The following is a 55902-nucleotide window of genomic DNA, read 5'->3' as shown; positions in this document are numbered from 1 at the left end:
ACCTTGTCCCGCCTGGATCAAGGAATGATCTTTTCCCGGCGCGTTACCACGAGCACGATCACCAGGAAGCCGAATATCGCGAAATCCCGCCAGAGGATCGGACCATAGGCGCTCCACAGCGTCTCGATGAGGCCGATGCCGGCTGCACCCAGTGCAGCGAACAACGGCGCAGTCTGCCCGCCGATGGCCGCGATGAACAGGACCTTTACGCCGAAGGTCAGGCCGGTGCCGAAATCCATATTGCCGTAATAGGAAGCCGCGAGAATCCCGCAGAAGGCGGCGATCAGCGACGCCACGCCATAGGCGGCGATATAGACCAGTCCCGGATCGACACCGCAAAGTGCGGCGGCCTCGCGATCCTCGGACACGGCGCGCCAATAACGGCCGGCGTGGGAACGGCTCAACAGCCAATGGCCGCCGGCGACAAGGGCCACCATGAAAGCGGTGTTGATGAGCTGGACCATGGTCAGCGCGACCGGAAAGGCGGGATTCGGCCAGAACACGACCACCTCGTTCAGGAAGGGCGGCAGCCAGAGACTTCTTGTCTCGGAGGCAAGCCGGGCGGTTTCCATCAACACCAACAGGGTTCCGAGCGAAGCGACGACCACGGCGTTCGCCGAGGAAAAGGCCAGGGGCCGCATGACGTAGCGCCCGGCAACGAGACCGGCGCCGAGGCCGAATGTCACGGCCGCCGCAGCCCCTAGCCCAAGCGCCGCGGGCAACACAAGCCACAGCCGATTCCAGCCGACGTCCGAGAAGAGTACGAAGATTTGTCCGGCAAAGGCGAATAGCGCGCCATAGGTCAGGTCCGCCCGCCGCGTGACCGCAAAGGCGATCGCGTATCCGAAGGCGAGCGCCGCATAAAGTGCGGCCACGGGCACGGCGTTGGCAATCTGCTGCAGAAAGTAGGCCATGGCACATCCGGGTGGTGACAAGCATACTATAACTGGTAAAATCCATTTTGCCAGTTAGGATTGTCGCATGAGTTTCACCTGGACCGCACATCGTTTCTCGGGCGGCGCGCTCGCGCTGGACGTCGCCAATTCCGTTGTCCTGCGCTTCGATCCCCAGCGTCGGATCGATCGCTTCGAAGACCCGGAGGCAATTGATGGCTTCGCCGCGGCGGCCAATCTTTACGGTGCCGAACGGGACCGTTTCGGAACGCTGATTGCGACGCGGCCGGAACGCCGGGACGCATTCATCGGTTTGCGGGAGGCCACGGATCGCCATTTTCGCGCCCTGGTGCAGACGGAAGACCGGCCCGATCTCCTGGCGGACCTCCTGGATGCGATCGCCACCATCCTGCGTCAAACCGCGAACGATGGCAAAGGCACGCCTCTCGATGTCGCCACGGCTCGTTCGGCGCTTGGTCTCGTTGCCGGCCCGGAATCGGGACGGCTGAAAATATGCCCCAATTGCGCATGGCTCTTTCTCGACCGCAGCCGCAACCGGAGCAGAACATGGTGCGACATGGCCGTTTGCGGCAACCGTACGAAGGCCAGGCGCCATTATCGCCGCAGCAGAGAGGAACCGAAGCCATGAGGAAAGCCCTGATGATATCCGCTCTGCTCGCCGCGGTCGTTGCCGGCTGTCAGCGCGACAGCGGCCGGGACCCGCTGGAACTGACCGGCAAGATGTTCGTGTTCAACTATCGGCTGGCCTATGCGACCTATATGGTCACGCTCAACAAGACGCAGCCGGTTCCGGACGGCAGCACCGTCGTGGCAACCTTCGAAAATCCTGCCGGCGGCAATCCGCTGACGCTTGAACGGAAGCTTTTCCCGAAGCTGAACAAGGTGGTCCTCGAAAGCCCGGACATTACCTGCGTAAAGAAGCAGAAACCCTATGCCGTGACCATCGAAGTCAAGGGGCCGGACGGGACCTCGCTACAGAGGCTGGAGACGACCGTCATCTCGGACATCGACCAGGACGTGATGCCGGCGAAGGCCCTTGTCGAGGGGCCGGCCTACGACAAGAATCCCGAGGTCTTCAAGAACGGCAAGGCGCCGGAGCGTTTCGAGACCGCAAGCTGTCCGACATAAAAAGCCGGGGCGTTGCCGCCCCGGCTTGAAGATTACTTCCTTGGTCTACGGATCAGCCGACGATCTCGGTGCCGGAGAACCAATAGGCGATTTCCTCCGCAGCCGTTTCCGGGGCATCGGAACCGTGAACCGAGTTTTCGCCGATCGAAAGAGCGTGGACCTTGCGGATCGTGCCCTCGGCGGCGTTGGCCGGGTTGGTGGCACCCATGACTTCACGGTTCTTGGCAATGGCGTTCTCGCCTTCGAGAACCTGTACCACGGTGGGGCCGGAGGACATGAACTCGACGAGTTCGCCGAAGAACGGGCGGTCCTTGTGGACGGCATAGAAGCCTTCGGCTTCGCGGCGGCTCATCCAGACGCGCTTCGAGGCGACGACGCGCAGGCCGGCATCTTCCAGCATCTTGGTGATGGCGCCGGTCAGGTTGCGCTTCGTCGCATCCGGCTTGATCATCGAAAAGGTACGTTCAATCGCCATTGGCTCAATTTCCCTTGCTCTTGAGAAGTGGCGGTTCATTAGCCGCCAATTCCTCGCAAAACAAGGGGGCGCGGCGATGATTCGCCGCCTGGCGCTCCAGTTTCACGCCGCTGTCACGCTGCGGCCGAGGCCGTGGTGAAGGTCAAGGCAGCGCTCGAACCAATCGGTGACGACGTCACCTGGGGCAAGCAGGCGGTGTGGAGAAACGATGCGCGCCCATTGCAACGCGCCGAAGACGATATAGTCGGCAAACAGCGGTCCGCCGCCGCCGAGGAAGGGCTGAAACTTCAGCATGTGGCGAAGCGGCTCGAGCTTCGTCGAGAAGGTTTCGAGGTCTCCTCGCCCGGCCTCGGCAACCGCCTCCAGCGACCGGCCGAAGCGTTCCTCGCGGCTTGCCCGGAAATAGGCCTGATCGACGGGATCGAGGCTGTCATGGATGTCCATGATTGCGATGCGCACGATCGCCGGATGCAGGGCTGTCTGCGACCAGCCCTCGACGAACCGAGCCATCGCCTTGCCGCCTTCCCCGGCAAAAAGGGAGGGACGATCAGGATAGGTCTCTTCAAGATAGAGCGCGATATCGAAGCTGTCGCTGACGAGTTTTTCTCCATCGCGCAGCAGGGGAACGATCTTTGTCGCCCCCTCCTCCAGTCTCGGTATTTCGGTGAAGCCGACCGCGGCAATGTCGGCGGCAAGCCCCTTATGCGCGAGCGATAGCTTCGTCTTCCACACATGGGGCGAAAACGGACGGCTCTTGTCGGCTCCAGAGAGTGCATAGAGTTTGCGGGTCATTCAGGTTCCTCTATTTTCGCTCCCGAGCGACATTGAGGGAAACGCCGCCGGCGGATCAAATCATTAAATTTCATGAGTAGCATTCGACACCGGAATACCAATTCACGATAGTGTGGCCGATCACAAGAGAGCGGGCTCGGGAAACGTGTGTGCGGCTTTCCTCATCCCGCTCTCGAATCACCATGATCCAGGAGATTGCCGATGCACGACCATTACCGAATGTTCGCCGACTATAATCGCTGGGCCAACAGGCGGCTCTATGCTGCCGCCTCGGAATTGTCGGACTCGGAATACCGGGAGAACAAGGGAGCGTTTTTCGGCTCGCTGCACGGGACGCTGAACCATATCCTCGCGGCAGACCGTATCTGGATGAAGCGATTTACGAAAGACGGCGAAGCGCCCTCTCGGCTCGACGCCATCCTGCACGACGATTTGATCGGACTGACGGCGGCGAGGGTAGCCGAGGACGAGCGGATCATTGCGTGGATCGACAGCCTCGACGAGAAGCGTCTTGCAGGGCGCATCACCTATTCTCCGCTGACCAATCCCGTCGAGATCACGGAAAGACTCGGACGGACGCTTGCGCATTTCTTCAACCACCAGACCCATCACCGCGGCCAGGCGCATGCGACCCTGACCGCGCTTAAGCACCCCTCACTGACGCTGGACCTGGTTTTCTTCCTGCGGACCGAGGGCGAGAAGTGGGCCGACTGAGGCGAACCCCGGCCCAAGCCCGCCCGCCGGGGCAAGCGAGATGCGCCCGCCTCGGGCGCAGGCAAGCCATGCGATGAGCCGACGCTGCCCCAGCCAGGCGGAAATCCCAAGCGCGATGCCGCCGACGATGGAGCAGAGGGCAAAGGCGGATGGCGCGAGGAACGGCTGGATCTGCAGCAGCAGCAATTCAGGCACGAAACGGTGCAGGATATAGATATGGAAGCCCGCTGCAGACAGCGGCAGGATCAGCCGCGAACCCCATTGCGGCATGCGAATGCGCGGCAGGAAAAGCAGCGCGGCCAATACGGCGATCTGCAGCAGATATTTGACTTTCGTACCGATCCAGACGCCCTCATAAAGCCCGAGGAACAGGAATACGCCTGTTCCTGCCAGCATCACCATCGAGCGCTCTTTCCACGTTGCGGCCATTGCCGCACACCAGCCCAGCACAGCCATGTAGAATATCCATGGAAGGGTGAATATCTGGCGGTTGCCGATATCGACGAGAAGCGGAAAAGCCATGCGGGCGGCAAAGGCCGCGGTGAACAGCACCATGCCGGCGGCAAAGGGCCTCTTCGCCGCCGCGCGCCGGACGAACGGAACAGCAAAAAGAGCGCCAAACAAAAGCAGCATTTGGCAGTAGGCTTCGATGAACCAGTAGAGATAGGGCACCATGCTGTGGCGTCCCGGATCGGCAAAGCCGAAATTGCCGACCAGAAAGACCGAAGCCCAGGGCACGTCGCCCCAGGCGAGCGCGTAGCCGGCCACGATCAGATAATAGGGAACGAGGATCTGCGTAAGCGGCCGCAGCAGCCTTCCTATCGCGCCCGAGAACAACGCCCCGCTCTGGAATCGTGCAAGACCGAAGCCGGCGAGAATGACCATCGCAGCGGATCCGCCCGGAATGGGCCAAAGTGTCTCGTGGTGAACCACGACCAGCAGGATCGCCAGCGCCCGGATCAGCAGATCCGTGCCGATCTGGCGGTACTTGCGCTCGCGGCCGCTCAGGGCAGCGAGTTCGCCGATCGACAGCTTTTCCCAGGCCTCCGGCAGTTCTCCGAGGGTTCTCTCGAGCCCGATCGAAAGCTGAACAAACCGGAGCGAATCGCCACCAAGCGACAGAAAGCTGTCCTCCGATCGAACCCTCCTCGGATAGAAGAGCTGGGTAAAAAGTGCCTCCACGCTCCCCTCTTCCGAACTGGCGCACGCCCCCGCAGCCGACTGGACGGCAAGGGCCGGGTAGTCGATCTTGCCGGAAGCCGTTCTCGGAAGGTTGTCCAGGCGCGAAGCACGGACATGCAGCAATGTCAGGCCGCTCGCTTCGACGAGCAGGCGGCGGACTTCATCCGGATCGCGGCTTCCTGCATAATAGGCATGGACTTCGGTGTCGTTGCCGACGACCGCGGCAGCGACGCCTTGCCGCTCAAGAGCCGCTTCCAGACTGTCGTGGCTGATCCGGAGGCCGGCAATCTTCGATATCCGCTTCGTTCGTCCCACGATCCGAAAAAAGCCATCCACGTCTCTTGCCGCCAGATCGCCGGTCCGCAATTCCGACAGTTCGGCCCCCCGCGCGAGATCGGCGCGTGACGACGCGTAGCCCATCATCACATTCGGGCCGCGATAAACAAGCTCGCCGGCCTGATCGGCGCTGGAGATTATCCTTCCATTTTCATCCTCGATCGTCAGGCTACCGCCCGGAATCGCGATGCCGATCCGGTCTTCCCTGCCCCGGAGACGTTCCGGCGGCATATAGGCCATCCGAGCCGTCGCCTCTGTCTGGCCGTACATCACGAAAAGACACGCGTCGCGCGCCGAAAGATGCTCATTGTAGCGGCGAACGAGTTCCGGCGACATGCGTCCGCCGGCCACCGTCATGAAACGCAGCTTCGGAAAATCCCGGTCGCGGAATCCCACTTTTTCCAGGAGGTCATAGGAATAGGGAACACCGGAGAGATTGGAGCTGCCGCTCTGCGCAAGTTCATCGAGGAAGCCATCTTCGAGAATCGATCGGCCCGGCATGTAGACGCTCGCGCCCACGGCGAGGTGGGCGCTCAGAACGGAAAGCCCGTAGGAATAATGGAGCGGCAGGATGAGGCAGGCTCGGTCCGCTGCGGTCAGGCCGAGATATTCGCCAATCGACCGCGCGTTGGATTGGATGTTCATGTGCGACAGGCGCACCCATTTTCCGTATCCCGTACTGCCGGACGTCGAGAGCAGGACGGCAAGTTCGGGATGCGGCGCGATCGCGTCTCCCTTCAGCCGCTCCATGCGCCAGCGGCCATCGAAACGGCGGTAGCAATAGTCCGGTTTGAGGACGTCGCGATCCTTGACCATCGAAGCGGGGCCGCAGAGGGCGACCGCGTGACCGGCCTCTAGGGCCGCCAGATAAGCGACGACGGCGTGCTCGGAAAGGTCGGCTTCGATCATCACCAGGCCGCGATCGCCGCGCCATTGGTGCGCCAGACGCGCAACGCGCTCGGCAAGTTCGTGATAGCTGACGATCCGCCCGCCGCGCAACAGCAGCGCCGGCCGATGCCCCCGCGCGGCCAGACTTGCAACACAAAACGGAGCTACCGAAAATTCGCTTGAGCCGCCCATTGCCACCTTCCATTTTAGCAAGGCGGCATATTATTGCTGACTCTGATCGTCAAGTATAAAGGCGAAGCCTATACGGGGACTTTGTGCGAAACGACTTTCCGCACGGAAGTACGTCGCTTTCAAAGGTCAGTCCGAACACGAAAGGCCCGGTTCAAGCGGAACCGGGCCTTTCGTTCGTGGCGGAGCAAGAGATGCGTGGGAGGCCGCGCCCTGCTCCGTGACTCATCGACCGCAAGCCTTAACGGCTGAGGCCCTGGTAATATTCGCCTTCACCGCCGGAGACGACTTTCGGCTGCGATGCATAGCCGACCGAGCCGGTGGATGTGCGATCGATCGAACCGTCTGCGCGGCGGATGACCGCGGCGCCGCGTGCCTGCGGAGCGCGCTCGGTGTAGAGCGGCTTGTCGCTGACACCCTGATAATAGCTGCCGCCGGCAAAGGCTGCGGATGCACCGCCGAGAACGGCTGTGGCCACGAGCGTAGCGGCGAGAGCAGTATGGATTGCGTTCCTCATGATCATCACTCCTGATCGGTCGTTCGCTTGAACGAGGGTTTCGTCGCGACCGCCATGATCGGCACTATTCCGGACGCGGTGGCCTCGCCGATGGCGCCCGGTCCGATCAAAGGGTCAGAAGAGCATTCTCGTGCTCTCCATGGGAAGATGTGGGGCCTCATGATGAGGATGGGAAGCATTGATTATCGGAACACGTTGTCCATGAATCCATAACAATCCTCCCTTGAAAATGGCCCCGGAGTTCTTATTCGCACGAAGGCGAAAGCCGTGACGCGAGCCTCTTGCCTTCCCAAAAAAGTCCGGGCAAAAGGCCCGGATGATCCAGATATCCGGCCTCTCCGCCCGCATTGCGGGCCGTCTGCTCATCGATAACGCTTCCGTGACGCTTCCCGCGGGCACGAAGGCCGGTCTCGTCGGACGCAACGGCGCCGGCAAGTCGACGCTCTTCCGGGTCATCACCGGCGAGCTTGCGGCGGAAGCCGGCAGCGTTTCCTTGCCCAGGAACGCGCGGATCGGGCAGGTCGCGCAGGAAGCGCCGGGGACGGAAGAACCTCTGATCGAGATCGTGCTCAAGGCCGACAGGGAACGCACGGCGCTGGTCGCCGAAGCGGAGACGGCGACCGACCCGCACCGGATCGCCGAGATCCAGACGCGGCTCGCCGACATCGGCGCCCATTCGGCGGAAGCGCGCGCGGCAAGCATCCTCGCCGGGCTCGGCTTCGACCACCAGGCGCAGAAGCGTCCTGCCTCCTCCTTTTCCGGTGGCTGGCGCATGCGCGTCGCGCTTGCATCGGTCCTTTTTTCCGAGCCGGACCTCCTGCTCTTGGACGAGCCGACCAACTATCTCGACCTCGAAGGAACCCTGTGGCTCGAGGATTATATCCGCCGCTATCCGCACACCGTGATCATCATCAGCCACGATCGCGACCTCCTGAACACCGCGGTGAGCGCGATCGTTCACCTTGATCAGAAGAAACTCACCTTCTATCGCGGCTCCTACGATCAGTTCGAGCGGCAGAAGGCGGAGGCGGACGAACTCCAGATGAAGGCGAAGGCCAAGAACGAGGCTGCCCGCAAGCATCTGCAGAGTTTCATCGATCGCTTCAAGGCAAAAGCCTCCAAGGCCCGTCAGGCCCAGAGCCGCATCAAGGCGCTGGAGCGGATGGGCACCGTTGCAGCCGTGATCGAAGACCATGTCCAGGGCTTCGCCTTTCCCGATCCGGAGAAGCAGGTGGCCTCGCCGATCGTCGCCATCCAGGGCGGCGCAGTCGGCTACGAACCGGGCAAACCTGTCCTGAAGAGGCTCAATCTGCGCATCGACGCGGACGACCGGATCGCCCTGCTCGGCTCCAACGGCAACGGCAAATCGACCTTTGCGAAGTTCATCGCGGGACGCCTCGATGCGGAAGCGGGCGAGGTGCGGATCGCTCCGGGACTGAAGGTGGGTTTCTTCGCCCAGCACCAGCTCGACGATCTCGTGCCGACGCACAGCGCCGTGGAGCACGTGCGCCGCCGCATGCCGGAAGCACCGGAAGCGAAGGTGCGCTCCCGCGTGGCGCAGATGGGACTGGCGACCGAAAAGATGGACACCGCGGCCAAGGATCTCTCCGGTGGCGAGAAGGCGCGCCTTCTGATGGGCCTTGCCGCCTTCGAGGCGCCGAACCTCCTTATCCTCGACGAGCCCACCAACCATCTTGATATCGACAGCCGCAACGCACTCATCGCCGCCCTCAACGATTTCTCCGGCGCGGTCATTCTCATCTCCCACGACCGGCACCTGATCGAGGCGACGGCCGACCGGCTGTGGCTGGTGCGCGACGGGACCGTCGCCAGCTATGACGGCGATCTCGAGGATTATCGGGGACTGATCGTGGGAGGGCCGAAGCCCAGGGACGAAAAGCCCAGATCGAACGGCTCGGATGAGGCGCTCTCCAGGGCGGACCAGCGCAAGGCCAATGCCGACAAGCGTGCCTCATTGGCGCCTCTGAGGAAAAAGATCAATGAGATCGAGTCCTTGACGGGCAAACTGGAGAAATTGATTCAGGCCCTTGATGCGGAGCTTGCAGACCCCGCCCTCTACGAGAAGGCTCCGGCAAAAGCCGCGCAACGCGCCAAGGAACGCGCCGATGCGGCCGAAAAGCTTGCTGCCGCGGAAGAACAATGGCTGGAACTGTCGGCGGAATACGAGGAAGCGATGGCGGGCTAGAGCACTTCCTCATGGGAAAGCGTCTAGCGCCTTTCCGTGAGGAAGTGCGTAGTCTCAAGGCGTGGCGCCGAGCTCGCGAACGGGGGCGTACCTCTTTGCCTGCAGAAAACGCTTCGCCAATCAACCGAGCTCGAAGGTCGTAATCCCGTAAATCCGCGCAAGCGGCAGATCGGGCGCCGGTCCGCGATACATGCGGGCGGTCTCGAAAGCCGGCTTCATGTTGTAGCGCGTGCAAAGCGCCCTTGCCGACGCATTCGGTTCCGGGACGTCCAGATAGACCCGTTCTCCCCCTGTGCCGGTCACGAGCTTGCGAAACAGAAGATCCGCCCCGGTCTCGCTATCGGCGAGCAGCGGTCCGATCTTGTAGCCTTCGCGGCACTTTCGGATCGTTCCGTAACCGGCGATTGCCCCGTCACGCAGCAGGACCACGCTTCTGCGCGTCTGCAGCTGCTTGATCCATTCGCGCAGAAACGCCTCGCGCCGGATGGGATTGAACCTCATGTCATAATCGATCAGTGCCGCCGCATGCACGGGCGCCACATCGACAAGCTCCGTGCCGGGCGGCTCGATTACATTCGCCACACCGCCGTAGCGTATGTTCGCATGCGACCAGTTGAAACCCGACTTCCGATAGTTCTCCTGCTGGGCCACGACTCCGTCAAGGCCGACGGTCCGGCCTTCGGCCCGTGCAATTGCCCACTGCCAGAGTTCGCGGCCGATGCCCCTGCCCCGATACTCCTCATCCGCGATGTAAAGTCCGAGAAAGGCATAGCCGCTGCCATAGCGCACAAGCGAAATGGCAGCGGCAAGCCGCTCTTCCTCGACGGCGACCCAGTAACCTTCCGGATCGGCGGCCCAGAAGGCGTTGGCATCTTCGAGCCCGGGATTCCACCCCTCCTTGGCGGCCCAGTCGATGATCGTATCGAGCTCGACCCGTGTCGCAAGACGAATATGTGGCATCGCAGATCCTGACTTCGCTCCGAAAAATCCATCGAGAGGCAAGAAGACGGACAAGATAGATTTGCATCCCATCTTGTCCACCCAGGCGGCTAGGATAATTCTTGCAACGGGTCGCCGGCTTGTCCGTCGTTTCCAATCTGCTACAAGGGTCCCGGAATAATCATACTAATCAGGGCGAAACACCATGTCCCAAATCAACATTGCCATCGTCGGTGTCGGCAAAATCGTGCGTGACCAGCATTTGCCGGCGCTTGCGAAGGACGCGGACTACCGGCTGATCGCAGCAGCAAGCCGTCATGGAACCGTGGACGGCATCGACAATTTCAAGTCGATCGACGCCATGCTCGACGCCGTCCCGGCGATCGAGGCGGTTTCGCTCTGCATGCCGCCGCAGTACCGCTACGAGGCGGCACGGACGGCACTCTCCGCCGGCAAGCACGTCTTCCTCGAAAAGCCGCCGGGCGCCACTTTGAGCGAGGTCGCAGATCTGGAAGCGCTTGCGGACGACAAAGGCGTCTCGCTCTTTGCAAGCTGGCACTCGCGCTATGCCCCGGCAGTCGAAGCGGCAAAGGCGTTTCTGGCATCGACCGCCATTCGTGACGTCCGCATCATCTGGAAGGAAGATGTTCGCCACTGGCATCCGAACCAGGAGTGGATCTGGGCTGCAGGCGGGCTCGGCGTCTTCGACCCGGGCATCAACGCGCTCTCGATCATGACCCACATCCTGCCCCGTCCGGTCTTCATCACCTCCGCGACGCTCGAATTTCCCGAGAACCGGGACGCGCCGATCGCCGCCACGATCGCCTTCAGCGATGCGGAAAAGCTCCATGTCGCTGCCGAGTTCGATTGGCGCCAGACGGGCAAGCAGAGCTGGGACATCGTCGCCGCGACGGACGCGGGCGAAATGGTGCTCTCCGAGGGCGGCGCCAAACTCGCGCTCGACGGGAAGATTGTCCACGAGCAGCCCGAACAGGAATACCCCATGCTCTATCGGCGTTTCGCCGAGATCATCAAAGCCGGCAGATCGGATGTCGACCTGGCGCCGCTCCGGCATGTCGCCGACGCCTTCATGCTCGGCCGCCGCAAATTCGTCGAGGCATTCCACGACTGATGGAATGGGCTTTGACCCCTCCCCGCAAGGGGAGGGCCAGGCGCTTGCGACAATCTCGTGACTAAAGCAGCCCAGCTGGAATTCTCGGAGAACGACTGCGGAAAGAGGGCGCGGCATCCGAGCCCCTCCCCCTTAGTTGTGTATATGGCCCAGTGGTGAGGGGGTCCGTCAGAGACCATCGCTCACTCGAGCGATTACGCCTTCTTTTCCCACCTTCCGTCACGGTTCTGCTGCCAATAGGTGAGATTGTGCCCCTCGGCCTTGAGCCGCTTCCACTGATCTCGCGCCGCCTCAAGCTGCTTCTGGTCATAGCCGTCGAACATGAAAACAACCCGCTCATATTCGGAAACGAGCGGCGGTTCGGCGCCGTCGACGAGAAAGCGCACTGTCGCGGAATTCCGGTTGCCGTCATCGAAAACGATGAGAATCGGTTGTTCGGCCGCGAAATCGTCCGCATCCGTGCCGTGCGGCAGGAAGCTGTCGTCCCGATAGACCCAAAGATGCGTATCCAGTGCATCGCGCCTTTCGGCGTCGACCGTCTGCACGACCACCCGCCAGCCGCGCTCGATGCTCTTGTCGAGCAGCGGAGGCAGGGCGTCCTCGAGCTTCGATTCGGTCAGATGATAGAAAAGAATCTCGGTCATTCCGCCCTCTCCCGTACACCTGCCGCACGAACGGTCACGATTCGTAGTTCGCGCGCACCAGCTGGTCGAGGAGACGAACGCCGAAACCCGAGCCCCATGACTGATTGATCTCGTCCGCCGGCGAGCCCATGGCCGTGCCGGCGATGTCGAGATGCGCCCAGGGCGTGTCCTTGACGAAGCGCTTCAGAAACTGCGCCGCGGTTACCGAGCCGCCATGGCGGCCCCCGGTGTTCTTCATGTCGGCGAACTTGCTGTCGATCATCTTGTCATATTCCTTGCCCAGCGGCATCCGCCACAGCCGCTCCTGGGTGGCAAGGCCGGCTGCGAGCAGCTGCTCCGCCAGCCGGTCGTCGTTCGAGAACAGTCCGGCGTAGTGAGTGGCGAGTGCCACCATGATCGCGCCGGTCAGTGTCGCGAGATCGATCATCAGCTGCGGCTTGAAACGATCATTGCAGTACCAGAGAGCATCGCACAGCACGAGTCTGCCCTCGGCGTCGGTGTTGATCACCTCGATCGTCTGCCCGGACATGGACGTCACGATGTCACCCGGCCTCTGGGCACTTCCGTCCGGCATGTTCTCCACCAGTCCGATGATGCCGACGGCGTTGACCGCCGCCTTGCGCGCGGCAAGGACATGCATGAGGCCGGTCACGGTCGCCGCCCCGCCCATGTCGCCCTTCATATCCTCCATGCCGGAAGCGGGCTTGATCGAGATGCCGCCCGTGTCGAACACGACCCCCTTGCCGATGAAGGCGACCGGCCTGTCCTTGGTCTTCCCGCCTTTCCATTGCATGACGACCAGCCGCGGCGGACGGGAGGAACCTTGCGCTACGCCGAGAAGTGCGCCCATGCCGAGTTTCTTCATCTCTCGCTCGGTCAAGATCTCCACCTCGACGCCGAGCTTTTCCAGCTCCTTCGCGCGCGCGGCAAACTCCACGGGACCGAGCACGTTGGCGGGTTCATTGACGAGATCGCGTGCCAGAAATACGCCTTCGCCGACCGCCTGGGTAGTCGCGAAGGCCTTCTTGGCCGCGATCACCGTCCCCGTGACGATCGTGACTTTCACCGGTTTCTGCGCAGCCTTGGGCTCATCATCCGTTTTCCGGGTCTTGTAGCTCTCGAAGCTATAGGCATTCATCTCCATGCCAAGGGCGAAATCCGCGGCTGCCTTGCCGGTGACTTCGGCGCCGGGCGCGTCGAGAAAGACCGTGATCTTTTCGGCGGACCGCAATTTCGCGGCCGCGGCGCCACCGGCCTTCAGCCAGTCGTGATCGCCGATTCCGGCCGCGTCACCCAGGCCGAGAAGGACGATCCGATCGGCCGGCGAGCCATGCGGCGCAATGACGTCGAGGGTCGAGAGCGCCTTGCCCTTGAACTTGCCGACCTTCGCTGCCTTCCCAAGAACGCCCTCCGGGTCGGCAACGGCCGCACCGGCTGCTTCCTTGCCCCCTGCAACCTGCAGGAGGACCGCGACGCCGCCCGCCGGGCGGTAGGATTTGCTGAAGGAAAACTCGAACTTCATCGGCATGCAGGACTCCAGGCACTTTCTGACGGTGGCGTCCGGCCTGTTACCGGACGGCTACAGTGACCGACATTCGCGACGTCGGCGGTGATCGAAGCTGTGGGGCGCACCCTTCTCGCTTTTCAGGCGCTTGGCAAGATGCTCGCACATGTTTACATGCGGTTAACCGAAGTTCTTCGGCTTATATTTTCCCTGTTGCCGCAGATTCCGATTCGCGGCACGGGGACGAGGAAGGCCGGTTTGGCCGGCAGAGAGATCACGGACTCGTCCGCAACCGAACGGCACACGAACTTGGGCAGGACCTTGGACCGGATACGGCTATGAAGCTGATCGAACGCTACATATTCCGGCGCGCCACGATCATGTTCCTGGCGACGCTCCTGCCGTTGATGGGCATCGTGTGGACCACGCAGGCACTGACCAATGTCAACCTCGTCACCGACAGCGGTCAGTCGATCATCGCCTTTCTGAAGCTCGCGACTCTGATTCTGCCGTCGGTCGTGCCGATCATCCTGCCGTTCGCGCTGGTGATCGGGGTGACGCAGACGCTGAGCGCCATGAACACCGATTCGGAGCTTACGGTGCTCAGTGCCGCCGGCAGTACGCGCATGTCCATCATCCGGCCGGTGATGTTTCTCGCGGCCGGACTGAGCGTGCTCTCCTTCGCCATCGACAACTTCGTCGAGCCTTATTCGCGTGTTGCGGTACGCAAAATGATCGCGACCGCCCATGCGGACCTGCTCGCCTCCGTGGTCCAGGAGAACGCCTTCCGCAAAATTACCGACGGGCTTTACGTGCAGGTGGGTGCCCGCCGCAGCGGCGGCGTGCTGCACGGCATCTTCGTCGCCGATGCGCGCGATCCGAATTTCGAGCTCGTCTACTATGCGCGTGAAGGGGCGGTCGACGAGGAACGTTCCGCGCTCGTGATGAAGGATGGGGAGGTTCACCGCAAGCTGCCGGACGGCGACGTTTCCATCATCAAATTCGACTCCTATGCCTTCGATCTGACGGATCTGACCAGGATGGCGGGAGAAGCCAATATCCGCGCCAAGGATCGCGATCTCTTCTATCTCCTCGACCCCGATCCCGACGATCCAGCCTACAAGAGAGCCCCGCTCGCCTTTTCCGCCGAACTGCACCGGCGCTTTACCGAATGGACCTTTCCGTTGCTCTTCGGCCTGATTGCCCTTGTGGTCAGCAGCGATGCCCGCTCGCATCGCGAGGCGCGGGTGCACCCGATGGTCAGCGCCCTTGGAGCGGCTCTGGTCATCCGGTGGATGACCTTCTATGCAGCCAACAGCGCCGAAGATTCCATATGGTTCGTGCCGCTGATGTATCTGATCCCGCTGGTGACCGCTGCCCTCGCCATACAGCAGCTTGCCAGCAACCGCCGGCTCGACATACCCATGACATGGCAGGAAAAGCTCTCTGACCTCATGGTCCGGCTTCGGCTCGTGCGGCCGGCGGGCGCCGACGGGGAGCAGCCGTCATGATTTTCAACACCCTCGGGCGCTACTTCTTCAAGCGCTATGTCCGCACCACCCTCTGGTTCCTTATCGGAATCTTCGCGCTGATCTTCATCATCGATTTCAGCGAGCTGACCAGCCGCATGTCGAACCTGCCGCACTACACGGTCTCGGGCGCGCTGCTGATGACCGCGTTTCGCATTCCGACGATCCTGCAGCAAACGGTGCCCTTCGTCGCGCTTTTTGCAGCAATGGCTGCATTGATCTCGCTCAACCGGCGCTATGAGCTGGTCGTAACCCGGGCGGCCGGTATTTCCGTCTGGCAATTCCTGCGTCCGTTCGTAGTCGGCGCATTGCTTTTCGGCGTGCTTGCCGTGATCGTGCTCAACCCGCTCGCCGCCTGGGGAACCAAGAAGGCGGAAGCCCTCGAGGCGGAATGGGGCTCCTCCCGTTCGGCCGCCGCGAACTCAATTCCCTGGCTCCGGCAGATCTACGACGGCACCGACACGATCATCGGCGCGCGCTCCGTCCAGAACGGCGGCACCGAGCTGATCAACGTGACCGTTATCCACTTCGATCCACAGGGCGCGATCACGCTCCGGCAGGATGCGAAGTCGGCGAAACTGGAAGATGGTTACTGGCTTCTTAACGGCGTCGTGGAAACGGAAGTCGGTCGTCTGCCGCGCCGTATGGAAACGGCACAACTTCGCACCAATCCGAAACCGGACTTCGTTCAGGAGCGTCTGGCAAAGGCTGATTCTATTCAGTTTTTTGAACTTCCGCGGAAGATCGAAGTGGCGCAGTCCTTTGGCTTTTCCACCAACGGCCTGGAAACGCAATTTCACTCTCTCATGTCGCTGCCGCTGCTTCTCGTCGCGATGACGCTGATCGCCGCCTGCGTCTCGCTAAAATTTAGCCGGTTCAACCAATCTCGGTCAGTGATTCTCGGTGGAATCCTGTCGGGCTTCGTGCTTTATGTCGTCACCGTGCTTATCAAAGCATTCGGGAGCAGCGGCATTGTGCCTCCGTTCGTTGCAGCCTGGCTGCCGGTTGTTGTAGCGATGGCGCTGGGCTCGACGATTCTACTGCACCAGGAGGATGGCTAGTGGCGGCAGGCAACCGCAAACGCATGAAGCTTACCAACGCTGCCCTGTTCGCAGGTGTGGCGCTGCATACGCTTGCCATCGGAATGAATGCGCCAGCCGAGGCGCAGGATGCAGCGACGCGAATCGACGATCTGCAGCCGAATATTCCGGCCGACGCCAAGCTGCTGCTTACCGCCAACGAGCTTGTCTACAATCGCGACACGGAAAAGGTGACCGTGCGCGGCAATGTCCAGATCGAATATGGCGGCTACAAGATGGTGGCCCGGCAGGTCGACTACGACCAGAAATCCGGCCGCATCCTCGCGACCGGCGATATCCAGCTGATCGAGCCGGGCGGCAACATCGTCTATGCCGACCGGATGGACGTCACCGACGATTTCGGCAACGGCTTCGTCCAGGCCCTGAGAATAGAGACGACGGATCTGACGCGCCTCGCGGCGGAAACCGGCGAAAGGCGTAACGGCGAGGAATTCATCCTCAACAAGGCCGTCTACACCGCATGCACCCCGTGCAACACCAAGCCGGAACACCGGTCCCTGTGGCACATCAAGGCCCAGCGCATCATCCAGAACGGACGCACCCGGACCATTCGGCTCGAGCACGCCTATTTCGAGCTCTTCGGCAAGCCGATCGCCTACATTCCTGTCATGGAAATCCCGGATCATACGGTCAAGCGCAAGAGCGGCTTCCTGTTCCCCCAGTTCCGCTATACGCAAAAACTCGGGGCCGGCGTGGGCGTGCCCTACTACTGGGCGATCTCGCCCTATATGGACGCGACGATCACCGGCACGGGGCTGACCCGACAGGGTTTCCTTCTCGAGGGTGAATTCCGGCAGCAGTTCCACAACGGTCTGCATACGCTCAACGTGGCCGGCATCAGCCAGATGGACCGGGAGCAGTTTACCCCGGGAACCGTCGATGCGATGGAAACCAATCGCGGCATGATCGCTTCGCGGGGCAAGTTCGAGATCAATCCGCGCTGGAGCTTCGGCTGGAACGTTCTCGTCCAATCGGACAACAATTTCGCCAAGACCTACGATCTGTCGACCTTCGACGGCACGACCTACGTCAACCAGGCCTATCTGACCGGCCTCGGCAAACGCAACTATTTCGACCTGCGCGCCTTCTATTTCGATATTCAGGATGCCGACCCGGACAGCATTGACGAAAACAAGCAGCCGATCGCACAGGTCCTCGACTATTCCTACACCGCACCGGAACCGATCCTCGGCGGCGAACTCAACGCCGATTTCAACCTTACGAACATCAAACGCAACCGCCTCGACAGGGTGAACGTGCTGGGCGTCGAACGCTTCCGCGGACTGGAGGGAACCTCCCACAGGCTGACCGGCGAGCTCGAGTGGAAGCGGACCTACATTGCGCCCGGCGGGCTTGTGCTGACGCCGCTTCTGGCCGCCCGCGGAGATGCTCTGGGTATCAACGTGGATGATCCGGTCGGCTATACCGGCAGCTTTTCGGGCAGCGATGCCGAGACACGCCGGATGTTGACCGCCGGACTCGAGGCTCGCTATCCGATCCTCTTCGCCGGAGAAACCAGCAGTCATGTTCTGGAACCGATCGCGCAGCTCTATGCGCGTCCCGACGAGCAGCACGCCGGCGGGCTGCCGAACGAGGACGCGCAGAGCTTCGTCTTCGATGCGACCAATCTTTTCGACCGCGACAAATTCTCCGGCTACGATCGCATCGAGGGTGGTACGCGCGCCAATATCGGCTTCCGCTATACCGGAAGTTTCGATAACGGCTACGGTCTGCGCGCCATCGCCGGTCAATCGTTTCACCTTGGCGGCCTCAACTCATTCGCGACGGACGATCTCGTCAAGGCAGGAGCGGATTCGGGCCTCGAAACCGACAGCTCCGACTATGTCGCCATGCTTGGTATCGATGCACCCTCCGGTCTGATGGCTAGCCTCTCCGGCCGGCTGGACGAAAACGACTTCTCTCTGCGCCGGGCCGACGCCACCGTTGGCTATCTCGGGCTGAACTGGCAGGCCGCTCTGACCTATACGCGGATCGAAGCGCAGCCGACCTACGGTTCGCCGTTCGATCAGGACGAAATTCAGACTGCTGCCGCCTATAGGTTCCACGACTACTGGTCGGTATTTGGCGCCGTGACCTACGACATCGACGCGGGCGTCGTCTCCCGCAACGGCATCGGCATCACCTATGACGACCAGGACACGCTCTTCTCGATCGTCTACAAGCAGGAGCGGGACACCGACAGTTCGCTTGCAAACGACTGGTCGATCGGCGCCCGCATCAGCTTCCGCACGCTCGGTGACGTCTATGTCGGCGACACTCGGTTTGACGAACTTGACTACTTCTAAAGCGCCCGTGGCCCTCCGGTAATGCGGCCGATCATGCGGTCTTGTCATTGTTTGGCCGCATGTATTATGCATTTGCCTCACATTGACACCTACGGCGCAGTGCGTCTTGCGGGACGCTCCGGGGTCGCTGTAGCAAGGTCGGCAGTGTGGCAACGGCCGCCGGCAACGGGAGGCAGAACGAGCAGGGGAATGATGATGGGCGGGAAAAACTCGATCGTTAGGATGCTTTCGGCGGCTGCGCTGGCGGTTGCGCTGAGTGGTGCCGCGGGTACGGCGTCCCGCGCGATGGCGGCGAGTACGGTCGAGGTGGTCGTCAACGGCACCGTGATCACCTCCGGCGATGTCGCCAAGCGGGTCGCCTTCCTTCGTCTTCAGCGGCAGAGCGGCGGCGCAGCCGAAGCGAAACAGCAGCTCATCGAGGAGGTATTGAAACGCGCCGAGATCGCCCGCGTTCAACAGTCCGTCAGCACAGACGAGGTAGATGCCGCCTTTGCCCGTTTCGCCGCCGGGAACAAGCTTTCGCCGGAGCAGCTCGGCAAGATCCTCGATCAGGCCGGCGTCGGGGTCGACCATTTCAAGCAGTATATCGCAGTCCAGATGAGCTGGCCGCGCCTCGTCAATTTCCGCTACGGCAGCGGCAGCCGCCTTTCCGGCGGGGACCTCGTCAAGCGCATGATGCAGGACGGCGGCAACAAGCCGGTGACGACGGAATATTTTCTGCAGCAGGTCATCTTCGTCATTCCAGAAGCGAAGCGCGGCGCCATCACGGCGAAGCGGCAGGCCGAAGCCAATGCGTCGCGCTCGAAGTTTCCGGGCTGTGACACCTCGAAAGCCTTTGCGGCGAACTACCGCGACGTTTCGATCCGTAGTCTCGGCCGTATCCTTGCTCAGCAGTTGCCCGAGGATTGGAAGCCGCTTGTCGAGCAGGCTGGCGACGGCATGACGACAGGTACGCGCGTTACCGAAAAGGGCGTCGAATATCTGGCAATCTGCAAGAAGCGTCAGGTCAACGATGACGCCGCCGCCGAGATCGTCTTCCGCGCCGAGGATCTCGGCAAGAAGAAGGCCGGCGGGGAAGACCCGAACAGCGCCAAATACCTCGAAGAACTGCGCTCGAAAGCGCAGATCGTCAACAAATAACGAGCCAGTATGAACGAGACGAGCATCGGACCGGTCGCCCTGACCATGGGCGATCCGGCTGGAATCGGTCCGGATATCAGCCTTTCCGTCTGGGCGAAGCGGGCCGACCGGCCGACGCCGCCGTTTCTTTACGTGGGCGATCCGGCGGTGCTTGCCGCACGCGCCAAGCTCCTGGGTCAGACGGTGCCGATATGCGAGACCGATTGTCTCGGGGCCGTCTCCGCCTTTCAGCATGCCCTGCCCGTTTTGCCGGTTCGCACCCCTGCTCCGGTCGTTCCCGGTCGCCCCGACGCGGCGAATGCTTCCGCCGTTACCGATGCGATCGACACCGCCGTCCGGCTCGTGATGGCAGGCGAGGCTTCCGCCATCGCAACCAATCCGATCGCCAAGGCGGTGCTTTACGAGGCAGGCTTCCGCTTCCCGGGCCACACCGAATATCTCGCTGATCTCGCCGCGCGAGCAACGGGCGTAGACGCCCTGCTGCCGGTGATGATGCTGGCAGGACCGAAGCTGCGCGCCGTTCCGGTCACGATCCATATCCCGCTCAAGGACGTTCCTGCGGCACTGACACCGGATTTGATCTACAAGACCTGCACGATTACCGCAGCCGACCTCGTAAGCCGCTTCGGCCTGCCAGCGCCGCGTCTGGCGATTGCCGGCCTCAATCCGCACGCGGGCGAAGGCGGCGCACTCGGCCGGGAGGACGATGCCACCATCCGGCCCGTCGTCGACCGCCTGCGCGCCGAGGGGCTGGACGTCGTCGGCCCCTTGCCGGCGGACACCATGTTCCACGACCGTGCGAGAGAGGCCTATGACGTCGCCATCTGCATGTATCACGATCAGGCGTTGATACCGGCCAAGGCGCTTGGTTTCGACGACAGCGTCAACGTCACCCTCGGCCTGCCCTTCATCAGAACCTCGCCGGACCATGGGACCGCTTTCAGTCTGGCCGGAAAAGAGATCGCGCGCGACGAAAGCCTTCTGGCGGCACTGCGACTTGCGGCGGAACTTGCCCGCAATGCCGAAGGGATGAAGCGCTGATGGCGACACTCGACGGTCTGCCGCCGCTGCGCGACGTCATACAGCGTCACGGTCTCGACGCGAAAAAGGCGCTCGGCCAGAATTTCCTTCTCGATCTCAACCTCACTCAGAAGATCGCGCGCACTGCCGGTCAGCTGGAGGACGTGACGGTCATCGAGGTCGGCCCGGGTCCCGGCGGCCTTACACGAGCGATTCTCGCTCTTGGGGCAAAGAAGGTCATCGCTATCGAGCGCGATTCGCGCTGCCTGCCGGCACTCGCCGAGGTCGGCGCTCATTATCCCGGGAGGCTCGACGTTGTCGAAGGCGACGCGCTGAAGGTGGACTTCGAAGCGCTTGCCGACGGTCCGGTGCGCATCATCGCCAACCTCCCTTACAATGTCGGCACGCAGCTTCTCGTCAACTGGCTGCTGCCGAGGCGTTGGCCGCCCTTCTGGCAGTCCATGACGCTGATGTTTCAGCGGGAGGTGGGCCTCCGGATCGTCGCCGGCGCCGATGACGACCACTACGGGCGGCTCGGCGTCCTCTGCGGCTGGCGGACCAAGGCGCGTCTGGCCTTCGACGTACCGCCGCAGGCCTTCACGCCACCGCCCAAGGTGACTTCGACGGTCGTTCATCTCGAGCCCGTCGAGGCTCCCATTCCCTGCTCGGCCGCCGCGCTTGAGAGGGTTACCCAGGCAGCCTTCGGCCAGCGGCGCAAGATGCTCCGCCAGAGCCTGAAGCCCATCGGCGGCGAGGCGCTGCTCGCAAAGGCGGACATCGACCCCCAACGTCGCGCGGAAACGCTCACCGTCGAAGAATTTTGCCGATTGGCCAACTGCCTCGGCAGTTGAGCGCACACTCGCAGCATTGCGTTGGGGTGTTCTCCCTCTTCTCGCCCCTTATCCCTGTGCTTCACAGGGACCCGGCGGGTCGCGTCTGCAGCGCGCGGCGCTCAGAGGGGATTTTCCGTCAGCAGTCCGTTGACGAATTCGAAGAGGCCGGGCCGCCGGTCGCGGCGCAGGCGCTCGGCTTCGACGATCGCTCTGACGGAGGAGAAGGCCCGGTCGAGATCGTCGTTGACAACGATGTAATCATATTCGCGCCAGTGCTCGATTTCGGCGCGCGAATTGGCTAGTCGGGTCGCGATGACTTCTTCGGTATCTTCGGCGCGCCGGTGGAGCCGCGACTGCAGCTCGGCCATGGACGGCGGCAGGATGAAGATCGAAACCACGTCGCCCCCCATCTTTTCCTGCAGTTGCTGGGCACCCTGCCAGTCGATGTCGAAGAGCATGTCCCGCCCCTCGCCCATCGCCTTCTCGACGGCATCGCGCGGCGTGCCATAGAAATTGCCGTGCACTTCGGCCCATTCGAGCAGCGAATCCGTTGCCCGCAGCGCCTCGAACTCACGGATAGACTTGAAGAAATAATGCCGCCCCTCGATCTCGCTCGGCCGCCGCGAGCGCGTGGTCACGCTCACCGAGATGCTCAACTCCGGATCGGCTTCGAGCAGGTTGCGCGCGATCGTCGATTTTCCCGCGCCCGATGGCGACGAAATCACGAGCATCAGCCCGCGACGAGCGATCTTGGTGGGCGAAACTGTCGCCGGCTTCATATCCTACTCCAGATTCTGAACCTGTTCGCGAAACTGGTCGATTACGACCTTCAATTCGATACCGGCAGCGGATACGGCCGCGGCATTCGACTTCGAACAGATTGTATTCGACTCGCGGTTAAATTCCTGTGCAAGAAAGTCGAGCTTGCGTCCGACCGGCCCGCCCTTTGTCAGGAGGTCGCGGGCAGCCGCGACATGCGAACCCAGCCGATCGAGTTCCTCTCGCAGATCCGCTTTCGTGGCGAGCAGCGCGACCTCCGCATACAGCCTTTCCCGGTCGATCGAGGATGCATTGTCCATGATCATCGAAACCTGCTGCGCCAACCTGTCGGCGATTGACGACGGGCTGCGTGACGGATCGTCTTCGACTGTCGCCGTCAGCCTCTCGATGCGATCCACCTGCGCGAGCAGCACCTGCCCGAGCGCCTTGCCCTCTTCCTCCCGCATCGTCTGCAGATCGGCGAGCGCCTGTTCCAGGCCGACGAGTATCTCCGCATCGCGCGACGCGCGCTCGTTCTCGCTTTCGTCCGGCTCGCGGAAGTCGATAATGCCGCGAATGGAAAGCAGCGTATCGAGTTTGAGCGGCGCCGGATCGATGACATCGCCCAGTCGCTCGCGAAGCTTCAGGACGGCGGCAAGCGCTTCCTCGTTAAGAACGGCCTCGATCGAAGCTTCGGCCGCGCCCAGCGAAAGGCCGACCTGGAGGTTTCCTCGCGAGAAATGCTGTGCGGCGAGGCGTCGACAATCGGGCTCGAGACGTTCCAGCCCCGGCGGCAGGCGAAGCCGCATGTCAAGACCTTTGCCATTGACCGAACGGAGCTCCCAGGCCCAGCGATAGCGTCCGCTGCTCCCTTCTCTCCTGGCAAAGCCGGTCATCGATTGGAGCGGCATTCTTTCCTCCGTTCGGCAGTGAGCTCAATAGAGCACAGCGATGGCCGCGCCTCCGAGGCAGGCACGACACTGTCCTTGTGGGAAGCACTATGGCAACGGCGCGGAACTGCGCAAGGAATATCCGCGCTGCGCCGGGCTCGTCCACATGAGCCTGAAGCGGGATGAAGGAAGTGTGCGGGGCAGTCCGTCCCGCAGCCCGCGTCTCGGCTTGTCGGAATTGATCGCGCTCATGATTTCAGGTCGACCCGACCTAAAATCCTCGTGGTCTGGAGCCCTTCCGGAGAAGCGTTCGTGCAGTCGTTACCCCGATACCGCTGCGCAGTTTCCGGCGACGTGCATTATTGCTGTGTCCCCGTCTGCGTGACGGCATCCTGGGCCGCCTCGGTGGCCTTGGCCGCCTCTGCTGCCCTCTCCGCCTCGAGCTTGCGCCAGCGCCGCACATTGGCATTGTGCTCGTCGAGCGTCTCGGCAAAGACATGCCCGCCTGTGCCGTCGGCGACGAAATAGAGCTCGGGCGTGCGCGACGGATTGGCGACGGCCTCGAGCGCCGCCCGGCCCGGATTTGCGATCGGCGTCGGCGGCAGACCTTTGATGAGGTAGGTATTGTATGGCGTCTGCTTATCGAGATCGGACCTCAGGATCGGCCGGTCGACCGGTTTGCCCTCGCCCCCGAAGATGCCGTAGATGATCGTCGGGTCCGACTGCAGCCTCATGCCCTTTTCCAGGCGATTGATAAACACGGATGCGACCCGTGGCCGCTCGTCGGCGCGGCCGGTCTCCTTTTCCACGATCGAGGCAAGAGTCACGAATTCCTCGATGGTCGACACCGGCAGGTCCGGGTCACGCTTCTCCCAGATCTGCTGCACCAGCGCCTTCTGGGCAGCGATCATCTGCTTGACGATCTCGTTGCGTTCGGTTCCCCGGGTGAACTTGTAGGTATCCGGCTTGAGGGAGCCTTCGGGCGGCAGCTCTACCGGCAGATCTCCGACGAGAACCGGGTCGTCAGCAAGCTTGCGGAACATCTGCTTCACCGTCAGACCTTCCGGCAGCGAGACGGAGTAGAGGATCGATTTTCCGGATTTCAGGAGCTGCATGATCTCCTGCATCGATGCGTGCGCCTTGATTTCATATTCCCCGGCCTTGAGCGTCTCATTGTTCAGATAGGCTTCCGAAACGAACCGGAACACGCGGCTGTCGGTGATGATCTCGTTGCGCTCCAGGTTGCTGGCAATTTCGCTGATGCCCGCGCCGCTTCGAACGATGAAGTTCTTGTTCGCCTCCAACGGCCCCGGCTCTTCATATTCGTGCATCGCATAATAGACGGCGCCGGCGGCCGCGAGCGCCACGAACACGACAACCGTCATGACGAAGTTGAGAAAGATGACGACCTGACTGCGCGCCTTGCGCGAGCGCTTCGGCGGATGGGGGACCTTTTCGGGGCGCAACGCTTCGTTGGCCGATTTCGGAATGATCGGCCCGTTGCTCCCGGTTTCATTGCGGCCGAACTGCACCGCGCTGTTATCGTTTGAGTCGCTCACGATTATCCCGATTCCGAAATTCGCAACCCTATTCAACCGCCGCCGGTGCGAATTTCGGCTAAGACCGGCGGCCAGTGAATGTTATGGCGGCCTCTGTGGCTCCGGTGAAAGAGCGGCCTGCCCGGCGATGGATATTCTACAATTACCAGATGTGGCTTGCGCGAACATAGTCTCTCTGAGTGGCGACGCCGAGTCGCAGCCACTCCGGCGACAGCTTGTAGTGAGCATTGCGGCAAAAAGCGGGATCACGGTTCGACGGCAATGGGAAGATGTGCCCGAACTCCGTTCACCTTTCCAACTCGTTCGAAATGCGTGCCCCCGGGGATCAATGACCGGTATAACGGCGCAGAATCAACGACGCGTTGGTGCCGCCGAAACCGAACGAATTCGACAGGGCCACATTGATCTCGCGCTTGCGCGCGGCATGCGGCACTAGGTCGATCTTCGTCTCGACGGAAGGGTTGTCGAGGTTCAGCGTCGGAGGGGCGATATTGTCGCGAATCGCCAGTGCCGAGAAGATGGCCTCGACCGCGCCGGCCGCGCCGAGCAAATGCCCGATGGCCGACTTTGTCGAGGACATGGAGATCCTCGACGCGCTGTCTCCGACCAGTCGTTCGACCGCGCCGAGTTCGATCGTATCGGCCATCGTGGAGGTGCCGTGGGCATTGATGTAGTCGATGTCTGCGGCCGTGATGCCCGCGCGCTTCAGGGCCATCTGCATGCAGCGGTAAGCGCCCTCGCCGTCTTCGGACGGAGCAGTGATGTGGAAGGCGTCGCCGGACAGACCGTAACCGATCACCTCGGCGTAGATCTTGGCGCCGCGCGCCTTGGCGTGCTCCAGTTCTTCCAGAACGACGATGCCCGCGCCCTCGCCCATGACGAAGCCGTCACGATCGGCGTCATAGGGCCGCGATGCCTTCTCAGGCGTGTCATTATGCTGTGTCGAGAGCGCCTTGCAGGCGGCGAAGCCTGCAAGCGAGATGCGGCAGATCGGCGATTCAGTTCCGCCGGCCACCATCACGTCCGCGTCCCCGAGCGCAATCAGCCGGCTGGCATCGCCGATCGCATGCGCACCGGTCGAGCAGGCCGTCACGACGGAATGGTTGGGACCGCGCAGCTTGTGACGAATGGAAACCTGACCAGCTGCAAGATTGATCAGCCGGCCGGGAATGAAGAACGGAGAGATACGGCGAGGGCCCTTATCGCGCATGGTGTAACCCGCATCGACGATACCTTCCAGGCCGCCAATGCCCGACCCGATCAGGACGCCGGTCGAAATCTGGTCTTCGTCGCTTTCCGGTCTCCAGCCGGCATCCGCCAGCGCCATATCGGCAGCGGCCATCGCATAGACGATGAAAGGGTCGACCTTGCGCTGTTCCTTGGGCTCCATCCAGTCGTCGGCATTGAACGTGCCGTCGCTGCCATCGCCGAAGGGAATACGACAGGCGATCTTGGCGGGAAGATCCTCGACCTCGAACTCGGTGACCTTGCGGGCTGCGTTGTCGCCGGCCAGAAGACGCGACCAGCTGACTTCGGTTCCGCAACCCAGAGGAGATACCATGCCGGTACCGGTGATAACGACACGTCTCATACCCGTGACCCACCCTGACTGTTCAATTCAACCGCCGGACCGGACCACGCGACGATCGCGACCCGTGCATGTATTGCAAATCTCGTTACAGCGTCGCGAAAGACGCGCAAAGCTCGCTGTAACCTTGTGTTTCATTGCATGTTTCTGTCCCTGGACGAACTGATTCAAGGAAACATGCAGCAGTGACGACCAGAGGGAAAGGCGGGACGCTTTGCTGATCGCAACCCACAGTAAATAATGCGAGCCAGCCCACTCCCCAGGGCTGAACGGGCCGCGAGTGCGGCCCGCCGATGGCTCAAGCCAAGATCAGGCCTGAGCCTTTTCGATGAACTTGACTGCGTCGCCGACGGTGAGGATCGAATCTGCTGCATCGTCCGGGATTTCGACACCGAATTCTTCTTCGAATGCCATGACCAGTTCGACGGTGTCGAGCGAGTCCGCGCCAAGGTCATCGATGAAGCTTGCGCCTTCGCTGACCTTTTCGGCGTCGACGCCAAGATGATCAATAACAATTTTCTTCACGCGTTCTGCGATATCGCTCATGTCGGAGTTCCTCGACCTTATGTTTCTTTACGGCGCTGTTACCGGCACCGGTACTCTATCACGCCTGATAGACCAAGATGGTCCAACGGGCAATCCATCCAACCGAAACCGCGGAAACCCAGGGCAGCAAGAGCTGCCGGACACCTGGCCGGAACGGTCGACTGCGCGCAGTCATGGCCCGATTAACACGGTTTAAGTCTGCCGCAAAGTGCGAAAATGCCCGACATTCCCTTGGTCAACATTGAATTTCAGGCATTTGGCACAAACAGGCGGAAAGGCTGATCGGAGGCCCGCGGCTCAGCGCCGGGACCTCCGAATCGCGCATTCCGGCCTTCGTCAGATCATCGCCATGCCACCGTTGACGTGGATTGTCTGGCCGGTGACGTATCCCGCCTCGTTCGAGGCAAGGTAGGCCACGGCGGAGGCGACTTCCGCTCCGCTTCCCATCCGCCGCATCGGGATCGCGGACATGATCCCTTCCTTCTGCTTTTCGTTCAGCTTGCCGGTCATCGCGCTTTCGATGAAGCCCGGTGCGACGCAGTTGACCGTGACGTTGCGGGTGGCGATTTCCTGCGCCAGCGACTTGGAGAAGCCGATCATGCCGGCCTTAGAGGCGCAGTAATTCGCCTGCCCCGGATTGCCGGTGACGCCGACGACCGAAGTTATGTTGACGATGCGGCCGAAGCGGCGGCGCATCATCGGATGCGTGAGCTCGCGCGTCAGGCGGAAGACGGCCGTGAGATTGACTTCGATGACGTTATCCCAGTCCTCGTCGCTCATACGGACGAAGAGTCCGTCCTTGGTGATTCCGGCATTGTTGACAAGGATATCGACGCCGCCGAGATCGGCTTCCGCCTTTTCTCCGAGCGCCTTGACTTCCGCGCGGTCGGAGAGATTTGCCGGGAATATGTGAACCCGTTCGCCGAGGGTACCGGCAAGCGCTTCCAGCTTGTCGACACGGGTCCCATGCAGGCCGACGACGGCGCCCTGGGCATGCAGCATGCGGGCGATTTCTTCCCCGATACCACCAGAAGCGCCGGTAACAAGAGCCTTGCGGCCTGAAAGATCGAACATGGATTTCTCCTTACAATAGGGCGCTCAGGCCAAGAGGACGGCAAGCGCAGCGTCGATATCGGCGGGCGAACTGACCGCAGTGCCGGCGACGGTCTTGTCGATCCGCCGGGCAAGTCCCGTCAGGACCTTGCCCGAGCCGATTTCGTAAAGCGTCGTCACGCCATTGGTCGCAAACCACTCGACCGTCTCACGCCAACGCACCTGGCCGGTGACCTGCTCGACAAGCAGGCGCGCGATCTCGCCAGCATCGCTCACAGGCGCGGCAAGCACGTTCGCAACGACCGGCACCACCGGGTCGCGCTTCTCGACCGCCGCGAGCGCCTCGCGCATGGCTTCCGCCGCAGGCGTCATTAGTGACGAATGGAAGGGGGCGGACACGGGCAGCATCAGTGCGCGCTTGGCACCCTTTTCCGAAGCTAGCGCCGCCGCCTTCTCTACGGCCGGCTTCTCGCCTGAGATCACCAGCTGACTGCCACCGTTGTCGTTTGCAATCTGGCACGAGCCGAGCGATGCCGCCTCACGGCAAATCGCGTCGACATCGGCATGCTCCAGACCGATGATGGCCGCCATCGCGCCCTTGCCGACAGGAACGGCAGCCTGCATCGCATTGCCGCGAATGCGCAGAAGGCGCGCCGTGTCGGCGAGCGAGAACGTACCGGCGGAACAGAGCGCCGAATACTCCCCGAGCGAGTGGCCTGCGACGAAGGAAACCTTGCTCTTGAGGTCGAGGCCCTTGGCCTCGAGCACGCGGATCACCGCCATGGACACCGCCATCAGCGCCGGTTGCGCATTCGCCGTCAGGGTCAGCGTCTCCTCAGGTCCATTCCACATGATGTCGGAAAGTTTTTCACCGAGCGCCTCGTCGACCTCGGCGAAGACGGTTGAAGCCTCCGGAAAGGCTTCGGCCAGATCCTTGCCCATGCCGACGGCCTGACTGCCCTGGCCGGGGAACGTGAATGCGATGCTCATCAAGAGTGCCCTTCCCTGGATCGCGGCTGGTTCGAAGCAAGCCAACAGCCGCGATCGATTATATTCTTCGAGCGGGTGCGGGTGAACCGCCACGGACCTTTGCTGCCGGCCCCGCGTTTTTCCCTCCATTCACATTCCTGAACCGCAAGTCAAGCGCGGAGCCGCGCTTGACCGGTTGCTTACCGGCCTTTTGCCCTTGATCTTCGCCTATCAAGGCTTAAGTTTGCCCCGCTTTGCCACCGCGCCCCAAAGACCTCATGGGCTGCGGCGCCTACCCGTCATTTCCAAGGCGGAGCGCCTTCCTCCCAGGGCGCGAACCGCCCCGCGAGGAACGTCACATGCGCTACAACAAACTCGGCCGCACCGGCATACAGGTCTCGTCCATCTGCCTCGGAACGATGACCTGGGGCTCGCAGAACACGCCGGCCGAAGCCCACGAACAGCTCGATTATGCTTTCGACCGTGGCATCAACTTCATCGACACGGCCGAGCTCTACCCGACTACGCCGCTTTCAGCGGAGACCTACGGCGAAACCGAGCGCATCATCGGCGACTGGCTTGCCGCGCGCCGCCGTCGCGACGATGTGATCGTTGCGACCAAGATCGCCGGCTCGGGCCGTGCTTACATCCGCAATGGCGGTCCGATCACGCCGGAAGGTATCGGCGAGGCGGTCGATGCCAGCCTCAAGCGGCTCAGAACCGACTATATCGACCTTTACCAGCTCCACTGGCCCAACCGCGGCCACTACCACTTCAGAAACGCCTGGTCCTACGACCCCTTCCAGCAGGACAAGGAGGAAGTTGCCGCCGACCTCAAAGCCATCCTGGACAGGCTCGGCGACCTGGTGAAAGCTGGAAAAATCCGCGCGATCGGCCTTTCGAACGATACGGCCTGGGGCGCGATGAAGATGGTCGGCCTCGCCAACAGATACGGCTTCCCGCGCGTCGCAACGATCCAGAACGAATACAATCTGCTCTACCGCAGCTACGATCTCGATCTGGCGGAGGTTTCGCATCACGAGGATATCGGCCTGCTGGCCTATTCGCCGCTGGCGGCAGGGCTCCTGAGCGGAAAATATCTGGACGGCGCCAGACCCGCCGGATCGCGGCTGTCGATCAACGGCGACCTCGGCGGCCGTTACACGCCGCATCAGGAGCCCGCCGTCGCCGCCTATACCGCACTCGCCCGCGAACACGGCCTCGAGCCCGCCCAGATGGCGATCGCCTTCTGTCTCACCCGCCCCTTCATGGCCTCGGCCATTATAGGTGCGACGTCGATGGAGCAACTGAAGAACGACATCGGCGCTGCCGACGTCACCCTCTCCCAGGATGTGATGAACGGCATCCGGCGCCTGCATCGGCTCTATCCTGCGCCGATCTGACACATCCTCCCTTTCGGGAGGCGGTTTCATGCCGCCATCTGGCGGCATGTTTCGGCACAGCGCCTGCAGGCGTCTACGCAATCGGCCATGTCGCCGATGCGCTCGCAATCGTGCGCACATTCCGCACAGATTTCGGCGCACTCAGCGCACAGGTGCTTATGATGCGGCGTCCCGAGAAGCATGAAATGTGCCGCGTCCCTGCAAATCTCCGCGCAGGCCATCATCAGCCGGAAGTGCGGCGGTTTCGTATGCTCGCCGCCGGCTTCGAGGCAATGAGTCATCGCCGTCGAAAGGCAGACGCGATAACAGGCAAGACAATTCTCGATGCACTCCTGCATCTTCGGATCGAAGTGGGCCATATCCTTCTCCCGAATGGATGGAAGCCCACTCAACAGCGCAAGGGCGCTTTTGTTCCGGCGGACGGGCGGCTGCTTTTGCGATGGCGCACGGGCAGCGCGCCAATCTGACGAGAGCGGCTTGCATTTCAGCCGGAAATCCGTATAAGCGCGCTGTTCGAAACGCCCGGTCTTCTGGCTGGTGGCTGAACGGAGGGCCGGCTTTCAATTCGGAAGCCGCCAGGAATGTAAGGCATTCCGGCCTCCCGTGTCTCCGCTCTCGACCGTCTCGATACAACACTTTCTTGCCGGCTTTCGAGAGCCTTAAAGAACAGTCGTTGAGGCTTAGCCGCCGAGGTCCGGGCTGATTAACGCAAGAAAGGCAAGCCACAATGGCTCTTTATGAACACGTATTCCTCGCTCGGCAGGACATCACGCCGCAGCAGGTCGACGCTCTCGTCGAACAGTATAAGGGTGTGATCGAAGCGAACGGCGGCAAAGTCGGACGCGTCGAGAACTGGGGTCTGAAGTCCCTCACCTACCGCATCAAGAAGAACCGCAAGGCTCACTACGTCCTCATGGACATCGATGCTCCGGCACCGGCCGTCCATGAAGTCGAGCGTCAGATGCGCATCAACGAAGACGTCCTGCGCTACATGACGATCGCCGTCGACAAGCACGAGGAAGGCCCGTCCGCGATGATGCAGAAGCGCGATCGCGACGACCGTCCGCGCGGCGAAGGCCGTGGCCCGCGTGAAGGTGGCGACCGTGGCCCCCGCGACGACCGTCCGCGCCGCCCGCGTGAAGACCGCGCGTAAACAGAAGCTTTAGGAGATAATCGAAAATGGCTGAAGTTTCTTCCGCTCCGGTACGCCGTCCGTTCCACCGTCGCCGCAAGACCTGCCCCTTCTCGGGCGCAAACGCTCCGCGGATCGACTACAAGGACGTTCGCCTTCTGCAGCGCTACATTTCCGAGCGCGGCAAGATCGTGCCGTCCCGCATCACGGCCGTTTCCCAGAAGAAGCAGCGCGAACTCGCCCAGGCGATCAAGCGCGCCCGCTTTCTCGGCCTGCTGCCCTACATCGTTTCGTAAGGCGGCCGACGCTCCGTTGATCGGCTGACTCAACGGAAACCAGCTCCGATCGAGGCGCTCTCTCAAGGGCGGCTCGATCCCTCCCTTCCGCGGTGGGCGCGGATCGGAAAATGCGCCGGAACGGCGCGCAAATCCCATGTTGGGGCAATTGCCGGATGGCCGCCCCTAACTGCCTCAAGCAGGACAGCGAAAGTGCAGAACTGGAACGGAACATCGCTGCTGACCGGCGCTCTCGCCGGCATTACCGCCGCCCTCTTGTCTATGGGCGCGAACACGCAGTCGTCTCTTGCGATCGTTCTCTATGCCGCTTCCGCGCTGCCGATCCTGATTGCGGGTCTCGGTTGGGGGAACGCCGCCGCCCTCGCCGCCATCGTGGTCGCGGGCGGATCAGCTGTGGCGCTCGTTTCATCCTATTTCGCATTGCTGATCGTCGTCGTAACGCTCGTTCCGGCCGGCTGGCTCAGCCACCTCTCCAATCTCGCACGCCCGGCGTCCGAACTTGGCGGACCCGAGGGCTCGCTCGCCTGGTATCCGCTCTCCGACATCCTCGTGCATCTCGCCGGACTGGTCACGGCCGGCATGATCATCGTCGGCTACATCGTCGGATACGACTCGAGCGTCTCGGATATCATGGTCGACATGGTGGTCGAGGCGGTAAAGGCGCAGGAACCGCTCTACAATCCCGATGCCGCGGCGATCGCGCAGCTGAAGTCGATATTCACGCTGGCGCTGCCGCTCGTGCAGGGTGCAATCTGGGTATTGATGCTGTTCGCCGCCTATTACCTCGCCACCCGCATCGTCCAGCTGTCCGGCAAGGCGCTGCGTCCGCGTGAGGATATCCCCTCCTCGCTGCGAATGAACCGCAACGCCATCTTCGTCTTCCTGGCGGGTCTGATCCTCACCTTTTTCGGCGGAGCGCCGGCCGTGATCGGCGCGCTCGTCTGCGGCACCTTCGGCGCCGGCTTCCTGCTCTCGGGCTTTGCCTCTTTCCATTTTCGCACGCGCGGCAAATCCTGGCGGCTTCCCGTGCTGTGGATCGCCTACCTGTCGGTATTCGTCTTCACGATTCCGGCTTTCTTCTTCCTCCTGTCCGGCTTGACCGATACGCGACGCGCGATCGCACTCACGCCCACGGAAAAGAACTGACCAACCAAACGAACCAAGTGAAAGGAAATCGAAATGGAAGTCATTCTCCTCGAACGCATCGCCAAGCTCGGCCAGATGGGCGAGACCGTAAAGGTCCGCGACGGCTTTGCGCGCAACTACCTGCTGCCGCTCGGCAAGGCGCTGCGCGCCAATGCCGCCAACAAGGCGCGCTTCGAAGCCGAACGTTCGACGCTCGAAGCCCGCAACCTCGAGCGTAAGTCGGAAGCCCAGAAGGTCGCCGAGTCGCTCGACGGCAAGTCCTTCATCATCGTCCGCTCCGCCGGCGAAACCGGCCAGCTTTACGGCTCGGTCGCCGCTCGCGACATCGTCGAGACGCTGGCTGCCGAAGGCTTCAACATCAACCGCAACCAGGTCGACCTCAATCAGCCGATCAAGGCTATCGGCCTCCACAAGGTCACCCTGCACCTGCACGGCGAAGTCGACGTGGCGATCGAAGTCAACGTCGCCCGTTCGGCCGAAGAAGCCGAGCGCCAGGCCAAGGGCGAAAGCCTGACCTCCGCCGACGCCATCTACGGCGTCGACGAAGAGGCCCTGAAGCCGGAAGACTTCTTCAATCCGGAAGCCGAGATCGAATCCGAAGAAGAATAAGTCGCGAAGCAGACGTCAAGGAAAAGGCCCGGATCCTCAGCGATCCGGGCTTTTTCATTTCTAAAGCAGATCAACTTCGACAGTACCAGGATCGCTGTTTTTCAAGATGCCGAGGCGAGGACGAGAAGGCGCGAATCAGTTAGTTTTACCCATAGCCGCGGCGTCAACGAGCAGCGCGGGAGAATGTATCTATTTGCAACTTCTCCCTTGTGCCCCTGTGGATCAGTCGAACAGCGGGCAAAGGCGTTCAGCCTGGTTGGATGCCGCGCCAGTGTTGCGTGGCTGCACTAGACGCGGCGTGCAACAGTCAGCAAACCGGGTGCCTCACGGGATCATAAGCGGAAACGGAACACGATGAACGACGCAGCGCGAAAGCTCGCCCCTTTGGCCAAGGATCAGGCGGATCAGCATTATCGCGAGGCGCCGAACAATCTGGAAGCGGAGCAGGCCCTGCTCGGCGCCATTCTCGTCAACAACGACGCCTTCTACCGCGTGTCGGACTTCCTGAAGCCCGTGCACCTCTATGAGCCCCTGCATCGCAGAATCTTCGAGATTGCGGGCGAAATCATCCGCATGGGCAAGACCGCCAACCCGGTGACGGTGAAGACGTTCCTCAAGGCCGACGAGAAGGTCGGCGACCTGACGGTCGCGCAGTATCTCGCGCGCCTTGCCGCCGAAGCCGTGTCCATCATCAATGCGGAGGATTACGGCCGCGCGATCTACGACCTGGCGCTCCGCCGGTCGTTGATCACCATCGGCGAGGACATGGTGAACATCGCCTATGACGCGCCCCTCGACATGCCGCCGCAGAGCCAGATCGAAGACGCCGAAAGGCGTCTGTTCGAACTCGCCGAGACCGGCCGCTACGATGGCGGGTTCCAGTCGTTCAACGACGCGGTGGCGCTCGCTATCGACATGGCCGGGCAGGCGTTCGAGCGCGACGGCCATCTTTCCGGCATTTCCACAGGTATCCACTCGCTCGATTCAAAGATGGGCGGCCTGCAGCGCTCGGACCTGATCATCCTTGCCGGCCGACCCGGCATGGGCAAGACCTCGCTTGCCACGAACATCGCCTACAACATCGCCGCCTCCTACGACCCGGAAGTCCAGCCGGATGGTTCCTTCAAGGCGAAGAACGGCGGCGTCGTCGGCTTCTACTCCCTCGAAATGTCGTCCGAACAGCTCGCCACCCGTATCATCTCCGAGCAGACCGAAGTCTCGTCATCGAAGATCCGACGCGGCGACATTTCGGAAGCCGACTTCGAGAAGCTCGTCGCCTGCTCGCAGATGATGCAGAAGGTGCCTCTTTATATCGACCAGACCGGCGGCATCTCCATCGCTCAGCTTGCCGCGCGCGCGCGCCGCTTGAAACGGCAGCGCGGGCTGGACGTGCTGGTGGTCGACTACGTCCAGCTGATGACCGGCTCGAAGAAATCGGGCGAAAACCGCGTGCAGGAAATCACCGAGATCACCACCGGTCTCAAGGCGCTCGGCAAGGAACTGAACGTGCCGATTATCGCGCTATCCCAGCTCTCCCGCGCCGTCGAGAGCCGCGAAGACAAGCGGCCGCAGCTCTCGGACCTGCGTGAATCGGGCTCGATCGAACAGGACGCCGACGTCGTGCTCTTCGTGTTCCGCGAGGAATATTACGTGAAGAACATGGAACCGCGCGATGAGTTCGATCCGAAATACGAGGAGTGGAAGATGCAGATGGAGAAGGTGAAGGGCACGGCCGACGTGATCATCGCCAAGCAGCGCCACGGGCCGACGGGCACCGTCAAGCTAGCCTTCCAGTCGGAATTCACGCGTTTCTCGGACCTCGCCGATCCGTCGTTCACGCAGTACGAACATTGACATCGCCATTATGGCGGACGCGCCCCTCACTATCCGAACACCCTCGCAACTGCCACGACAATCACGCCGGCCGCCACGGCCGCGAGCAGCGGCAGCCTCGTGGCGACGAGCGCTGTCGCGAGGGCCGCGATCGTCTCGGCCGGTCCGGTAGCGAGCGCCGTCGGCGCGATGACGGCCATCAGTACCGCGGGCGGAATCGCCTCCAGTGCCTGTTTCTGCTTCGGACCGATCGTCATGAAACGGATCAGGACAAGACCGCCGAGCCGGGTCAGCACCGTCGCAAAGGCCATGGCAACGATTGCAAGCAGCGTATGCGGATCGACTGTCATGCACAGGCCTCCTGGCGTTCGCCGGTGAAAAGCGCCGCAACGACGCCCGCCGCAGCGCCGGCGGCGATGTACCAGACGCCGGGGAGGAACTGGTGCGCAAGCACCGCGGCTGCGGCGCTCGCGGCGAGAACCGCCCCGGTTTCGCGTCCCTTCCAGAAACCCATGACCAGCACGATGAAGACCGCGGGGAAGGCGAAATCGAGACCGAGCGCCTTCGGGTCTCCCAGGAACGCGCCGGCGAGCGAGCCGGCAAGCCCGGCCATTATCCACACCAGATAGAACGGCACCGCGAGGCCCGCATACCAGGCGGGCGTGAGCCGCGTCTCCCCGGCTCGGACCTCGGCCATTGCCCAGATCTCGTCGGCAAGCAGAAGCATCGCGGCATATCTCGAGGGGCCGGAGAAAGCCGGCGTCTTCGTGCCGATCGATGCACTCATCAGAAGATGACGGATGTTGACGAGCAGCGCCGAAAACCCGAGAGCCGCCCAGGAGGCGGGATGAGTCCAGATGTCCAGGGCAACGAATTGCGAGCCCCCCGCGAAGACCAGCGCGCTCATCAGCACGATTTCGAGACTCGACAGGCCCTTGGTTGCGGCGACCGCCCCGAAGACGAGCCCGATCGGCATCACCGCCACTGTGAGCGGTGACATCGTCCTGAAACCTCCCCAGAATTCCTCAGCTGTCCGTGACTTCTCCACGCCCGCGATCTCCCGTCTTTGCAACGACGGATAGGAAGCAGGCGCAAGGCGCCCCGTCTTGAACGAAAGTGATCAGGCCGTGCGGTAGGCGCCCGGCGTGATTCCCGTTCGCGCCTTGAAATGGCGGCTGAAATGCGCCTGATCCGCGAAGCCGCAATGGTAGGCAGTGTCAGCGGCAGACCAGCCCTTGCGCAGAAGCGCCTTCGCTTCCCGCACCCGCTTGTCGGTGAGAAAGGCATGCGGCGTGATGTGGAATTCCTTTCGGAAGGCGCGGATCAGATGGGCACGGCTGAGACCCGCCACCTTCGCAAGCTCCTCGAGGCCGATGTCGAGCGTGTAATTTTCGACAAGATAATCGCGGGCCCGGTGCACGGCAGAACTTTCGCGCGTCTGCAGGGGAACGATGATGGCGCTGCCGTGCCGCTCGAAGAGCCTGGCCAGGAAACCGAACATGCTCTCGTCCGCTTCCAGGGCGCCGACCTTGCCTTCCAGTGCGCGGTGCGCGCGATGAAAGCCGATCGCGAGCTCTCTGTCGGTGAGAAGCAGCCGCGAGAAGGACGGCGTTCCTCTGAAGGAACGACCGGTTACATCCTCGAGTATCTCGACGAGCAGTTCGGAAGACGGATATATCATCCGGTAGCGATAGCCGTCATGACCCGGATGCCCGTCGTGGATTTCGTCGGGGTTGATGAGATAGAGATCCCCCGGCCCCGTCTGCGATCGTTCACCCTTGATGGTGCTGATCTGGGAGCCCGCTTCGATCGCACCTATGCTGAAGGTGTCGTGCGCGTGCGGCGCGAATTCATGCGTAATGAACGTGGCGCTCAGACATTCCATGCCCTTGAAGCGCGGATCGCGCCAGAAGCGGGCCCGCTCGGCTCCTTCGAGCGGCATGGCGTCGATGGCTTTTTCCTGTGAGATCGTTTCCATCCGCCGACCTTACCGGGCAAGGCAATGCTCGTCTTGCACAAAAGTGCTCTCGCGCCACCCGTCCTGCCCCTTCGTTTGCGGCGCAGGGCGCTTGCATGTAATGCTGCGGCATCGCCCACGCAGAGTTTCCGGTATGCAAGAGCCCGAATTCTCCTCCGCCTCCAGCAGGCTCACCGTCGATCTCACCGCGCTCGCCGACAATTGGCGGGCGATGAACGAGCGGTCCGGAAAAGCCCGCGCCGCCGCCGTTCTGAAGGCCGACGCCTATGGTCTCGGTGCGGTGCATGCCGCACCGGCTCTCTATGCCGCCGGCGCGCGCGACTTCTTCGTTGCAAGCGTCGAAGAAGGGGCCGAGCTTCGCCCACTCGTTCCGCAAGGCCGGGTCTATGTTCTTTCGGGAATGTGGCCGGGGAATGAGGAACTCTTTTTCGCGAACGATCTCGTGCCGATCATCAACTCTGAGGAGCAACTGGCGGTCTTTATGGCCACGCTTTCCGAAAGGGGCGATTACCCCTGCGTCCTCCATGTAGATACGGGCATGAACCGGCTCGGCCTCTCGGTCGAAGAGGCGATCGCACTCGCCCATGACCCGGCTCGTCCTGCGAGTTTCTCACCGGTCCTCGTCATGAGTCATCTCGCCTGCGCCGACGAGCCCGCACACCCGATGAACCGCTATCAGCTTCAGCGCTTCCGCGAGGTGACGGCCGCATTCGAGGGCGTGCCGGCGAGCCTCGCAAATTCCGCCGGCGTATTCCTCGGCGAAGACTACCACTTCGATCTCACCCGGCCGGGCATCGCGGTCTATGGCGGCGAAGCGGTGAATGGCGCCGTCAATCCGATGAAGGCGGTCGTCACCGCCGAAGCGCGCATCGTGCAGGTCAGGACGGTTCCATCCGGTGAATCCGCAAGCTATGGCGCCTCGGTCCTCTTTGGCCGCGACAGCCGTATCGCAACGGTCGCGATCGGTTATGCCGACGGCTATCACCGTTCGGTTTCGGGCGGCGGCGTCGCCCTCAGGCAGGCGATGCCCTCCGGCGCCTTCGGCTTCCTGCATGGAAACAAGGTGCCGCATGTCGGGCGGGTGACGATGGATCTGAGCCTCTTCGATGTCACGGACGTGCCGGAAACAGCCGTACGGGCCGGCGACTACATCGAGCTTTTCGGACGCAACATCGCTATAGACGACGTCGCACGCGCCGGCGGCACGATCGGTTACGAACTGCTGACGAGCCTCGGCCGGCGCTATCATCGGACCTATGTCGGGGGCGGCTGAACGCCGGGCCAAGGAATATCGTCCTTTCAAAAGCGATTCCGCGGCATTATGTGACCGCTGAGAGTGATTCTCTGGCGGCGAACCTGCCCCGCCTCCCGCCAAAGTACGAAAGCCGACATCGATGGCGAAAGCCCGCACCCAGTTCATCTGCCAGAATTGCGGCACCGTCCATTCCCGCTGGGTGGGCAAGTGCGACGGCTGCGGCGAGTGGAATACCATCATCGAAGATGACCCGACCGCCGGGATCGGCGGCGGTCCCATGCGCACACCGAAGAAGGGGCGTCCTGTCGCGCTCACGACGCTGTCCGGGGAGATCGAAGACGCGCCACGCATCCGAACCGGCATCTCGGAGCTCGATCGCGTGACCGGAGGCGGGTTCGTTCGCGGATCCGCACTGCTCGTCGGCGGCGATCCGGGCATCGGCAAGTCGACCGTGCTGATGCAGGCGGCGGCAGCCCTTGCCCGCCGGAAGCACCGGGTGATCTATGTCTCTGGCGAAGAGGCGGTCGCACAGGTACGCTTGCGCGCTCAGCGGCTCGGCGCAGCCGACAGCGACGTGCTCCTCGCGGCCGAGACGAACGTCGAAGATATCCTCGCGACGCTTTCCGAGGGCAAGCGGCCGGACCTGGTGATTATCGACTCGATCCAGACGCTTTGGAGCGACATCGTCGACTCCGCACCGGGCACGGTGACACAGGTGCGCACCGGAGTGCAGGCGATGATCCGCTTCGCCAAGCAGACGGGCACGGCTGTCGTGCTGGTCGGACACGTGACGAAGGAGGGCCAGATCGCCGGGCCGCGCGTCGTCGAGCACATGGTCGACGCCGTTCTTTATTTCGAAGGCGACCGCGGCCATCATTACCGCATCCTCAGGACGGTCAAGAACCGCTTCGGACCGACCGACGAGATCGGCGTTTTCGAAATGTCGGACAAGGGCCTGCGCGAGGTAGCCAACCCGTCGGAGCTGTTTCTCGGCGAGCGCAACGAGAAATCGCCGGGCGCCGCCGTCTTCGCAGGCATGGAAGGGACGCGGCCCGTGCTCGTCGAGGTGCAGGCGCTGGTCGCGCCGACATCGCTCGGCACGCCGCGCCGCGCCGTGGTCGGCTGGGATTCGGCGAGGCTTTCGATGATACTTGCGGTGCTGGAAGCCCATTGCGGCATTCGCCTCGGCCAGCACGACGTCTATCTCAATGTCGCGGGCGGCTATCGCATTTCCGAACCGGCGGCCGATCTCGCAGTGGCTTCCGCACTGGTTTCGTCGCTTGCCGGGCTTGCCCTGCCGGCCGATTGCGTCTATTTCGGCGAAGTCAGCTTGTCGGGTGCAGTCCGGCCGGTTGCGCATACCGCCCAACGTCTCAAGGAAGCCGAGAAACTCGGTTTCTCCCAGGCCGTCCTGCCATCAGCGTCGACCGAGCTGCCTAAGAACGGCAACGGGCGCTGGAATGAAATGGAAAGCCTGCCGGATCTGGTGGCGCGTATCGCGGGATCGCGGCGTGCCCTGCAGCAGACGAATGATGAGGACTGACGGAGTAGCCGTGCCCTGGGGAGCATCAACAGGATGTGCCGCCTGGCGATTGGCGGTGGAGTCGGAGTAAGGACAACATGCCCATCACAATTCTCGACGGTATCGTTCTCGGCGTCGCGCTGTTTTCGGCCATCCTCGCGATGGTCCGCGGCTTCTCGCGCGAGGTTCTGTCGGTGGCGAGCTGGGTCGGTGCGGCCGCCGCGGCCTATTTCCTCTATCCGCATCTCCTGCCCTATGCGAGCCAGTACACGACCAGCGGCACGGTCGCGATGATCGGTTCGGCGGCCGTGATCTTCCTGATCGCGTTGATCATCATCTCTTTCATCACGATGCGCGTGGCCGACTTCATCATCGACAGTCGCATCGGCGCGCTCGACCGCACGCTCGGTTTCCTGTTCGGAGCCGCTCGCGGCATCCTGCTCGTCGTCGTCGCCATGTTGTTCTTCAACTGGCTGGTGGCGCCGCCGCAGCAGCCCGTCTGGGTCACCCATGCGAAGTCGAAGCCGCTGCTCGACAATCTCGGCAACCAGTTGGTCGCGCTCCTGCCGGAAGAGGCCGACGCAACGATTCTCGACCGCTTGCGCGGCAAGGATACGACCGGCGAAGGCGAAAGCGAGTCGCCGCCGGTCCAGACGGAACAGGCACCCGGCGAGGAAGCGCCGGCGACGAACGGTTGAGATTACAGGAAGTTTGCGACAAAGCCCGCCGTGCGGGCTTTGTCCATTTGGAATGACGCCTGTCAGTGTTTTCGGGTAAGATCGCTTGAAGACTGGCGGCCCGATCACGATATGCGCACCGGCACGTAGCAAAGGCGAATTGCGATGACCGATCTCAGATCCAGTGAAATCCATGACGAACTCGACGGCGACACTCTTCATGAGGAGTGCGGCGTCTTCGGCATTCTCGGGCATCCTGACGCTGCGGCGCTGACGGCGCTCGGCCTGCACGCGCTTCAGCATCGAGGGCAGGAAGCCGCCGGTATCGTGACCTTCGACGGGCGGCAGTTCTATTCGGAACGCCGGATGGGCCTCGTCGGCGACCATTATACCGACCCGGCAACCCTCGCGAAGCTGCCCGGTTCGATGTCGATCGGCCATGTTCGCTACTCCACCACGGGTGAGACGGTCCTGCGCAACGTCCAGCCGCTTTTTGCCGAGCTGCAGGAAGGCGGAATCGCAATCGCGCATAACGGCAATTTCACCAACGGCCTGACGCTTCGGCGCCAGATCATTGCTGACGGTGCCATCTGTCAGTCGACATCCGACACCGAAGTCGTTCTGCACCTGATAGCGCGGTCGAAACACGTCTCATCCAGCGATCGCTTCGCCGACGCGATCGCCCAGGTCGAAGGCGGCTATTCGATGCTGGCCCTGACCCGCACCAAGCTCATCGCCGCCCGCGATCCCAACGGCATTCGCCCGCTCGTCATGGGCGAACTCGACGGCAAGCCGATCTTCTGCTCGGAGACCTGCGCCCTCGATATCATCGGCGCCAGATTCGTCCGCGATATCGAGAACGGTGAAATCGTCATCTGCGAGGTTCAACCGGACGGATCGATCACCATCGACGCCCGCAAGCCGCAAAACCCGCTGCCGGAGCGCCTCTGCCTTTTCGAATATGTCTATTTCGCCCGGCCGGATTCGGTCGTCGGCGGCCGTAACGTCTACGTCGCGCGCAAGAACATGGGCAAGAATCTCGCCATCGAAGCCCCCGTCGAGGCGGATGTCGTGGTGCCGGTTCCGGACGGCGGTACGCCGGCTGCAATCGGCTACGCGCAGGAAAGCGGCATACCATTCGAACTGGGCATCATCCGCAACCACTATGTCGGGCGGACCTTCATCGAGCCGACGCAGCAGATCCGCGCCTTCGGCGTCAAGCTCAAGCATTCTGCGAACCGGGCGATGATCGCCGGCAAGCGCGTCGTGCTGGTCGACGATTCGATCGTGCGCGGCACCACCTCGGTCAAGATCGTTCAGATGATGCGCGACGCGGGCGCGCGCGAGGTGCATGTGCGCGTCGCGAGCCCGATGATCTTCCATCCGGATTTCTACGGCATCGATACGCCGGACCGTGACAAGCTGCTCGCCAACCAGCATGCCGACCTCGCCTCGATGTGCCGCTTCATCGGCGCCGATTCGCTCGAATTCCTTTCGATTGACGGGCTCTATCGTGCCGTCGGCGGCGCACCGCGCGATCCGCAGGCGCCGCAGTTCACCGATCACTACTTCACCGGGGACTACCCGACCCGCCTTCTCGATCAGGGGGCAGCGAGCAACGTCCGCAAACTCTCGGTTCTCGCCAGCAACGGATAACGAACAGCAACATGACGCCCAATCTGAAAGACCGGATCGCCGTCGTCACCGGCGCATCGCGCGGGATCGGCTATTTCACTGCTCTTGAACTCGCCAAGGCCGGCGCCCATGTCGTCGCCTGCGCCCGCACCGTGGGCGGCCTGGAGGAGCTGGACGACGCGATCAAGGCTCTCGGCGGTTCGGCAACGCTCGTCCCCTTCGATCTCTCGGACATGGCCGCCATCGACAAGCTCGGCGGCGCAATAAACGAACGCTGGGGCAAGCTCGACATCATGGTCGCCAATGCGGGTGTCCTCGGCACGATCTCGCCGATCAGCCATATCGAGGCCAAGGTCTTTGAAAAGGTGATGGCGATCAACGTCACTGCGACCTGGCGCCTGATCCGTTCGCTCGAGCCGCTGCTCGTCCGTTCCGATGCCGGCCGCGCCCTGATCCTCTCCTCGAGCGCCGCGCACAAGTGCAAGCCCTTCTGGGGCCCCTACTCCGCCTCCAAGGCTGCGGTCGAGGCGCTGGCACGCACCTGGGCCTACGAGACACAGCGCCTGCCGCTGCGCATCCTCAGCGTCGACCCGGGCGCCACGCGCACCGCCATGCGGGCACAGGCGATGCCCGGCGAAGATCCGGAGACCGTGCCGCATCCCTCCGAGGTCGCTCAGGCCCTGATGCCGCTGTTCGGCCCCGAACAGACCGAGACGGGCAAGCTTTTCATCGTTCGGGATAAGAAGATCGTCGACTACCGCATGCCGGAATAGGCTGGCGGCACCTCCGCCTCATCCGGCCTGCCGGCCACCTTCTCCCCGCAAGCGGGCGAAGGGGACTCGCGGCGATGCTCCGCTTCTCGGGCGCTCAAGGGGAAATGGCCATCCAGCAGCTTGTCCCTTCGCCCCGTCACAACGGGGAGAAGGTCGCGGCAGCGGGATGAGGGGCATTCGCCCGCGATAAGCTTCAGCTATTCGCTATCGCCACCCGGCAAACCATCGTTCCCGTGGCCACCCGGCCAGTCGCCGTATTTACGCTGCCAGGAACGGGCGCCGAAGGGCAGGCTCACCAGATAGGCCACCGCAGTCACGACCATCGTCTCCCAGGTGTAGGTCATGAGCGTCGCCACGTAGAAGACGACGACCAGAATGGCGGGAAGGACCAGATCCCGCCGGACGCGATTCTCCGATTTGCCGGACCAGACAGGAAGACGGCTGACCAGAAGGAAGGCGATCAGGACGGTATAAACCGACGCGATCAGAGCAAATGTCCTTTCCGGCGCAAGACCGAGCAGGCCGAGATAGACGGGCAGCAAAACCAGCATCGCACCGGCCGGCGCCGGAACGCCGACGAAATATTCCGACTGCCACAACGCCTTGACCTGGCGCTCCGCCATGACGTTGAAGCGCGCGAGCCTGAGACCGACGGCGATGGCGTAGATCAGCGCCGCGATCCAGCCGACGGAACGCGCCTGATCGAGCAGAAACACGTAGAGAACGAGCGCAGGCGCGACCCCGAAATTGATAATGTCGGCAAGCGAGTCCATCTGGACTCCGAAACTCGAGGTCGCCTTTAGAAGACGCGCGATGCGCCCGTCGATGCCATCGAGGAAAGCCGCAAGGAGAACCATCGCAACCGCGAGTTCGAATCGATTCTCGAATGCCAGCCGGACGCCCGAAAGGCCTGCGCAGATCGCCAGCACCGTGATCATGTTCGGGACCATCAGCCGTAAAGGAATCTCCCGCAGCCGAGGCCCCCGCGCCTTGTCATGCGAGCCGCTGGCGTCGACGTGCTCTGCGGCGGACTGTTCCGGTGACTGTTCGTGGCGAGGCTCTTCCATGATCTGTCCTCACACGCGCCGGCTGATGACGGGGCCCTTCGCCGATCCGAATTCGGCGAGCACCGTCTCGCCACCGGTGGCTGTCTGACCCACCGTCACGCGCGGCTCCGCGCCGGCGGGCAGGAACACGTCAAGGCGCGAGCCGAAGCGGATGAGGCCGAAGCGCTCGCCCGCCTCGAGCGACGCGCTCTCCCTCGTCCAGCAGAGGATGCGCCGCGCCACGAGACCGGCGATCTGGACCACGCCGATCTGGCCGTGTTTCGTCTCGATGACGAGGCCGTTGCGCTCGTTTTCCTGGCTTGCCTTGTCCAGCTCGGCATTAACGAACTTGCCGGCGCGGTAGGCGATCCGGCGTACCGTGCCGCTCATCGGCGCACGGTTCACGTGGCAGTTGAAGACATTCATGAAGACCGAGATGCGCAGCATCGGCTCCGAGCCGAGGCCCAGTTCCTCAGGCGGCGTCACGGTGGCGACCGACGATACCGTCCCGTCCGCCGGGCTGATGACGAGATCGTCGTCGATCGGCGTCATGCGTTCCGGATCGCGGAAGAAATAAGCACACCAGGCGGTCAGAAGGAAACCGATCCACATCAGCGGTTCCCAGAGAAAGCCGAGCGCCAGCGAAACGACAAAGAAAATCGCAATGAAGCGGTAGCCTTCCCGGTGGACCGGTACGAGCGTGTTGCGCACTGTGTCGATCAAACTCATGAACTCTACTCTCCATATTTGCTTTGCGACGTGAACTAGCGCGAATCCGCAAGCCCGGCAACGTCGAAGGCCAGGCGACGGGGGAGATCCGTTCTGTTAAAGCGCCGGCACACCGCGGTCGACAATGCCGAGCTCGTCGCTCTCGCGCACCCGCTTCAGCTGCTCCTCCGCCTGCGTCGCCTCGCGCTGACGGCTCCACATGGAGGCATAGAGACCGTCGCGATCGATCAGCTCGCCATGCGTGCCGCGTTCAGCGATGACGCCATCCTTCAGCACGATGATCTCGTCGGCATTGATGACAGTCGACAGTCGATGGGCGATCACGAGCGTGGTGCGATTGCGCGACACGACGTCGAGGGCGGCCTGGATTTCCTGCTCCGTTTTCGTGTCCAGCGCCGACGTCGCCTCGTCGAGGATCAGGATCGGGGGCGCCTTCAGAATGGTTCGCGCGATCGCGACGCGCTGCTTTTCGCCGCCGGAAAGCTTGAGCCCGCGTTCGCCGACCATGGCGCGGAAGCCTTCCGGCAGATCGCGGATGAAATCTGCGATCTGTGCCGCCTCGGCGGCCGCCTCGACCTCCGCATCGCTCGCCGTCACCCGGCCGTAGCGGATGTTATAGGCAATCGTATCGTTGAAGAGTACCGTGTCCTGCGGCACCATGCCGATAACCGCCCGGAGGCTCTTTTGGGTGATATCGCGCACGTCCTGGCCGTCGATGGTAATCGAACCTTCCTGCACGTCGTAAAATCGGTAGAGAAGCCGGGAAAGGGTCGACTTGCCGGCGCCGGACGGGCCAACGACCGCCACCGTCCTGCCGGCCGGCACTTCGAAGCTGATCCCCTTCAGAATCGGCCGGGCGGGGTCATAGGCGAATTGGACGTCCTTGAAGGCGATTGCGCCCTGCTCGATCTTGAGCTCCTTCGCATTCGGCCGGTCGAGGACCTCCGCCCGGACGTCCAGGAGATCGAACATGTGCTCGATGTCGGTCAGCCCCTGGCGGATCTCGCGATAGACGAAGCCGATGAAGTTCAGCGGGATCGCGAGCTGGATCAACATCGCGTTGATGAAGACGAAATCGCCGATCGTCTGTTCGCCGCGTTGCACCGCGAGCGCGGAAATCGTCATCATCACCGCCGTGCCGGCACCGAAAATCAGTGCCTGACCGAAATTCAGCCAGCCGAGCGACGTCCAGACCTGCGTCGCGGCCCGCTCGTAACGCTCCATCGACTTGTCGAAGCGCTTCGCCTCCATCTCCTCGTTGCCGAAGTATTTGACGGTCTCGAAATTGAGAAGCGAGTCGATCGCCTTGGTATTCGCATCCGTGTCGCTGTCGTTCATCGAGCGTCTGATGGCGATGCGCCAGTCGCTCGCACGCACCGTGAACCAGATGTAGAGCCATACCGTGACGGCGGTCACCAGGAGATAGGTGAAACCGTAACCCCACCAGAAGATCACCGCCGTCAGAAGAAACTCGATGAGAGTCGGCACGCTGTTGAGGATCGTGAAGCGGACGATCGTCTCGATGCCTTTGGTGCCGCGCTCGATGATGCGTGAGAGCCCGCCCGTGCGCCGCTCGAGATGGAAGCGAAGCGACAGCTGATGCATATGGACGAAGGTCTTGTAGGCAAGCTGCCTGACAGCATGCTGGCCGACGCTCGCGAAAAGCGCATCGCGCAGCTGGTTCAGGCCGGCCTGCAGGAGACGGGCGAGATTATAGGCGAGCACCAGCATGACTGCGCCGGTCAGGAACTGCGGCAGGTAACCGAGTGCGTCAGGCTTGTCGTTGAGGGCATCCGTCGCCCATTTGAAGAAATAGGGCACGAGAATGAGGACCGCTTTTGCGGCCACCAGGATGACCGTCGCCCAGACGACCCTCAACTTCAGATCGATCCGATCCGCCGGCCACATATAGGGCCACAGATTCGCGATGGTTCCGATCGGATTGGCTCTGTCTGCGGAAACCGTCTTCTTCTGGGGCACGTCTCAGTCCGCTTCATTTTTTTGACGAAGACACGCAGGCGGGCGGCGGCACCGCACGCGCAATTCTTCATCCAGCAACAGCTTCAATGAAAAGCGGCGCCTTCAGGGAGACGCCGCTTTTCCTGACGGAACAGATAGGTCCGCCGTTGCGCCGAGGCAATGGAAATGCCGGCAAAAGATCGGCTGAACCTTTAGAGCGTGTCGAGGGGAAAGTGTGCGGCTTCCCGCCCTCACACGGCTCCAACCCATTCGAAATCGACGACTTCCGTGATTTAGGCCGATAACGACCTAAATCGTCGTGATCTAGTGCCGCATATGCTTGCGGTGGATCTCCCGCGATTCTTCCTCGGAAAGCGTCTCGTCCGGAACCCCGAAAACCTGGCCAGGTCGGATCAGGTCCGGATTTTCGATCTGCTCGCGATTCGCAAGGTAAATGGTGGTGTAACGCAGACCGGCCCCGTAAACGCGGCGCGATATCTGCCACAGCGTATCGCCGCGGCGGATGATCACCGACGTCTTGCTCTCCTTGAGCGGCGCCTGTTCGATGGTCGCCGGCTGTTCCTTTGCCGCATCCGACGCCGGCGCCGCGGCCTGTTCGACAGCGGCTGGGCTTGTGCCGCCGGCTGCCGAAGGCTCGGCCGGCTTGGCGACGTCGCTCGCCTGCATGGCCAAGGCACCGGCGGATGCCACCGAGGTACCGCCATTCTGCCGCGTCAATGCAGTACCGAGAGCGCCGTCGAACTTCTCCACCGCCGCCGCGACGCTCGCAGGGTCCTGCGGCGCAGCCTTCAGCGCGTCCAGAGCCGTCGCGGCCGCCCTGGAGGCTTCGGCGGCCGCTGCCGCCAAAGCCGGGTCGGAGTTGTCGGCCGGTTTGAATTCGGCGAGCGACTGAAGGGCGAATTCGGTTGCGGAGCGGGCTGCGGCGAGCTGCTCCGAGGAAGGCTGCTTCCCGTCGGAGAAAAGCCCTTTCAGCAAGGTGAGCGCCTTGCCCGCTTCCGTCTTCAGGCTGTCGAGACCCGTCGTAGCCGCACCGAGCGTCGAACCGGCAATGGCGGCAACCTGGGCACCCGACGGCCTGTCGAAAGGCACGGAGGCACGCATCGCCACCTTGCTCGCATCTTCATTCATCATATCGGCGCGGATGATGTGGCTGCCGACCGAGAGTTCGATCGCGCCGTCGACGACGAAATGTCCCTTGTCATCGGCTTTCACCTCACCCAGCAGCTTGTCGTCCGCGTAAATGCGGACAAGAGCGGCGGGGCTTGGCGTTGCCCGCGACATACATCATGCTGCCTTCGATCTCGACCGCCGTCACCTGCAGTCCGGGAATGGTCGCCGGAGAGGCGGGAGAAACGGAAGCCCCGCCAGGCTCGCCGGCCGGCTGCGTGTCCGCCTCGACGGCTGCCTGCATCGGTTTCGGTTCAGCTTCCGGCGTCGTGATCAGCCGGCTCGCCTTGCCCGCTTTCGATACCATCGCCAGCAGCTGTCCGCTCGAATCCTTCGGCACCGAAACGGTCGCGACCTCCTCCGACGTCTTGCTGCGTCCCCCTGAGTCGACGCTTCTAAGCGTCAGTTGGTGGTCGCCTGCCGCAAGCGGCTTGTCGAAGACGGCGGCAAAATCGCCTCCCGCGCCGACCTCTGCGGTACCGACGACCGTGTCGCCGCTCAGAATCTCGAGCTTCGTGCCGGGCTGGGCCCTGCCCGCGACGACTGTCGAGCCGTCCGGTTCGACACGCAGGACGTCAAATCCAGGGACGGTCCAATTCGCCACCGGATCGGAGGTCTCCGATGCCGCAGCCTGTTCCTCTGCGGTGCCTTGCGGGGTCGCGGGCGGGTTTGCAGCGCTTGTTGCCGCCGCCGTTTGGCTGGACTGCTCGCCTGCTCCGGATTGAGCCACAGCCTCCTTGTCGCTATCACGCAGATTTGGCTGAACCACGAAGACCATCAATGCGGTCGCGATTGCCAGGACGCCAAGGGCCACCCAGCTGGCCTTATTCTTAATCATGCCACTCTCCACAGGGCGGAGCGCCTTGATGCTCCCCGCATGCCCCATCGGCCGGCGCTGCTACGCTAGCTGTGCATTATAGCGCAACCGCAGCACACTGTCCGAATTCTTCAATGTATTACTGAAATTGCTAACGTTTCTTATAGTTCTATACAAGCGCTCACTATGGCTTCGACGCTCGACAGACGGAGATTTTTCCTCCATTTTCCTTGACCCGCGCTGCACTGCAATGTCTGGTGGGCCCATGAACAAGGAAACTACGCCGATTCTATCCGTTTGCGTTTATTGCGGTTCTCAGCCCGGGCGGGACGACGCCCACATCCAGGCGGACCGCATTCTCGGCAAATCCATCGCCGATCATGGCCTGCGTGTCGTTTATGGCGGCGGCACGCGCGGAATCATGGGCGCCGTGGCAAGCGGCGTGCTTTCGGCCGGCGGCCACGTGACCGGCATCATTCCCGAATTCCTGATGGACAAGGAAGCGACCCGCCACTCGCTCGGTCAGCTCAACGAGCTGATCGTGACCGCCGACATGCATGAGCGCAAGCACAAGATGTTCGAGCGCGCCGACGCCTTCGTGGCCCTTCCGGGCGGGATCGGCACGCTCGAGGAAATCGTCGAAATCATGACCTGGGCGCAGCTCGGCCGCCACAGGAAGCCGATGGTCTTCGGCAATGTAAACGGCTTCTGGGATCCGATGCTGGAGCTGATCGACCACATGCGCGACCAGGGATTCGTCCATACCGCACATCTCGTGCAGCCGCTGGTGATCGACCGGGCCGAGGACATCGTCCCCGGGATCCTTGCCTCAGCCCGCGCGAACGGGCGCGACGGCGAAGCCGAGATTATCTCCAGGCTCTGATGCAAGAGCACTTCCAGGAAAATGTGTAACGGTTTTCCACGGGAAGTGGGCGATATCAAAGAGTTGACAGCCGTTTACTGTTTCACCGTTTCAATGAAACAGCAGGACGCCGTCAACTCTGTTTATTCGGCTGGCGTCGGTTGAACCGCGCGCCGCGACCTGCTCTCCGCAAGCATCGCACCCGAATAAATGAAAAGTGCGGCCCAGATCAGGGCGAAGGCGATCAGTTTCGCCGTTCCGAAGGGTTCATGGAAGATGAACACGGCGATCAGGAATATCATCGTCGGAGCGATGTATTGCATGATCCCGATGGTCGAAAGCCGGAGCAGCTTCGCGCCATTGGCGTAGATCATCAGCGGCACGGCGGTGACGATGCCGCAGGCAAGGAGCAGCAGGACATCCGTCATGTTGGCGGCGCCGAGGAAGTGGCCCTTCCCCGTGGCCTCGAGCCAGATGATGTAGCCGGCAGCCGGGATACTCAGCAGCAGCACTTCGAGAAAGAAGCCCTGGTTCGGTCCGACCGGAAGGGTCTTGCGGAAGAAGGCGTAGAAACCCCAGGAAAAGCACAGCCCGATCGATACCCAGGGAAGACCGCCCGCGTCGAAGGCGAGAACGCCGACGGCGACCGCGGCAAGACCGATCGCCACCATCTGCGCCGGATTTGGCCTCTCCTTCAGCAGCAGCGCACCGAGAAAAATCGAAAACAGCGGGTTGATATAGTAGCCGAGTGCCGTCTCGATGGCTCGCCCCGCCCCGATCGCCCACACATAGATGCCCCAGTTGACCGTGATGAGAGCCGCCGTAAGCGTGGCCATCATCAGCACGCGCGGTGAGCGAAGCGCAACCTTCACGTCCTGCGTGCGGCCGAGCCATAGGAGCACGAGGCCCGCAAGCGGCACCGACCAGACGATACGATGCGCCACGACCTCCGCGGCAGGGATATGCGACACCGCCTTCATGAAGAAAGGCAGGAAGCCCCACAGCAGGTAGGCTGCAAGCGCGAAGGCGAAACCTTTCGGGGAATCGACATTCTCTGCGGGCACGTTCGCATTTTGCTCGGCCATGATTTCGATCCTGAAATTCCACCGGAGCCGAGCGGAAAGCGCTCCGGTCGCAATCGACGGCGACCCCTCTCGGGAGCAATTGCCGTCACTCTTCCTGCGTCCTACTCCAACAGAAAGTGATGCACCAATTCATTTCCGTGAACCGATGAATGAACGGCGCTCATGCACGCGGTTCACTCCGCCGCGATCAAGCCGACCTGGTCACGGTTCTTGAGCAGCTTATAGACGATACTGTCCATCAACGCCTGAAATGAGGCGTCAATGATGTTGTCGGACACGCCCACCGTCCACCAGCGCGCGCCTGTGCGGTCCGTCGACTCGATCAGCACGCGGGTGACGGCCTCGGTGCCGCCGTTGAGGATGCGCACCTTGTAATCGGCCAGCTCGAGGTCGGCGATCTCCGACTGATACTTCCCGAGGTCCTTGCGAAGCGCGAGGTCGAGCGCGTTGACCGGGCCGTGACCCTCGGCGACAGACATCATCGTCTCGCCGTCAACGATCACCTTGACCACGGCTTCCGACACCGTCTTCAGTTTGCCGTTCGCATCGAATCGGCGCTCGACCATGACCCGAAAGCTCTCCACCCGGAAGAAATCGGGCACGGAGCCGAGAATGCGGCTCGCGAGCAGCGCGAAGCTCGCATCCGCGCCCTCATAGGCATACCCCGTCGCCTCGCGTTCCTTGACGATCGAGATCAACTTGTCGAGCCGTGGGTCGTCCTTGGAGACCGTGATGCCGCGCCGCTTGAGGGCATTGATGAAATTGGCCTTGCCGCCCTGATCCGAGACCATGACCTTGCGCAGGTTGCCGACGGTTTCCGGCGCGACGTGCTCGTAGGTTCTCGGATCCTTGAGCAGCGCAGAGGCGTGGATACCGGCTTTGGTGGCAAAAGCCGAAGCGCCGACATAAGGAGCCTGGGGATCGGGCGAGCGGTTGAGCAACTCGTCGAAGGCATGGGCGAGCTTGGTCAGCTCCTGGAGCCTTTCGGCATCGATTCCCGTCTCGAAGCGGCTCGAATAGGCTTCCTTCAACCCAAGCGTCGCAATCAGCGTGACAAGATTGGCGTTGCCGCAACGTTCGCCGATGCCGTTGAGCGTGCCCTGTATCTGACGAACGCCGGCTTCGATTGCCGCCAGCGAGTTGGCCACCGCCTGCCCCGTATCGTTATGCGCGTGGATGCCGAGATTTGCACCGGGCACACCCGCCGCGATCACGGCCGAGACGATATCGCGGATTTCGGGAGTCTGCGTCCCGCCATTGGTGTCGCAAAGCACGACCCAGCGGGCGCCCGCGTCGCGAGCCGTTTTCGCGCAAGCGATCGCATAGGCGGGGTTCGCCTTGTATCCGTCGAAGAAATGCTCGCAATCCACCATCGCCTCGCGCCCGGATGAGACGACCGCCTCGACGGATGCGCGGATATTGTCGAGATTCTCCTCGTTGGAGCAGCCGAGCGCCACTTTGACATGATAGTCCCAGCTCTTGGCGACAAGACAGATCGCATCGCTCTTCGCGTCCAGCAGCGCATTGAGGCCCGGGTCGTTGGAAGCGGAGACGCCGGCGCGCTTGGTCATGCCGAAGGCGACGAAGGAAGCCTGCTCGGTGCGCCGGCACTTGAAGAATTCCGTGTCCGTCGGATTGGCGCCGGGATACCCGCCCTCAACGTAATCCATGCCGAATTGATCGAGCAGGGACGCGATGGCGATCTTGTCCTCAACGGAAAAGTCGATGCCGGGCGTCTGCTGTCCGTCCCGAAGCGTCGTGTCGAAGAGATAGATGCGTTCCCTGGTCATGTCTCGGTTCCAACTGCAATTCACGGCTCGATTACGGTGTTCTTCCCATCCGCCCTATTCGACCTTGCCGGCGAATTTGTCGGTCGCGCGGATCAGACGGTCGAGAATGCCCGGCTCCGAATAGGCATGTCCCGCCCCCTCGACGAGATGGAATTCGGCGTCGGGCCAAGCTTTGTGCAACTGCCAGGCATATTTCGCCGGGCACGGCATGTCGTAGCGGCCGTGTACGATCACACCCGGGATTGCGTGTAGCTTGTGCGCATCGCGCAGCAATTGCCCCTCCTCCAGCCAGCCGGCGTTGACGAAGAAGTGGTTCTCGATGCGTGCGAACGCATGAGCGTACTCCTCGTCCTCGAAGGGCGTACTGGTGGCCGGCTCCGGCAGCAGGGTGATTGTCTCCCCCTCCCATATGCTCCAGGCCCTGGCCGCGGCAAGCCGCGTCGCACGGTCCTCACTCGTGAGGCGCCGGTGATAGGCCCGCATCATCTCATGGCGTTCTTCCGGCGGGATCGGGGCGATGAAACGCTCCCACTTGTCGGGGAACATTTCCGAGACGCCGAACTGATAGTACCAGTCGAGCTCGGCCTTGGTCAGCGTGTAAATACCCCTGACGACGAGCTCGGAGACCCGCTCAGGATGGTTCTCGGCATAGGCGAGCGCCAGCGTCGATCCCCAGGAGCCGCCGAAGACGAGCCATTTGTCGACGGCGGCCAGTTCCCGCAGCCGTTCGATATCAGCCACGAGATGCCAGGTCGTATTGGCCTCGATTTCCGCATGCGGCGTCGACTTGCCGCAGCCACGCTGATCGAACAGCATCACGTCGTAGAGTTCCGGATCGAACAGCCGTCGATGGTTCGGCGAGATCGTACCGCCCGGACCGCCATGCAGGAAGACCGCCGGCTTGGCTCCGGGCGTGCCCACCCGCTCCCAATAGACCGCATGGCCGTCGCCGACATGGAGGTGACCGGACGCATAGGGCTCGATTTCGGGATAGAGGGTGCGCAACTGAGAACTCACGGTAGATCTTCCTCGGGCGGCCAGTGCACCGTGTCGTAGTCGGGATGCTGGCGGTTGGTTTCCAGGACAATGAGATGACGCTCTGCGGCCGCTTTGCTGCCGTCGTCCGTTTCCCTCTCCGGCAGGGCCGGCAGATGCGAAAACCAGAACATTCGCGCCTCGACGCCAGACTGATAGACCGGCTGCACGTCATCCGGATCGTCGAGCGAGCCGAGCGCGATGTTCAGGAAGCTCGCCTCCGGCATGTCGTAGAAAAGCGGTGTCCCGCAGTCGCGGCAGAAGCCGCGGCGAACGAGACCGGACGATCGGAACCAGGCGGGCTGGCCGCGCGTGATGCGGAAATCCTCGCGCGCAACGTTGGCGAGCGGCAGAAAGTAGTTGCCCGCGGCCTTCTGACACATACGGCAATGGCAGATATGCGGATCGTCCAGCGTGCCCTCGGCGCGATACCGCACCGCGCCGCACTGGCAGCCGCCGGTGAAGATGCGTCCGATCATCGTCCCCAGACCCCGCCCGGCGGCCACTGCTCCGTCTCGTGATCCGGGTGCTGAAACGAGATGATCTGCTCCTGCCGCCCATAATAGGCGGGATCGTCGTGAACCGGCTGCTCGAAGATTGTTTCGACCCAGGGAAGCCGGGACTGGTAATTGACCTGGATTTGCGGCGCGAGATCGGAGCGGTCGTCGAATGCGCCTATGGCGATTTCGAGGCCGCCGGGATGCCGATAGGTCAGCGGCGTTCCGCATTTCGGGCAGAAGCCGCGATCGATATTGACCGATGACTGGAAATAGCTCGGTTCGTCACGGGTCCACTCGACCCCATCCTTCGGCGCCGTCACCAAGGCGGAGAAGAACGAGCCGAACTGCTTCTGACACATGCGGCAATGGCAGATCGAGGGGCGCCCGAGCTCTCCGTGGATGCGGAAGCGAACGGCCCCGCACTGGCAGCCTCCAGTCCTGACGGTATTGCTCATCCTCTTTCCTCCGGTGGCCAGGTTTCGGTGTCGTGGTCGGGATGCTGATAGGAAACGAGATCGGCGAGAAACGAGACGGCCTCGGCGTCGGCCATGGTCTTTTCTCCAGGCAGTTCGGATATATGATCCACATAGGGCAGTTTCCCTTCGACGCCCCATTGGATCGCCGGCACGATGCCTTCCGGCCTGTCGAAAGCAGCGATCGCGAGCGCCATGCCGTCCGGCGCCTCGTAGGTCAGCGGCGTTCCGCAGTCGCCGCAGAAGCCGCGCCAGACGACATTCGAGGACTGGAAGCGCTCGCGCTCGCCCCGGGTCCATACGAGCTTCGCGCCGCGTACGGAAACAAGCGGCAGGTAGAAATTGCCGCTCGCCTTCTGGCACATGCGGCAATGACAGACGGAAGCATCGCCGAGTTTGCCCTCGACGCGAAACCGGACCGCGCCACACTGGCACCCGCCCGCATGTATCTCGTCAGCCATATCGCCCTCCTCCTTCCTCATCCCGCTCTAGACCTGAGACCGCTTCACCTCCCAGGTGGTCACCCGTTCGCCGGTCTCGGGGTCCTTGCCGTCCTTGAGCTGAATGCCTCTCGCAAGGAGATCGGCGCGAATGCCGTCGGCCTCCACGTAGTTCTTGGCCTTCAGCAGTTCCAGGCGCTCACGTACCCGGCCATCGATCTCGCGGACAACCGCCTGGTCGAGCTCGACCTCCTTCGGCACCACCCCGAGAAGCGCCGCGCTGGCGGCGAAGGCCCCGAGATGGCGCGAGTCGGCGGAAGCCTTCTGCGCCAGCGCATGCAGCGCCTGGATGGCCGCCACGGTGTTGAGATCGTCCGCCAGGGCGGCGACGACGGCCGGATCCGCCTCGCCCGAGGCGTCGCCGTAGACCGGCCATTTCGACAGCAGGTGCTCGGCCTCTTCCAGCCGCTTGATCGAGAAGTCGATGGGCTCGCGGTAATGGGTCATCAGCATCGCCAGCCGCAGCACCTCGCCCGGCCATTTGCGGCCGCCGAATTTCTCGACGTGGAGAAGCTCGTAAATGGTGATGAAATTGCCCTCGGATTTCGACATCTTGCGGCCTTCGACCTGCAGGAAGCCGTTGTGCATCCAGACATTCGCCATGACCTTCGTGCCATGGGCGCAGCGCGACTGGGCGATCTCGTTCTCGTGATGCGGGAAGATCAGGTCGATGCCGCCCGCGTGTATGTCGAAGACCTCGCCGAGATAGCGCTCGCTCATCGCGGAGCATTCGATGTGCCAGCCGGGCCGCCCGCGACCCCAGGGGCCGTCCCAGCCCGGCTCGTGCTCGGCGGAGAGCTTCCAGAG

52 protein-coding genes and 1 pseudogene (1 of these 53 running past the window's edge) are annotated in these 55902 nt (G+C 62.5%); 23 read left to right on the top strand and 30 right to left on the bottom strand.

Going from position 1 to position 55902, the window contains the following annotated elements:
- Window positions 1-17: 17 nt before the first annotated feature.
- A complete protein-coding gene (locus tag SINAR_RS0115590) occupies window positions 18-914 on the bottom strand; it encodes a branched-chain amino acid ABC transporter permease (RefSeq protein ID WP_027999967.1) in 897 nt (298 codons plus the stop codon).
- A gap of 67 nt (window positions 915-981) precedes the next feature.
- Between SINAR_RS0115590 and SINAR_RS0115585 the strand changes: the two genes are divergently transcribed.
- Together SINAR_RS0115585 and SINAR_RS0115580 are read left to right on the top strand one after the other, a co-directional pair.
- The gene (locus tag SINAR_RS0115585) at window positions 982-1542 is read left to right on the top strand and encodes a CGNR zinc finger domain-containing protein (RefSeq protein ID WP_027999966.1); all 561 of its coding nucleotides are present in this window, start codon (window positions 982-984) and stop codon (window positions 1540-1542) included.
- Entirely contained in the window at window positions 1539-2042 is a 504-nt protein-coding gene (locus SINAR_RS0115580) for a hypothetical protein (protein ID WP_027999965.1), read from the top strand. Before SINAR_RS0115585 ends, SINAR_RS0115580 begins: the two co-directional genes overlap by 4 nt.
- 52 nt (window positions 2043-2094) lie before the next feature.
- Here the strand turns inward: SINAR_RS0115580 and ndk are convergent, their stop codons facing one another.
- Both ndk and SINAR_RS0115570 read right to left on the bottom strand, forming a co-directional pair.
- The gene (gene ndk / locus SINAR_RS0115575) at window positions 2095-2517 is read right to left on the bottom strand and encodes a nucleoside-diphosphate kinase (RefSeq protein ID WP_011974973.1); all 423 of its coding nucleotides are present in this window, start codon (window positions 2515-2517) and stop codon (window positions 2095-2097) included.
- Window positions 2518-2619: 102 nt separating this feature from the next.
- Window positions 2620-3309, bottom strand: a complete 690-nt coding sequence (locus SINAR_RS0115570) for a glutathione S-transferase family protein (RefSeq protein WP_027999964.1) — start codon at window positions 3307-3309, stop codon at window positions 2620-2622.
- Window positions 3310-3510: 201 nt separating this feature from the next.
- Between SINAR_RS0115570 and SINAR_RS0115565 the strand changes: the two genes are divergently transcribed.
- Complete coding sequence (locus tag SINAR_RS0115565; protein ID WP_027999963.1) at window positions 3511-4023, top strand: DinB family protein; 513 nt, start codon at window positions 3511-3513, stop codon at window positions 4021-4023.
- On the opposite strand, the gene SINAR_RS0115560 is transcribed toward SINAR_RS0115565, so the two are convergent.
- Together SINAR_RS0115560 and SINAR_RS0115555 are read right to left on the bottom strand one after the other, a co-directional pair.
- Window positions 3964-6621 (bottom strand): AMP-binding protein, encoded by a 2658-nt coding sequence (locus SINAR_RS0115560; RefSeq protein WP_027999962.1) that lies wholly within the window; start codon window positions 6619-6621, stop codon window positions 3964-3966. The two genes, SINAR_RS0115565 and SINAR_RS0115560, sit on opposite strands and share 60 nt — an antisense overlap.
- Before the next feature lie 238 nt (window positions 6622-6859).
- On the bottom strand, window positions 6860-7141 hold the full coding sequence (locus SINAR_RS0115555; protein WP_027999961.1) for a hypothetical protein: 282 nt from the start codon (window positions 7139-7141) through the stop codon (window positions 6860-6862).
- A gap of 310 nt (window positions 7142-7451) precedes the next feature.
- On the opposite strand from SINAR_RS0115555, the gene SINAR_RS0115545 reads away from it, so the two are divergent.
- Window positions 7452-9341 (top strand): ABC-F family ATP-binding cassette domain-containing protein, encoded by a 1890-nt coding sequence (locus tag SINAR_RS0115545; RefSeq protein WP_027999960.1) that lies wholly within the window; start codon window positions 7452-7454, stop codon window positions 9339-9341.
- A gap of 120 nt (window positions 9342-9461) precedes the next feature.
- Here the strand turns inward: SINAR_RS0115545 and SINAR_RS0115540 are convergent, their stop codons facing one another.
- Window positions 9462-10301 carry a GNAT family N-acetyltransferase gene (locus SINAR_RS0115540; RefSeq protein ID WP_027999959.1) on the bottom strand — a complete coding sequence of 280 codons (840 nt, stop codon included), beginning with the start codon at window positions 10299-10301 and terminating at the stop codon, window positions 9462-9464.
- 184 nt (window positions 10302-10485) lie between these two features.
- Here SINAR_RS0115540 and SINAR_RS0115535 point away from each other — a divergent pair, with 184 nt between their 5' ends.
- The gene (locus SINAR_RS0115535) at window positions 10486-11412 is read left to right on the top strand and encodes a Gfo/Idh/MocA family protein (protein ID WP_027999958.1); all 927 of its coding nucleotides are present in this window, start codon (window positions 10486-10488) and stop codon (window positions 11410-11412) included.
- A gap of 194 nt (window positions 11413-11606) precedes the next feature.
- Here the strand turns inward: SINAR_RS0115535 and SINAR_RS0115530 are convergent, their stop codons facing one another.
- Together SINAR_RS0115530 and SINAR_RS0115525 are read right to left on the bottom strand one after the other, a co-directional pair.
- Window positions 11607-12056 (bottom strand): DNA polymerase III subunit chi, encoded by a 450-nt coding sequence (locus tag SINAR_RS0115530; RefSeq protein ID WP_027999957.1) that lies wholly within the window; start codon window positions 12054-12056, stop codon window positions 11607-11609.
- 34 nt (window positions 12057-12090) lie between these two features.
- Window positions 12091-13584, bottom strand: a complete 1494-nt coding sequence (locus tag SINAR_RS0115525) for a leucyl aminopeptidase (protein ID WP_027999956.1) — start codon at window positions 13582-13584, stop codon at window positions 12091-12093.
- A gap of 314 nt (window positions 13585-13898) precedes the next feature.
- Here SINAR_RS0115525 and lptF point away from each other — a divergent pair, with 314 nt between their 5' ends.
- The 6 genes from lptF (at window position 13899) to rsmA (ending at window position 21506) form a co-directional block, all read left to right on the top strand.
- Window positions 13899-15071, top strand: a complete 1173-nt coding sequence (lptF, locus tag SINAR_RS0115515; RefSeq protein ID WP_027999955.1) for an LPS export ABC transporter permease LptF — start codon at window positions 13899-13901, stop codon at window positions 15069-15071.
- Window positions 15068-16150, top strand: coding sequence for an LPS export ABC transporter permease LptG (lptG, locus tag SINAR_RS0115510; RefSeq protein WP_027999954.1), 1083 nt, complete (start codon window positions 15068-15070; stop codon window positions 16148-16150). The genes lptF and lptG overlap by 4 nt, the downstream gene beginning before the upstream one ends.
- On the top strand, window positions 16150-18495 hold the full coding sequence (locus SINAR_RS0115505) for an LPS-assembly protein LptD (RefSeq protein WP_027999953.1): 2346 nt from the start codon (window positions 16150-16152) through the stop codon (window positions 18493-18495). Before lptG ends, SINAR_RS0115505 begins: the two co-directional genes overlap by 1 nt.
- Window positions 18496-18684: 189 nt before the next feature.
- A complete protein-coding gene (locus SINAR_RS0115500) occupies window positions 18685-19635 on the top strand; it encodes a SurA N-terminal domain-containing protein (RefSeq protein ID WP_027999952.1) in 951 nt (316 codons plus the stop codon).
- A gap of 9 nt (window positions 19636-19644) precedes the next feature.
- Complete coding sequence (gene pdxA / locus SINAR_RS0115495) at window positions 19645-20676, top strand: 4-hydroxythreonine-4-phosphate dehydrogenase PdxA (RefSeq protein ID WP_027999951.1); 1032 nt, start codon at window positions 19645-19647, stop codon at window positions 20674-20676.
- On the top strand, window positions 20676-21506 hold the full coding sequence (rsmA, locus tag SINAR_RS0115490; protein WP_027999950.1) for a 16S rRNA (adenine(1518)-N(6)/adenine(1519)-N(6))-dimethyltransferase RsmA: 831 nt from the start codon (window positions 20676-20678) through the stop codon (window positions 21504-21506). The genes pdxA and rsmA overlap by 1 nt, the downstream gene beginning before the upstream one ends.
- Before the next feature lie 101 nt (window positions 21507-21607).
- Here rsmA and gmk read toward each other — a convergent pair whose 3' ends face one another.
- The 7 genes from gmk to fabD form a co-directional block, all read right to left on the bottom strand.
- Entirely contained in the window at window positions 21608-22267 is a 660-nt protein-coding gene (gmk, locus tag SINAR_RS0115485) for a guanylate kinase (RefSeq protein ID WP_027999949.1), read from the bottom strand.
- A 3-nt stretch (window positions 22268-22270) separates the two neighbouring features.
- Entirely contained in the window at window positions 22271-23158 is an 888-nt protein-coding gene (locus tag SINAR_RS0115480) for a YicC/YloC family endoribonuclease (RefSeq protein WP_027999948.1), read from the bottom strand.
- Window positions 23159-23496: 338 nt separating this feature from the next.
- Window positions 23497-24696, bottom strand: a complete 1200-nt coding sequence (gene mltG, locus SINAR_RS0115475; protein ID WP_027999947.1) for an endolytic transglycosylase MltG — start codon at window positions 24694-24696, stop codon at window positions 23497-23499.
- Between the two features lie 325 nt (window positions 24697-25021).
- Window positions 25022-26287: a beta-ketoacyl-ACP synthase II gene (fabF, locus tag SINAR_RS0115470; protein WP_027999946.1), complete on the bottom strand. Its 1266-nt coding sequence runs from the start codon at window positions 26285-26287 to the stop codon at window positions 25022-25024.
- Between the two features lie 306 nt (window positions 26288-26593).
- Window positions 26594-26830, bottom strand: coding sequence for an acyl carrier protein (locus tag SINAR_RS0115465; protein WP_003531676.1), 237 nt, complete (start codon window positions 26828-26830; stop codon window positions 26594-26596).
- Window positions 26831-27166: 336 nt separating this feature from the next.
- Window positions 27167-27904, bottom strand: a complete 738-nt coding sequence (gene fabG / locus SINAR_RS0115460; protein ID WP_027999945.1) for a 3-oxoacyl-[acyl-carrier-protein] reductase — start codon at window positions 27902-27904, stop codon at window positions 27167-27169.
- Between the two features lie 24 nt (window positions 27905-27928).
- Entirely contained in the window at window positions 27929-28873 is a 945-nt protein-coding gene (fabD, locus tag SINAR_RS0115455; protein ID WP_027999944.1) for an ACP S-malonyltransferase, read from the bottom strand.
- A gap of 338 nt (window positions 28874-29211) precedes the next feature.
- Here fabD and SINAR_RS0115450 point away from each other — a divergent pair, with 338 nt between their 5' ends.
- Entirely contained in the window at window positions 29212-30255 is a 1044-nt protein-coding gene (locus SINAR_RS0115450) for an aldo/keto reductase (protein WP_027999943.1), read from the top strand.
- Window positions 30256-30281: 26 nt separating this feature from the next.
- On the opposite strand, the gene SINAR_RS0115445 is transcribed toward SINAR_RS0115450, so the two are convergent.
- Window positions 30282-30614: a four-helix bundle copper-binding protein gene (locus tag SINAR_RS0115445; protein WP_027999942.1), complete on the bottom strand. Its 333-nt coding sequence runs from the start codon at window positions 30612-30614 to the stop codon at window positions 30282-30284.
- A gap of 368 nt (window positions 30615-30982) precedes the next feature.
- Between SINAR_RS0115445 and rpsF the strand changes: the two genes are divergently transcribed.
- From rpsF to SINAR_RS0115420, 5 genes are all read left to right on the top strand, one after another.
- Window positions 30983-31408, top strand: coding sequence for a 30S ribosomal protein S6 (rpsF, locus tag SINAR_RS0115440; RefSeq protein WP_027999941.1), 426 nt, complete (start codon window positions 30983-30985; stop codon window positions 31406-31408).
- Window positions 31409-31434: 26 nt separating this feature from the next.
- Complete coding sequence (rpsR, locus tag SINAR_RS0115435; RefSeq protein ID WP_003531693.1) at window positions 31435-31683, top strand: 30S ribosomal protein S18; 249 nt, start codon at window positions 31435-31437, stop codon at window positions 31681-31683.
- A 192-nt stretch (window positions 31684-31875) separates the two neighbouring features.
- Window positions 31876-32829: a YybS family protein gene (locus SINAR_RS0115430; protein WP_027999940.1), complete on the top strand. Its 954-nt coding sequence runs from the start codon at window positions 31876-31878 to the stop codon at window positions 32827-32829.
- 33 nt (window positions 32830-32862) lie between these two features.
- Window positions 32863-33438, top strand: a complete 576-nt coding sequence (gene rplI / locus SINAR_RS0115425; RefSeq protein ID WP_027999939.1) for a 50S ribosomal protein L9 — start codon at window positions 32863-32865, stop codon at window positions 33436-33438.
- 354 nt (window positions 33439-33792) lie between these two features.
- A complete protein-coding gene (locus tag SINAR_RS0115420; protein WP_027999938.1) occupies window positions 33793-35292 on the top strand; it encodes a replicative DNA helicase in 1500 nt (499 codons plus the stop codon).
- Window positions 35293-35321: 29 nt separating this feature from the next.
- Here the strand turns inward: SINAR_RS0115420 and SINAR_RS0115415 are convergent, their stop codons facing one another.
- The 3 genes from SINAR_RS0115415 to SINAR_RS0115405 all read right to left on the bottom strand — a co-directional run bounded on the left by SINAR_RS0115415 (window position 35322) and on the right by SINAR_RS0115405 (window position 37249).
- The gene (locus tag SINAR_RS0115415; protein WP_027999937.1) at window positions 35322-35621 is read right to left on the bottom strand and encodes an AzlD family protein; all 300 of its coding nucleotides are present in this window, start codon (window positions 35619-35621) and stop codon (window positions 35322-35324) included.
- Window positions 35618-36271: an AzlC family ABC transporter permease gene (locus SINAR_RS0115410; RefSeq protein ID WP_050577508.1), complete on the bottom strand. Its 654-nt coding sequence runs from the start codon at window positions 36269-36271 to the stop codon at window positions 35618-35620. The genes SINAR_RS0115415 and SINAR_RS0115410 overlap by 4 nt, the downstream gene beginning before the upstream one ends.
- A 120-nt stretch (window positions 36272-36391) precedes the next feature.
- Window positions 36392-37249: an AraC family transcriptional regulator gene (locus SINAR_RS0115405; protein ID WP_027999935.1), complete on the bottom strand. Its 858-nt coding sequence runs from the start codon at window positions 37247-37249 to the stop codon at window positions 36392-36394.
- A 133-nt stretch (window positions 37250-37382) separates the two neighbouring features.
- On the opposite strand from SINAR_RS0115405, the gene alr reads away from it, so the two are divergent.
- From alr to SINAR_RS0115380, 5 genes are all read left to right on the top strand, one after another.
- Window positions 37383-38522 (top strand): alanine racemase, encoded by a 1140-nt coding sequence (gene alr / locus SINAR_RS0115400; RefSeq protein WP_027999934.1) that lies wholly within the window; start codon window positions 37383-37385, stop codon window positions 38520-38522.
- A 121-nt stretch (window positions 38523-38643) separates the two neighbouring features.
- A complete protein-coding gene (radA, locus tag SINAR_RS0115395) occupies window positions 38644-40047 on the top strand; it encodes a DNA repair protein RadA (protein ID WP_027999933.1) in 1404 nt (467 codons plus the stop codon).
- Window positions 40048-40124: 77 nt separating this feature from the next.
- Complete coding sequence (locus tag SINAR_RS0115390; protein WP_027999932.1) at window positions 40125-40724, top strand: CvpA family protein; 600 nt, start codon at window positions 40125-40127, stop codon at window positions 40722-40724.
- Window positions 40725-40868: 144 nt separating this feature from the next.
- Complete coding sequence (purF, locus tag SINAR_RS0115385; RefSeq protein ID WP_027999931.1) at window positions 40869-42359, top strand: amidophosphoribosyltransferase; 1491 nt, start codon at window positions 40869-40871, stop codon at window positions 42357-42359.
- A gap of 11 nt (window positions 42360-42370) precedes the next feature.
- A complete protein-coding gene (locus SINAR_RS0115380; protein WP_027999930.1) occupies window positions 42371-43111 on the top strand; it encodes an SDR family NAD(P)-dependent oxidoreductase in 741 nt (246 codons plus the stop codon).
- Between the two features lie 197 nt (window positions 43112-43308).
- Here SINAR_RS0115380 and SINAR_RS0115375 read toward each other — a convergent pair whose 3' ends face one another.
- The 4 genes and pseudogenes from SINAR_RS0115375 to SINAR_RS01000000133550 form a co-directional block, all read right to left on the bottom strand.
- Window positions 43309-44178 (bottom strand): CDP-alcohol phosphatidyltransferase family protein, encoded by an 870-nt coding sequence (locus SINAR_RS0115375; RefSeq protein WP_027999929.1) that lies wholly within the window; start codon window positions 44176-44178, stop codon window positions 43309-43311.
- A gap of 9 nt (window positions 44179-44187) precedes the next feature.
- Window positions 44188-44886: a phosphatidylserine decarboxylase gene (locus SINAR_RS0115370; protein ID WP_027999928.1), complete on the bottom strand. Its 699-nt coding sequence runs from the start codon at window positions 44884-44886 to the stop codon at window positions 44188-44190.
- A gap of 96 nt (window positions 44887-44982) precedes the next feature.
- Window positions 44983-46866, bottom strand: coding sequence for an ABCB family ABC transporter ATP-binding protein/permease (locus SINAR_RS0115365; RefSeq protein ID WP_027999927.1), 1884 nt, complete (start codon window positions 46864-46866; stop codon window positions 44983-44985).
- Between the two features lie 303 nt (window positions 46867-47169).
- A pseudogene (locus tag SINAR_RS01000000133550) lies at window positions 47170-48871 on the bottom strand (LysM peptidoglycan-binding domain-containing protein).
- Window positions 48872-49115: 244 nt separating this feature from the next.
- Here SINAR_RS01000000133550 and SINAR_RS0115355 point away from each other — a divergent pair.
- Window positions 49116-49733 (top strand): LOG family protein, encoded by a 618-nt coding sequence (locus tag SINAR_RS0115355; RefSeq protein ID WP_027999926.1) that lies wholly within the window; start codon window positions 49116-49118, stop codon window positions 49731-49733.
- A gap of 122 nt (window positions 49734-49855) precedes the next feature.
- On the opposite strand, the gene rarD is transcribed toward SINAR_RS0115355, so the two are convergent.
- From rarD to cysS, 7 genes are all read right to left on the bottom strand, one after another.
- On the bottom strand, window positions 49856-50797 hold the full coding sequence (rarD, locus tag SINAR_RS0115350) for an EamA family transporter RarD (protein ID WP_027999925.1): 942 nt from the start codon (window positions 50795-50797) through the stop codon (window positions 49856-49858).
- 173 nt (window positions 50798-50970) lie between these two features.
- Window positions 50971-52587 (bottom strand): citramalate synthase, encoded by a 1617-nt coding sequence (gene cimA, locus SINAR_RS0115345; protein WP_027999924.1) that lies wholly within the window; start codon window positions 52585-52587, stop codon window positions 50971-50973.
- Between the two features lie 54 nt (window positions 52588-52641).
- A complete protein-coding gene (gene pip / locus SINAR_RS0115340; protein WP_027999923.1) occupies window positions 52642-53604 on the bottom strand; it encodes a prolyl aminopeptidase in 963 nt (320 codons plus the stop codon).
- Window positions 53601-54101 (bottom strand): GFA family protein, encoded by a 501-nt coding sequence (locus SINAR_RS0115335; protein WP_027999922.1) that lies wholly within the window; start codon window positions 54099-54101, stop codon window positions 53601-53603. Before SINAR_RS0115335 ends, pip begins: the two co-directional genes overlap by 4 nt.
- Window positions 54098-54577, bottom strand: coding sequence for a GFA family protein (locus tag SINAR_RS0115330; RefSeq protein ID WP_027999921.1), 480 nt, complete (start codon window positions 54575-54577; stop codon window positions 54098-54100). Before SINAR_RS0115330 ends, SINAR_RS0115335 begins: the two co-directional genes overlap by 4 nt.
- Window positions 54574-55056 carry a GFA family protein gene (locus SINAR_RS0115325; RefSeq protein ID WP_027999920.1) on the bottom strand — a complete coding sequence of 161 codons (483 nt, stop codon included), beginning with the start codon at window positions 55054-55056 and terminating at the stop codon, window positions 54574-54576. The genes SINAR_RS0115330 and SINAR_RS0115325 overlap by 4 nt, the downstream gene beginning before the upstream one ends.
- 27 nt (window positions 55057-55083) lie before the next feature.
- A protein-coding gene (cysS, locus tag SINAR_RS0115320; RefSeq protein WP_027999919.1) for a cysteine--tRNA ligase crosses the window boundary here: on the bottom strand, window positions 55084-55902 show its 3' portion. The gene runs 582 nt beyond the window's last position; only the last 819 of its 1401 coding nucleotides appear in the window; the start codon falls outside the window, past its right edge; its stop codon occupies window positions 55084-55086.

This window comes from Sinorhizobium arboris LMG 14919 (assembly GCF_000427465.1).
In the GTDB taxonomy this organism is placed as follows: domain Bacteria; phylum Pseudomonadota; class Alphaproteobacteria; order Rhizobiales; family Rhizobiaceae; genus Sinorhizobium; species Sinorhizobium arboris.
Note: the sequence above shows the minus strand (reverse complement) of the source record. Positions and strands in the feature narration are given on the sequence as shown.

What these genes read in the sequence shown, in the direction of transcription:
- SINAR_RS0115590 (WP_027999967.1), bottom strand. Translation starts at nt 914, where the DNA reads ATGGCCTACTTTCTGCAGCAGATTGCCAACGCCGTGCCCGTGGCCGCA.
- SINAR_RS0115585 (WP_027999966.1), top strand. Translation starts at nt 982, where the DNA reads ATGAGTTTCACCTGGACCGCACATCGTTTCTCGGGCGGCGCGCTCGCG.
- SINAR_RS0115580 (WP_027999965.1), top strand. Translation starts at nt 1,539, where the DNA reads ATGAGGAAAGCCCTGATGATATCCGCTCTGCTCGCCGCGGTCGTTGCC.
- ndk (WP_011974973.1), bottom strand. Translation starts at nt 2,517, where the DNA reads ATGGCGATTGAACGTACCTTTTCGATGATCAAGCCGGATGCGACGAAG.
- SINAR_RS0115570 (WP_027999964.1), bottom strand. Translation starts at nt 3,309, where the DNA reads ATGACCCGCAAACTCTATGCACTCTCTGGAGCCGACAAGAGCCGTCCG.
- SINAR_RS0115565 (WP_027999963.1), top strand. Translation starts at nt 3,511, where the DNA reads ATGCACGACCATTACCGAATGTTCGCCGACTATAATCGCTGGGCCAAC.
- SINAR_RS0115560 (WP_027999962.1), bottom strand. Translation starts at nt 6,621, where the DNA reads ATGGGCGGCTCAAGCGAATTTTCGGTAGCTCCGTTTTGTGTTGCAAGT.
- SINAR_RS0115555 (WP_027999961.1), bottom strand. Translation starts at nt 7,141, where the DNA reads ATGATCATGAGGAACGCAATCCATACTGCTCTCGCCGCTACGCTCGTG.
- SINAR_RS0115545 (WP_027999960.1), top strand. Translation starts at nt 7,452, where the DNA reads ATGATCCAGATATCCGGCCTCTCCGCCCGCATTGCGGGCCGTCTGCTC.
- SINAR_RS0115540 (WP_027999959.1), bottom strand. Translation starts at nt 10,301, where the DNA reads ATGCCACATATTCGTCTTGCGACACGGGTCGAGCTCGATACGATCATC.
- SINAR_RS0115535 (WP_027999958.1), top strand. Translation starts at nt 10,486, where the DNA reads ATGTCCCAAATCAACATTGCCATCGTCGGTGTCGGCAAAATCGTGCGT.
- SINAR_RS0115530 (WP_027999957.1), bottom strand. Translation starts at nt 12,056, where the DNA reads ATGACCGAGATTCTTTTCTATCATCTGACCGAATCGAAGCTCGAGGAC.
- SINAR_RS0115525 (WP_027999956.1), bottom strand. Translation starts at nt 13,584, where the DNA reads ATGCCGATGAAGTTCGAGTTTTCCTTCAGCAAATCCTACCGCCCGGCG.
- lptF (WP_027999955.1), top strand. Translation starts at nt 13,899, where the DNA reads ATGAAGCTGATCGAACGCTACATATTCCGGCGCGCCACGATCATGTTC.
- lptG (WP_027999954.1), top strand. Translation starts at nt 15,068, where the DNA reads ATGATTTTCAACACCCTCGGGCGCTACTTCTTCAAGCGCTATGTCCGC.
- SINAR_RS0115500 (WP_027999952.1), top strand. Translation starts at nt 18,685, where the DNA reads ATGATGATGGGCGGGAAAAACTCGATCGTTAGGATGCTTTCGGCGGCT.
- pdxA (WP_027999951.1), top strand. Translation starts at nt 19,645, where the DNA reads ATGAACGAGACGAGCATCGGACCGGTCGCCCTGACCATGGGCGATCCG.
- rsmA (WP_027999950.1), top strand. Translation starts at nt 20,676, where the DNA reads ATGGCGACACTCGACGGTCTGCCGCCGCTGCGCGACGTCATACAGCGT.
- gmk (WP_027999949.1), bottom strand. Translation starts at nt 22,267, where the DNA reads ATGAAGCCGGCGACAGTTTCGCCCACCAAGATCGCTCGTCGCGGGCTG.
- SINAR_RS0115480 (WP_027999948.1), bottom strand. Translation starts at nt 23,158, where the DNA reads ATGCCGCTCCAATCGATGACCGGCTTTGCCAGGAGAGAAGGGAGCAGC.
- fabF (WP_027999946.1), bottom strand. Translation starts at nt 26,287, where the DNA reads ATGAGACGTGTCGTTATCACCGGTACCGGCATGGTATCTCCTCTGGGT.
- SINAR_RS0115465 (WP_003531676.1), bottom strand. Translation starts at nt 26,830, where the DNA reads ATGAGCGATATCGCAGAACGCGTGAAGAAAATTGTTATTGATCATCTT.
- fabG (WP_027999945.1), bottom strand. Translation starts at nt 27,904, where the DNA reads ATGTTCGATCTTTCAGGCCGCAAGGCTCTTGTTACCGGCGCTTCTGGT.
- fabD (WP_027999944.1), bottom strand. Translation starts at nt 28,873, where the DNA reads ATGAGCATCGCATTCACGTTCCCCGGCCAGGGCAGTCAGGCCGTCGGC.
- SINAR_RS0115450 (WP_027999943.1), top strand. Translation starts at nt 29,212, where the DNA reads ATGCGCTACAACAAACTCGGCCGCACCGGCATACAGGTCTCGTCCATC.
- SINAR_RS0115445 (WP_027999942.1), bottom strand. Translation starts at nt 30,614, where the DNA reads ATGGCCCACTTCGATCCGAAGATGCAGGAGTGCATCGAGAATTGTCTT.
- rpsF (WP_027999941.1), top strand. Translation starts at nt 30,983, where the DNA reads ATGGCTCTTTATGAACACGTATTCCTCGCTCGGCAGGACATCACGCCG.
- rpsR (WP_003531693.1), top strand. Translation starts at nt 31,435, where the DNA reads ATGGCTGAAGTTTCTTCCGCTCCGGTACGCCGTCCGTTCCACCGTCGC.
- rplI (WP_027999939.1), top strand. Translation starts at nt 32,863, where the DNA reads ATGGAAGTCATTCTCCTCGAACGCATCGCCAAGCTCGGCCAGATGGGC.
- SINAR_RS0115420 (WP_027999938.1), top strand. Translation starts at nt 33,793, where the DNA reads ATGAACGACGCAGCGCGAAAGCTCGCCCCTTTGGCCAAGGATCAGGCG.
- SINAR_RS0115415 (WP_027999937.1), bottom strand. Translation starts at nt 35,621, where the DNA reads ATGACAGTCGATCCGCATACGCTGCTTGCAATCGTTGCCATGGCCTTT.
- SINAR_RS0115410 (WP_050577508.1), bottom strand. Translation starts at nt 36,271, where the DNA reads ATGTCACCGCTCACAGTGGCGGTGATGCCGATCGGGCTCGTCTTCGGG.
- SINAR_RS0115405 (WP_027999935.1), bottom strand. Translation starts at nt 37,249, where the DNA reads ATGGAAACGATCTCACAGGAAAAAGCCATCGACGCCATGCCGCTCGAA.
- alr (WP_027999934.1), top strand. Translation starts at nt 37,383, where the DNA reads ATGCAAGAGCCCGAATTCTCCTCCGCCTCCAGCAGGCTCACCGTCGAT.
- radA (WP_027999933.1), top strand. Translation starts at nt 38,644, where the DNA reads ATGGCGAAAGCCCGCACCCAGTTCATCTGCCAGAATTGCGGCACCGTC.
- SINAR_RS0115390 (WP_027999932.1), top strand. Translation starts at nt 40,125, where the DNA reads ATGCCCATCACAATTCTCGACGGTATCGTTCTCGGCGTCGCGCTGTTT.
- purF (WP_027999931.1), top strand. Translation starts at nt 40,869, where the DNA reads ATGACCGATCTCAGATCCAGTGAAATCCATGACGAACTCGACGGCGAC.
- SINAR_RS0115380 (WP_027999930.1), top strand. Translation starts at nt 42,371, where the DNA reads ATGACGCCCAATCTGAAAGACCGGATCGCCGTCGTCACCGGCGCATCG.
- SINAR_RS0115375 (WP_027999929.1), bottom strand. Translation starts at nt 44,178, where the DNA reads ATGGAAGAGCCTCGCCACGAACAGTCACCGGAACAGTCCGCCGCAGAG.
- SINAR_RS0115370 (WP_027999928.1), bottom strand. Translation starts at nt 44,886, where the DNA reads ATGAGTTTGATCGACACAGTGCGCAACACGCTCGTACCGGTCCACCGG.
- SINAR_RS0115355 (WP_027999926.1), top strand. Translation starts at nt 49,116, where the DNA reads ATGAACAAGGAAACTACGCCGATTCTATCCGTTTGCGTTTATTGCGGT.
- rarD (WP_027999925.1), bottom strand. Translation starts at nt 50,797, where the DNA reads ATGGCCGAGCAAAATGCGAACGTGCCCGCAGAGAATGTCGATTCCCCG.
- cimA (WP_027999924.1), bottom strand. Translation starts at nt 52,587, where the DNA reads ATGACCAGGGAACGCATCTATCTCTTCGACACGACGCTTCGGGACGGA.
- SINAR_RS0115335 (WP_027999922.1), bottom strand. Translation starts at nt 54,101, where the DNA reads ATGATCGGACGCATCTTCACCGGCGGCTGCCAGTGCGGCGCGGTGCGG.
- SINAR_RS0115330 (WP_027999921.1), bottom strand. Translation starts at nt 54,577, where the DNA reads ATGAGCAATACCGTCAGGACTGGAGGCTGCCAGTGCGGGGCCGTTCGC.
- SINAR_RS0115325 (WP_027999920.1), bottom strand. Translation starts at nt 55,056, where the DNA reads ATGGCTGACGAGATACATGCGGGCGGGTGCCAGTGTGGCGCGGTCCGG.